54 protein-coding genes and 4 tRNA genes (2 of these 58 running past the window's edge) are annotated in these 56,889 nt (G+C 69.9%); 24 read left to right on the top strand and 34 right to left on the bottom strand.

All coding sequences use genetic code 11. The features are described 5' to 3' along the window. Positions 1-14, top strand: partial view of an MBL fold metallo-hydrolase gene (locus tag DJ010_RS12895; RefSeq protein ID WP_109694299.1) — the end only. It extends 796 nt beyond the left edge of the window; only the last 14 of its 810 coding nucleotides appear in the window; its start codon lies beyond the left edge, outside the window; it ends in the stop codon at positions 12-14. Between the two features lie 11 nt (positions 15-25). On the opposite strand, the gene DJ010_RS12890 is transcribed toward DJ010_RS12895, so the two are convergent. Beyond that, the gene (locus DJ010_RS12890) at positions 26-259 is read right to left on the bottom strand and encodes a DUF7218 family protein (RefSeq protein ID WP_109694296.1); all 234 of its coding nucleotides are present in this window, start codon (positions 257-259) and stop codon (positions 26-28) included. 196 nt (positions 260-455) lie between these two features. On the opposite strand from DJ010_RS12890, the gene DJ010_RS12885 reads away from it, so the two are divergent. Next, complete coding sequence (locus DJ010_RS12885; protein ID WP_146207342.1) at positions 456-944, top strand: hypothetical protein; 489 nt, start codon at positions 456-458, stop codon at positions 942-944. 27 nt (positions 945-971) lie between these two features. Here the strand turns inward: DJ010_RS12885 and DJ010_RS12880 are convergent, their stop codons facing one another. After that, positions 972-2,048, bottom strand: a complete 1,077-nt coding sequence (locus DJ010_RS12880; protein WP_211318774.1) for an NAD(P)H-dependent amine dehydrogenase family protein — start codon at positions 2,046-2,048, stop codon at positions 972-974. An 87-nt stretch (positions 2,049-2,135) separates the two neighbouring features. Here DJ010_RS12880 and DJ010_RS12875 point away from each other — a divergent pair, with 87 nt between their 5' ends. Then, complete coding sequence (locus DJ010_RS12875) at positions 2,136-3,452, top strand: flavin-containing monooxygenase (RefSeq protein ID WP_109694291.1); 1,317 nt, start codon at positions 2,136-2,138, stop codon at positions 3,450-3,452. A 109-nt stretch (positions 3,453-3,561) separates the two neighbouring features. On the opposite strand, the gene DJ010_RS12870 is transcribed toward DJ010_RS12875, so the two are convergent. Together DJ010_RS12870 and DJ010_RS12865 are read right to left on the bottom strand one after the other, a co-directional pair. Continuing rightward, positions 3,562-4,200 (bottom strand): response regulator transcription factor, encoded by a 639-nt coding sequence (locus tag DJ010_RS12870; RefSeq protein ID WP_109694289.1) that lies wholly within the window; start codon positions 4,198-4,200, stop codon positions 3,562-3,564. Continuing rightward, positions 4,197-6,212, bottom strand: a complete 2,016-nt coding sequence (locus DJ010_RS12865) for a sensor histidine kinase (protein WP_146207341.1) — start codon at positions 6,210-6,212, stop codon at positions 4,197-4,199. Before DJ010_RS12865 ends, DJ010_RS12870 begins: the two co-directional genes overlap by 4 nt. A gap of 157 nt (positions 6,213-6,369) precedes the next feature. Here DJ010_RS12865 and DJ010_RS12860 point away from each other — a divergent pair, with 157 nt between their 5' ends. Then, positions 6,370-7,038: a hypothetical protein gene (locus tag DJ010_RS12860; RefSeq protein WP_146207340.1), complete on the top strand. Its 669-nt coding sequence runs from the start codon at positions 6,370-6,372 to the stop codon at positions 7,036-7,038. A 102-nt stretch (positions 7,039-7,140) separates the two neighbouring features. Further along, entirely contained in the window at positions 7,141-7,848 is a 708-nt protein-coding gene (locus tag DJ010_RS12855) for a SanA/YdcF family protein (RefSeq protein WP_109694282.1), read from the top strand. A gap of 139 nt (positions 7,849-7,987) precedes the next feature. Here the strand turns inward: DJ010_RS12855 and DJ010_RS12850 are convergent, their stop codons facing one another. Then, positions 7,988-8,959: an alpha/beta fold hydrolase gene (locus DJ010_RS12850; RefSeq protein WP_158283014.1), complete on the bottom strand. Its 972-nt coding sequence runs from the start codon at positions 8,957-8,959 to the stop codon at positions 7,988-7,990. 178 nt (positions 8,960-9,137) lie between these two features. Beyond that, positions 9,138-9,221 (bottom strand) — tRNA-Leu (locus DJ010_RS12845). Positions 9,222-9,495: 274 nt separating this feature from the next. Between DJ010_RS12845 and DJ010_RS12840 the strand changes: the two genes are divergently transcribed. The 7 genes from DJ010_RS12840 to pknB all read left to right on the top strand — a co-directional run bounded on the left by DJ010_RS12840 (position 9,496) and on the right by pknB (position 18,690). Continuing rightward, positions 9,496-10,236 carry an FHA domain-containing protein gene (locus DJ010_RS12840; RefSeq protein WP_109694278.1) on the top strand — a complete coding sequence of 247 codons (741 nt, stop codon included), beginning with the start codon at positions 9,496-9,498 and terminating at the stop codon, positions 10,234-10,236. Then, on the top strand, positions 10,229-10,699 hold the full coding sequence (locus tag DJ010_RS12835; protein ID WP_109694276.1) for an FHA domain-containing protein FhaB/FipA: 471 nt from the start codon (positions 10,229-10,231) through the stop codon (positions 10,697-10,699). Before DJ010_RS12840 ends, DJ010_RS12835 begins: the two co-directional genes overlap by 8 nt. A gap of 4 nt (positions 10,700-10,703) precedes the next feature. After that, positions 10,704-12,245: a PP2C family protein-serine/threonine phosphatase gene (locus DJ010_RS12830; RefSeq protein WP_245927517.1), complete on the top strand. Its 1,542-nt coding sequence runs from the start codon at positions 10,704-10,706 to the stop codon at positions 12,243-12,245. Positions 12,246-12,254: 9 nt separating this feature from the next. After that, the gene (locus tag DJ010_RS12825; protein WP_109694274.1) at positions 12,255-13,643 is read left to right on the top strand and encodes an FtsW/RodA/SpoVE family cell cycle protein; all 1,389 of its coding nucleotides are present in this window, start codon (positions 12,255-12,257) and stop codon (positions 13,641-13,643) included. 61 nt (positions 13,644-13,704) lie between these two features. Beyond that, positions 13,705-15,201 carry a peptidoglycan D,D-transpeptidase FtsI family protein gene (locus tag DJ010_RS12820; protein WP_109694272.1) on the top strand — a complete coding sequence of 499 codons (1,497 nt, stop codon included), beginning with the start codon at positions 13,705-13,707 and terminating at the stop codon, positions 15,199-15,201. Beyond that, positions 15,194-16,714 carry a serine/threonine-protein kinase gene (locus DJ010_RS12815; RefSeq protein ID WP_109694270.1) on the top strand — a complete coding sequence of 507 codons (1,521 nt, stop codon included), beginning with the start codon at positions 15,194-15,196 and terminating at the stop codon, positions 16,712-16,714. Before DJ010_RS12820 ends, DJ010_RS12815 begins: the two co-directional genes overlap by 8 nt. Next, positions 16,711-18,690 (top strand): Stk1 family PASTA domain-containing Ser/Thr kinase, encoded by a 1,980-nt coding sequence (pknB, locus tag DJ010_RS12810; protein ID WP_170124643.1) that lies wholly within the window; start codon positions 16,711-16,713, stop codon positions 18,688-18,690. The genes DJ010_RS12815 and pknB overlap by 4 nt, the downstream gene beginning before the upstream one ends. Positions 18,691-18,702: 12 nt before the next feature. Here pknB and DJ010_RS12805 read toward each other — a convergent pair whose 3' ends face one another. Continuing rightward, positions 18,703-19,533, bottom strand: a complete 831-nt coding sequence (locus DJ010_RS12805; protein WP_109694268.1) for a DUF881 domain-containing protein — start codon at positions 19,531-19,533, stop codon at positions 18,703-18,705. A gap of 52 nt (positions 19,534-19,585) precedes the next feature. Here DJ010_RS12805 and DJ010_RS12800 point away from each other — a divergent pair, with 52 nt between their 5' ends. After that, positions 19,586-20,119, top strand: a complete 534-nt coding sequence (locus DJ010_RS12800; RefSeq protein WP_245927515.1) for a cell division protein CrgA — start codon at positions 19,586-19,588, stop codon at positions 20,117-20,119. Positions 20,120-20,192: 73 nt separating this feature from the next. On the opposite strand, the gene DJ010_RS12795 is transcribed toward DJ010_RS12800, so the two are convergent. Next, complete coding sequence (locus DJ010_RS12795; protein WP_211318773.1) at positions 20,193-21,185, bottom strand: rhomboid family intramembrane serine protease; 993 nt, start codon at positions 21,183-21,185, stop codon at positions 20,193-20,195. Then, entirely contained in the window at positions 21,186-21,743 is a 558-nt protein-coding gene (locus tag DJ010_RS12790) for a peptidylprolyl isomerase (RefSeq protein WP_109694266.1), read from the bottom strand. 175 nt (positions 21,744-21,918) lie between these two features. Here DJ010_RS12790 and DJ010_RS12785 point away from each other — a divergent pair, with 175 nt between their 5' ends. Then, positions 21,919-22,476, top strand: a complete 558-nt coding sequence (locus tag DJ010_RS12785; protein ID WP_109694264.1) for a hypothetical protein — start codon at positions 21,919-21,921, stop codon at positions 22,474-22,476. A gap of 13 nt (positions 22,477-22,489) precedes the next feature. Here DJ010_RS12785 and DJ010_RS12780 read toward each other — a convergent pair whose 3' ends face one another. Together DJ010_RS12780 and DJ010_RS12775 are read right to left on the bottom strand one after the other, a co-directional pair. Further along, a complete protein-coding gene (locus DJ010_RS12780) occupies positions 22,490-22,825 on the bottom strand; it encodes a DUF3817 domain-containing protein (protein WP_109694262.1) in 336 nt (111 codons plus the stop codon). Then, positions 22,822-23,598: an SURF1 family protein gene (locus DJ010_RS12775; RefSeq protein WP_158283013.1), complete on the bottom strand. Its 777-nt coding sequence runs from the start codon at positions 23,596-23,598 to the stop codon at positions 22,822-22,824. The genes DJ010_RS12780 and DJ010_RS12775 overlap by 4 nt, the downstream gene beginning before the upstream one ends. A 104-nt stretch (positions 23,599-23,702) precedes the next feature. On the opposite strand from DJ010_RS12775, the gene DJ010_RS12770 reads away from it, so the two are divergent. From DJ010_RS12770 to DJ010_RS12760, 3 genes are read left to right on the top strand one after another with little or no spacing between them, the layout of a single operon-like run. Beyond that, positions 23,703-24,440, top strand: coding sequence for a FadR/GntR family transcriptional regulator (locus tag DJ010_RS12770; protein WP_109694258.1), 738 nt, complete (start codon positions 23,703-23,705; stop codon positions 24,438-24,440). Continuing rightward, positions 24,437-25,153, top strand: coding sequence for a sterol desaturase family protein (locus DJ010_RS12765; protein ID WP_109694256.1), 717 nt, complete (start codon positions 24,437-24,439; stop codon positions 25,151-25,153). Before DJ010_RS12770 ends, DJ010_RS12765 begins: the two co-directional genes overlap by 4 nt. Before the next feature lie 48 nt (positions 25,154-25,201). Then, positions 25,202-25,987 (top strand): MBL fold metallo-hydrolase, encoded by a 786-nt coding sequence (locus tag DJ010_RS12760; protein WP_245927514.1) that lies wholly within the window; start codon positions 25,202-25,204, stop codon positions 25,985-25,987. 4 nt (positions 25,988-25,991) lie between these two features. Here the strand turns inward: DJ010_RS12760 and DJ010_RS12755 are convergent, their stop codons facing one another. Then, entirely contained in the window at positions 25,992-26,954 is a 963-nt protein-coding gene (locus DJ010_RS12755; RefSeq protein ID WP_146207339.1) for a hypothetical protein, read from the bottom strand. 190 nt (positions 26,955-27,144) lie between these two features. On the opposite strand from DJ010_RS12755, the gene DJ010_RS12750 reads away from it, so the two are divergent. Further along, on the top strand, positions 27,145-27,741 hold the full coding sequence (locus DJ010_RS12750) for a calcium-binding protein (RefSeq protein ID WP_109694250.1): 597 nt from the start codon (positions 27,145-27,147) through the stop codon (positions 27,739-27,741). Between the two features lie 133 nt (positions 27,742-27,874). Then, positions 27,875-29,479 carry a calcium-binding protein gene (locus DJ010_RS12745; protein WP_109694248.1) on the top strand — a complete coding sequence of 535 codons (1,605 nt, stop codon included), beginning with the start codon at positions 27,875-27,877 and terminating at the stop codon, positions 29,477-29,479. Between the two features lie 160 nt (positions 29,480-29,639). Here the strand turns inward: DJ010_RS12745 and DJ010_RS22105 are convergent. After that, positions 29,640-29,700, bottom strand: a tRNA-OTHER gene (locus DJ010_RS22105). A 135-nt stretch (positions 29,701-29,835) separates the two neighbouring features. Here DJ010_RS22105 and DJ010_RS12740 point away from each other — a divergent pair. Further along, the gene (locus tag DJ010_RS12740) at positions 29,836-31,017 is read left to right on the top strand and encodes a tyrosine-type recombinase/integrase (RefSeq protein ID WP_109694246.1); all 1,182 of its coding nucleotides are present in this window, start codon (positions 29,836-29,838) and stop codon (positions 31,015-31,017) included. Between the two features lie 61 nt (positions 31,018-31,078). Here DJ010_RS12740 and DJ010_RS12735 read toward each other — a convergent pair whose 3' ends face one another. From DJ010_RS12735 to DJ010_RS12710, 6 genes are all read right to left on the bottom strand, one after another. After that, entirely contained in the window at positions 31,079-32,353 is a 1,275-nt protein-coding gene (locus tag DJ010_RS12735) for a site-specific integrase (protein WP_109694244.1), read from the bottom strand. Beyond that, positions 32,350-33,825, bottom strand: a complete 1,476-nt coding sequence (locus DJ010_RS12730; protein WP_146207338.1) for a tyrosine-type recombinase/integrase — start codon at positions 33,823-33,825, stop codon at positions 32,350-32,352. Before DJ010_RS12730 ends, DJ010_RS12735 begins: the two co-directional genes overlap by 4 nt. 561 nt (positions 33,826-34,386) lie before the next feature. Next, positions 34,387-35,856: a ThiF family adenylyltransferase gene (locus DJ010_RS12725; RefSeq protein ID WP_109694239.1), complete on the bottom strand. Its 1,470-nt coding sequence runs from the start codon at positions 35,854-35,856 to the stop codon at positions 34,387-34,389. Further along, entirely contained in the window at positions 35,846-36,331 is a 486-nt protein-coding gene (locus DJ010_RS12720) for a hypothetical protein (RefSeq protein ID WP_109694237.1), read from the bottom strand. Before DJ010_RS12720 ends, DJ010_RS12725 begins: the two co-directional genes overlap by 11 nt. Beyond that, positions 36,328-36,792: a hypothetical protein gene (locus DJ010_RS12715; protein ID WP_109694235.1), complete on the bottom strand. Its 465-nt coding sequence runs from the start codon at positions 36,790-36,792 to the stop codon at positions 36,328-36,330. Before DJ010_RS12715 ends, DJ010_RS12720 begins: the two co-directional genes overlap by 4 nt. Position 36,793: 1 nt before the next feature. Continuing rightward, positions 36,794-37,093, bottom strand: a complete 300-nt coding sequence (locus DJ010_RS12710) for a hypothetical protein (protein WP_109694233.1) — start codon at positions 37,091-37,093, stop codon at positions 36,794-36,796. Positions 37,094-37,252: 159 nt separating this feature from the next. Here DJ010_RS12710 and DJ010_RS12705 point away from each other — a divergent pair, with 159 nt between their 5' ends. Beyond that, the gene (locus DJ010_RS12705) at positions 37,253-38,146 is read left to right on the top strand and encodes a hypothetical protein (RefSeq protein WP_146207337.1); all 894 of its coding nucleotides are present in this window, start codon (positions 37,253-37,255) and stop codon (positions 38,144-38,146) included. Positions 38,147-38,159: 13 nt separating this feature from the next. Continuing rightward, a complete protein-coding gene (locus DJ010_RS12700) occupies positions 38,160-38,738 on the top strand; it encodes an STAS-like domain-containing protein (protein ID WP_109694229.1) in 579 nt (192 codons plus the stop codon). A gap of 292 nt (positions 38,739-39,030) precedes the next feature. Here DJ010_RS12700 and DJ010_RS12695 read toward each other — a convergent pair whose 3' ends face one another. From DJ010_RS12695 to mobF, 3 genes are all read right to left on the bottom strand, one after another. Beyond that, positions 39,031-39,249, bottom strand: a complete 219-nt coding sequence (locus tag DJ010_RS12695; protein WP_211318772.1) for a helix-turn-helix domain-containing protein — start codon at positions 39,247-39,249, stop codon at positions 39,031-39,033. After that, on the bottom strand, positions 39,242-39,454 hold the full coding sequence (locus tag DJ010_RS12690) for a DNA-binding protein (RefSeq protein ID WP_109694227.1): 213 nt from the start codon (positions 39,452-39,454) through the stop codon (positions 39,242-39,244). The genes DJ010_RS12695 and DJ010_RS12690 overlap by 8 nt, the downstream gene beginning before the upstream one ends. A 146-nt stretch (positions 39,455-39,600) precedes the next feature. After that, entirely contained in the window at positions 39,601-42,291 is a 2,691-nt protein-coding gene (gene mobF, locus DJ010_RS12685) for a MobF family relaxase (protein ID WP_245927513.1), read from the bottom strand. Between the two features lie 455 nt (positions 42,292-42,746). Between mobF and DJ010_RS12675 the strand changes: the two genes are divergently transcribed. Beyond that, positions 42,747-44,570, top strand: coding sequence for an McrB family protein (locus tag DJ010_RS12675; RefSeq protein ID WP_158283012.1), 1,824 nt, complete (start codon positions 42,747-42,749; stop codon positions 44,568-44,570). Then, positions 44,570-45,772, top strand: coding sequence for an McrC family protein (locus tag DJ010_RS12670; RefSeq protein WP_109694225.1), 1,203 nt, complete (start codon positions 44,570-44,572; stop codon positions 45,770-45,772). Before DJ010_RS12675 ends, DJ010_RS12670 begins: the two co-directional genes overlap by 1 nt. A gap of 423 nt (positions 45,773-46,195) precedes the next feature. Here DJ010_RS12670 and DJ010_RS12665 read toward each other — a convergent pair whose 3' ends face one another. The 12 genes from DJ010_RS12665 to recF form a co-directional block, all read right to left on the bottom strand. Beyond that, positions 46,196-47,116, bottom strand: coding sequence for a DNA-methyltransferase (locus DJ010_RS12665; RefSeq protein WP_109694223.1), 921 nt, complete (start codon positions 47,114-47,116; stop codon positions 46,196-46,198). Next, entirely contained in the window at positions 47,113-47,337 is a 225-nt protein-coding gene (locus tag DJ010_RS12660; RefSeq protein WP_109694221.1) for a hypothetical protein, read from the bottom strand. Before DJ010_RS12660 ends, DJ010_RS12665 begins: the two co-directional genes overlap by 4 nt. 215 nt (positions 47,338-47,552) lie before the next feature. Further along, the gene (locus tag DJ010_RS12655) at positions 47,553-48,623 is read right to left on the bottom strand and encodes a GmrSD restriction endonuclease domain-containing protein (RefSeq protein WP_109694219.1); all 1,071 of its coding nucleotides are present in this window, start codon (positions 48,621-48,623) and stop codon (positions 47,553-47,555) included. 2 nt (positions 48,624-48,625) lie between these two features. Next, positions 48,626-49,318 carry a hypothetical protein gene (locus tag DJ010_RS12650; protein ID WP_109694217.1) on the bottom strand — a complete coding sequence of 231 codons (693 nt, stop codon included), beginning with the start codon at positions 49,316-49,318 and terminating at the stop codon, positions 48,626-48,628. A gap of 291 nt (positions 49,319-49,609) precedes the next feature. Further along, positions 49,610-49,682: transfer RNA gene (locus tag DJ010_RS12645), tRNA-Ala, on the bottom strand. Between the two features lie 31 nt (positions 49,683-49,713). Further along, positions 49,714-49,842: a DLW-39 family protein gene (locus tag DJ010_RS22460; protein WP_211318771.1), complete on the bottom strand. Its 129-nt coding sequence runs from the start codon at positions 49,840-49,842 to the stop codon at positions 49,714-49,716. Positions 49,843-49,889: 47 nt separating this feature from the next. Beyond that, positions 49,890-49,963: transfer RNA gene (locus DJ010_RS12640), tRNA-Ile, on the bottom strand. A 218-nt stretch (positions 49,964-50,181) separates the two neighbouring features. Continuing rightward, positions 50,182-50,835 (bottom strand): DUF3566 domain-containing protein, encoded by a 654-nt coding sequence (locus DJ010_RS12635; protein WP_245927511.1) that lies wholly within the window; start codon positions 50,833-50,835, stop codon positions 50,182-50,184. Further along, positions 50,835-53,504: a DNA gyrase subunit A gene (gyrA, locus tag DJ010_RS12630; RefSeq protein WP_109694526.1), complete on the bottom strand. Its 2,670-nt coding sequence runs from the start codon at positions 53,502-53,504 to the stop codon at positions 50,835-50,837. The genes DJ010_RS12635 and gyrA overlap by 1 nt, the downstream gene beginning before the upstream one ends. 297 nt (positions 53,505-53,801) lie before the next feature. Next, positions 53,802-55,895 carry a DNA topoisomerase (ATP-hydrolyzing) subunit B gene (gene gyrB / locus DJ010_RS12625; RefSeq protein WP_109694216.1) on the bottom strand — a complete coding sequence of 698 codons (2,094 nt, stop codon included), beginning with the start codon at positions 55,893-55,895 and terminating at the stop codon, positions 53,802-53,804. Between the two features lie 256 nt (positions 55,896-56,151). Further along, a complete protein-coding gene (locus DJ010_RS12620) occupies positions 56,152-56,733 on the bottom strand; it encodes a DciA family protein (protein ID WP_245927509.1) in 582 nt (193 codons plus the stop codon). Beyond that, positions 56,720-56,889: the final stretch of a DNA replication/repair protein RecF gene (gene recF, locus DJ010_RS12615; protein WP_109694522.1), read on the bottom strand. Its footprint extends 946 nt past the window's final position; 170 of the gene's 1,116 nt are visible here — the last part of the coding sequence; the start codon falls outside the window, past its right edge — the gene reads right to left on this strand; it ends in the stop codon at positions 56,720-56,722. The genes DJ010_RS12620 and recF overlap by 14 nt, the downstream gene beginning before the upstream one ends.

The following is a 56,889-nucleotide window of genomic DNA, read 5'->3' as shown; positions in this document are numbered from 1 at the left end:
GGTCGGCGCGCTGACCTCCGTCAGGTCAGCTCTTCTTGGCGGCCGCCTTGCCGCCCTTGCTGCCGGCCTTCTTCTTCTGGGCGGTCGTGCCGCCCTGACTGCTGTCGGAGTTCTTCTTGCCGCTGCCGCTGGCCTTGCCGCCCTTCTTCGAGGCGTCGGGGGTGTTGGCGATCTTCGCGGCGCGCTGCTTGGACATCCCCTTGTCCTTGAGCGCCTCGTACTGCTTCTCGTTCTTCACGTTCGCGGACTTGCTCGGCATGGCTCCTCCATCGTCGGAAGCTGGAGATGAGGCGGTACCCGGGCCGGCCAGCCACAACCGTCGACCGGAGTACGGCGCCCACCCTTCGGGTGCCGAAAGTAAAGAAAACGTTGAAAACCGCAGAATCGAGGTTGTTATCAGAAAACGTCACTAGCGTGCGATTTTGGGGAGGGATCACCGACAGAAAGTGATCCTCATGGCAACGCATCGCAGAAAGACTCACACCAAGCGGCGCTTCGGGGTCGTCGCCGCCCTCGCTGCCGGTCTCATGGTCCTGAGCGGCTCTCTCCTCGGCCCGCCGGTCGACGCGGCCATCACCCTGACGCCGAAGCAGAAGATCCTCACGCTGAAGAACGTCGACCAGGTCGCCACCTGCAAGTTCCAGGCGAACCGCGTGACGCCCAACTTCGTCCGTTACACGCTGACCGCCAGCGCGCGGCCCAGCGGTATCGACGGTTACCGGGCCAACGTCTGGAACGAGGTCAAGTGCTACGTGCTGCCTGCCGGCGACACCGACATCAACAACGCGATGATCTCGTTCACAGCATCGAAGAACGGCGCCAACATGCTGCCCGAGAACACCAAGGGTGCGGTTCCGTACTTCGGCGCGTACACCCTCTGCGGCTCGGCTGAGGTGAAGAAGAAGAACGGCGACTCCACGTTCTCGCCGCTCGAGTGCAAGTAGCCCATCCGCGATCGAAGGGGCTCCGGGTCACGACCCGGGGCCCCTTCCGCGTCCCAGTTGCGGTGCCGCCCGGCCGGCGAGCAGCGGGAGGTCGAGGTAGGTCTTGATGCCCGGTGCGGCGGCGACGACGTACGGGATGGCACTGACGCAGTGGTTGGCCGTCACCACGATGCCGGGATTGCGGACCAGGCCCTCCTCGACCGTCTCCGGCTGGAGGCCCTTGAACGTCACCTTCACGTCGGGGTCCCCGGTGATCTCGACCTCGAACCGCTCCCCCTCGGGACCGAAGCTCCAGGGCGGGTCGAAGTGCTCCTCGCCCATGAACCAGTTCACGCTGGCGGTGACGACGGGGACGCCGTCGACGAGCGCTCGCCAGTGGAACTTCCGTGCTGCGACCTGCCCGGGCTCGATGGTGCCGACCGGAGTGTCGAGCGGCTGCGTGGCGACCGCGACCTCCTGCACCGTGTCGAGCTCGGGATCGATGTCGAAGCCCATCTCGTCGGCGACCATCCGGACCGACATCCTGAAGCCGGCGCCCAACAGGTCGACGATCGGGCCGCCCATCGCCTGCTCGGGCGGCACCCCGAACCCCATGATGTGGCGGACGACGTCGGGCGCGTCGTAGGTGCGGATGTCGCTGAACTCCTCGGCCCGCACGTGCGTGACCCGGGCGCTGATCGCGGAGACCATGAGCGGGAACCGCTCGGTGATGCCGCCCGGGTGGATGCCGGTGCCGTGCAGCGTCGTACCGCCCTCCGCGCATGCCTCGCGGATCGCGCCGCAGCCGTCGGGATCGGGGTAGACCCAGCCGACCGGCGTCACCACGTTCTTGCCGGACCGCAGCAGCGCCACCACCTCGTCCTCGCGCGGCAGCAGCGGGCTGTAGACCACGCAGTCGGCGTCGAGCGCGAGGATCTCCTCGGCGCTGGTCGTCGCCCGCACGCCGACCGGTCCGCCGCCAATCAGCTCGCCGACGTCCTTGCCGTGCTTGCCCTCCGAGTGCACCCATGCGCCGACCAGCTCCAGGTCGGGATGGGACAGCACCGCCTCGATCGCCGCCTTCCCCACGCCACCGGTCGCCCACTGCACCACTCGGATCGTCACGCCCCGAATCCAGTCAGAGCCGGAGCGCACGGTCAAGATCCACCGACTGCCCGCCGCCGCCGTCGCTGATCCGTCACGCTTGCCATCATGATCCGCACCTGCATCATCGGCGCCGGTCCGGCGGGGCTGTCCGCCGCCCGGGCCCTCCGACGTTGGGGACTCCCCTACGACCAGTACGAGCGCCACACCGACGTCGGCGGCATCTGGGACCTCGACAACCCCGGCACCCCGATGTACGAGTCCGCGCACTTCATCTCGTCGCGGAAGACGTCGGGCTTCTTCGACTTCCCGATGCCCGAGTCGTTCCCGGACTACCCGAGCAACCGGCAGATCCTCCGGTACACGCGGGACTTCGCGGCGTCGTACGGGCTGCGGGAGAGCATCCGGTTCGGCACCGGCGTCGACCGAGTGGACCAGAACGCGAACGGATACCGGGTCACGCTCGACGACGGCACCACCCACGACTACGGGGCGGTGATCTGCGCGACCGGCGTGACGTGGGCACCCCGGCAACCGACGTACGACGGCGCCTTCGCCGGTGAGGTGCGGCACGCGGTGACCTACCGCGACCCGGCGGAGTTCCGCGGCAAGCGGGTACTGGTCGTCGGGCTGGGCAACTCCGGCGCCGACATCGCCTGCGACGCGGCGGCCACTGCGGACGCGGCGTTCGTCAGCGTCCGGCGCGGCTACCACGTCATCCCCAAGCACATCTTCGGGATCCCGACCGACGAGTTCGCCGAGACCGGGCCGCAGCTGCCGCTGCGCATCGAGCGGCCCGTGTTCCAGGCGCTGCTGCGGGTGCTGCAGGGCGACCTGACGCGGCTCGGCCTGCCGAAGCCGGACCACAGGCTCTTCGAGACGCACCCGCTGCTCAACAGCCAGCTGGTGCACCACCTCCAGCACGGCGACGTGCGGGTCAAGGCCGACGTCGAGCGCCTCGACGGCGACAAGGTGCGCTTCGTCGACGGCACCACCGAGGAGATCGACCTCGTCCTCTGCGCGACCGGCTACGACTGGGCGGCGCCGTACGCCGAGCACCTGTTCAGCTGGGACCAGGGCCGCCCGCAGCTCTACCTCAACACCTTCAGCAGGGAGCACCCGAACCTGATCGGGCTCGGCTACCTCGAGACGAACTCCAGCGCCTACACGCTGTTCGACCACGTCAGCAACGTCGTGGCGCAGCACCTGCGCGACCAGGCGCAGCGACCGGCGCGGGCGCGCGCGTTCGCGCGGATGATCGCGACGGACGACACCCCGCTGACCGGCGGGATCACGTTCGTCGACTCCGCCCGGCACCGCAGCTACGTCGACGCCACCGCCTACAGGAAGCACCTCGCCAGGGTCCGCCGCGAGATGGGTTGGGCCGACCTGGTGCCGGGCACTTATGACGCCGTCCGCGGGTAGCAGTCGGCGGGAAGCCGGCTGATCCCTCCCGGAACCGCCGCCGATCGCCACCCCAAGCACGGTCCCCGCTGCACAGACGGGCGTTGGTGCACGGACTGGAGGGGTGAGCTCACCCGAGCGGGCGGCCCAGCCCCGCCGCCCGGGCCAGCTCGATCGCGTGCAGCCGGTCGTCGGCGTGGATCTTGGTGAGGACCGTCGAGACCAGGTTGCGCACGGTCTTGGGCGACAGGTAGAGCCGGGCGGCGATCGCACTGTTGGACAGGCCGGTCGCGACCAGCTCGAGCACCTCGTGCTCGCGCGGCGACAGGTCGGGGAAAGGCCGGTCGCCGGTGTGGTCGAGGATCGTCGGCACCCGTGCGGCGACGGCAGCCGGCAGGTAGATGCCGCCCTCGACCAGCACGGTGAGCGCGCGAGCGATCTCCGACCGGTCGGCGCCCTTGAGGAGGTAGCCCCGCGCGCCCGCGCGGAGGGCCGCGGAGATGGAGGCGTCGGTGTCCATCATGGTGAGGACGAGCACGCGGGTGCCGGGTGCGGCCCGGGCGATGGCGCGACAGACGTCGACGCCGTTCATCTCCGGCATGTCGATGTCGAGGACGGCCACGTCGGGCGCGTGGGCGAGGACGCCCTCCAGCGCGCTGCGTCCGTCGGCGTGCTCGCCGACCACCTCGACGTCGGGCAGGGAGCGGAGCGCCGCGACCAGGCCGTCGCGGAACATCGGGTGGTCGTCGGCGACGAGGACCGTCGTCACGCAGGCCCACCTCCGTCGGCGGCATGGGCCGGCAGCCGGAGCGTGACGGTCGTGCCGGCACCGGAGCTGGCTATGTCGCAGCGGCCCCCCAGCTGCTCGGCCCGGGCCCGCAACGAGCGCAGCCCGAGCCCCGGCGTCTCCGCGCCGGTGATCCCGATCCCGTCGTCGCTGACGGTCAGCGTCACCTGGCCGTTCTCGCGCCCGAGCGCCACCCGGCAGGTCTGCGCACCGCTGTGCCGGACGACGTTGGCCAGCGCCTCCGCGGTGGCGCGGAGGATCGCGGTCTCCGCTCCCTCCGACAGCGGGCCGGTGTCGGCGAGGTCCGCGCTGATCAGGACCGGGCCGGCAGAGAACCGGTCGACCACCTCGGTGAGCGCCGCGCGCAGGTCGGCGTCGTCGAGGTCGCGCGGACCGAGGTCGTGCGCGATCCGCCGGGTGGAGTCGACGACGCCGGTGACGCCCTCCTTGATCCGGTCGAGCAGCGCCTCGGCGGCCGCCGGATCGGCCGCCACCTGCTCGCGGGCGAGGTCGAGCTGCATGACGAGCGCGGCCAGCGTGGGACCGACGTCGTCGTGGAGATCGCGGCGCAGCCGCTCGCGCTCGGCGTCCCGTGCCTCCGCGATCGCCGCGCGCGACCGGACCACGTCGCGGGTCATCCGCAGGCTGTGCACAGCCGCCGCCAGCGCCGGCCGCAGGCCCGCGAGCACGCGACGGTCGGCGGCGGAGAGGGTCGGTTCGCCCCGGCGCGGGCTCACGTGCAGCTCGCCGACGTCCTCACCGCGGTGGACGAGTCGTTCCGAGACCGCCACTCCAGCAGGGCTCCCCGCCCGGGAGACGACCTCGTCGTTGACGGTGACCGCGACGTAGGGCAGGCGGAGCGTGTCCGCGAGCGTGTGCGCCAGCCCGGGCAGTCCCTCGCCGCCGGGCTCGGCGGAGCCCATGCCCTCGAGGCGTTGCCCGAACGCCGCGAGCACCTGCGTCGGGTCGTCCCTTCTCCCGTAGAGGAGGCGGTTGACCTGTCGCTGCACCAGCTGCTGGGCCGGGTGGAGGGTGACCCCGACCAGCACGATGGCGAGCAGCGCGGTGGGGCCGCCGACGCTCGCCCCCACCGCTCCGACCACGGCGAGGTAGCCCGCGACGACCACCGCGGTGAGGGCGGCGTAGGCGACCGACCGGCCGATGGCCGCGTCGGCCCCGACCAGCTCGCCCTGCAGCACCGCCAGCCCGATACCAGCGACGAGCGGTACGACGCTCGTCGCGGCCACCCACGGCCCCCAGCTGTCGGGTGCGGCCGCGGCGCTGAGGGCCACCGCCACCGCGAGCGCGGCGCCGACGGCGATCGGGAGCAGCCGCCACCGGTCGGCCCCGCGGGCGCTGCGTACCCGGAGGAGCAGGGCAGAGACCGCGACCAGCGCCGCCGCCGCGACCAGCGCCGGCCCGGCCGACCGGACGCCGGCCACCGCGGCGACCTCGAGCGGGTTGGTGAGGCCGCTCGTGCGCATCGGCGGGTCGAGGCGCTCCCAGGGCGTCACCGCCTCGAGTGCCGTCGCCACCACGACCACCACCGTCTGGGCGACCAACACCGGCCGCCAGCGCGGCGACGGCAGCCGTCCGTCGGGCAGCAGGGTGAGGGCGACGGTCGCCAGGAGTGCGTAGCCCGGCAGCCACAGCCAGCTGCCCAGCCACAGCAGCCACCGGTCGACCCCCGGCGGGCCGCTGAGGGCGGCGACCACGAGGGCGACCTCGCTGCTCCCGAGCAGCCAGCCCGCGAGCACCGCGAGCCAGCCGAACGGGTGCTCGGGGCGGAACCGGGCGAGGAGCGCGCCGACCCCGCCCACGACGACGCACCACACGACGACGGTGTGCCAGAACGGGTCGACGTCGGCCGACCAGTCGGGACCCTGGATCCCGTGCACGGCCAGGGCGGCGACGCCGAGCGCCACGCTCCCGGCGCCGGCGACGGGGGCGAGGTACGGCGCCGCCCGTCGCAGTCGGGCCACCCACTGGCTCACCGTCACAGAATCCCACCAAACCGTCCGTTCCGCCGGGGACACGGAGTCCCGAACCGACCGGGACGCGACGCCCCGGCGACGTCGAGACCTCCTGTCCGTTCCGAGCACCGGCGGACGCGGCGACAGTGGTCGCACCCGATCCACCCAGGAGGAAATCATGTCCGCTCGTGTGCTCCAGGCGGCCGTCGTCGCGTTGTGGCCGCTTCTGCTCGTCGGCAACGCCTTCGGCCATCCCGAGGTCGAGCTCACCGCCGAGAGCTATCTCGCCGCGGCCGCGGCCGACCCGTGGAAGTGGTACGCCGTCCACCTCGTCGCCGCGTCCGCCGCGCTGCTGACCATCCCGTCCGCCGTCGTGGTGCGCTCGCTGGTGCCGGGCCGGGGGCGGCGGTGGGCGACGGCGGGAACCGTGCTGGCGGTGGTCGGCGGTGTCGCGCTCGTGGTCGCGTTCAGCATCGAGGCCGGTGTGATGCGGGTCGCCACCGAGCTCGACCGACAAGCGGCCCTCGCCGTGACCGACGAGCATCTCGCGTCCCCCGAGGCCTACCTGGTCCCGGTCGGGATCCTCGGCACGGCCGTGGGCGTGATCCTGCTCTCCGTGGCCCTCGTCGTCGGCCGGGCGGTCCCGACCTGGCAGGCGGTGCTCTACGGCGTCGGCGCCGGAGCGACGCTCGCGCCGGCGTCGCCCGGCTCCGTGCTCGGCTCCGTCGGCTTCGTCCTCCTCGCAGTGGCGGCGTTCCTCGTCGCAAAGCAGGTACTGGCCGGGCCGACCTCCCTCGGCACCGAGCGGGGCCGGCGGCTGCCGGCACGTGCGCCGGTGGCCTCCTGACCGGAAGGTCCTGGGTAACGCTCTGCGCGTCGGTCACCATGGAGACGACAGCACGGCGCCTTCTCGCGGGACGCGGGCGTCGCCGAACATCAGGAGGACGCAATGCCGTTCCACCGGACTCGTCCCACGAGCCGCTGGCGGAAGGCCGTGCTGCGCGCCTGTGTGGTCGGCGTCGTGCTCGGAGCAGTCGTCGTCGCCGCCGCCAACGCGGTCGTGGTGAGCCGGACCAGTGACCGGGTGACGACCGACCCGGACGATCTCGACCGCGTCCAGGTGGCGATCGTTCCGGGTTCCCGCGTGCGCGACGACGGATCTCTCGGCCGGGTCGTGGCCGAGCGGGTCGAGGCCGCGACCGCCCTGTACCGGGACGGCACGGTCGACAAGGTGCTCGTCTCGGGTGACAACGGCACGGCCACCTACAACGAGCCGGACGCGATGCGCGACGCCGTGCTCGCCGCCGGCGTGCCCGCGGAGGACGTGTTCACCGACTATGCCGGCTTCAGCACGTGGCACACCATGCGAAGAGCGAAGGAGATCTTCGAGGTCGAGACCGCCGTGGTCGTCACCCAGGGCACCTACGTAGCCCGGGCGGTCGACCTCGGCCTCGCCGCCGGCATCGACATCCAGGGCTATGCCATCGGCGACGGCGGGCGCTGGGGACGAGAGCTGCTCGCCCGGGTCCGGGGACTCGGCGAGGCGATCTGGCGACCCGGCGTCACCGGTGGCCCCACGATCCCGATCACGGGCGACGGCCGGGCTTCCTGGGCGACGCCGCCCCTCTCTGGCCCGACCCGGATCCCGACGGGATGATCGGCAGGCGCCGGAGAGGCGCGCCGATCTGCGCGACGGACGGCGGCCCCGAGCCGCTCGCGGCGCGAGCTGGGCCGCCGACCGTCGTAGCCGAGCAGCAGGAAGAACCAATGACGATGGAACGCCTCTCTGAGGGACCTCATCGAACGATCGCCTCCTCGCGGACCTCGAGAACCGCGGACCGTCGAGGCGTGAGGTGCGCTGATGTCCCGATCGGGCGCCGCGCCGTCGCGAGCGTCCGGGTGAAGGCGCGCACCTGACCGGCGACCTCGTCCGGGGCTTCCAGGTGCGGAGAGTGACCCACGCCGGGCATCACGGCCGTCGTCCAGCCGGGCTGCAGCGCGGCCAGCTCGTCCAGGCCGGCAGCCGGGACCAGCCGGTCGAGGCCGCCGTGCACGACCATGCCAGGAGTCGGGACGGCGGCGATCGTCCGCCGGTACACGGCGGCGCGCGCCACCAGCAAGCCGACCGAACTCGCAGCCTCCACGAACGTCGCGTGATCGTCGGCGTCGCCCACCTCGGCCCGTTGGACGAGCAGCTGTCGTGTCTCCTCGTCCACCGCCTCGGCCGAGGAACACGTCAGCGCGAGCGCCCGCCGTACGAACTCCTCGGGTCCCAGCCGTCGGAAACGGGTGGCCAAGGCAGTGCGTCCCAGCCATGGCCAGGCACACAGGGCCACCCGGAGCGCGAGCGCCGGCGTCATGGGCTCCCAAGGCACCCGCGGCATCGGCAGCGCCAGCAGCACGAGCCCCCGCACGTGGGCAGGACGACTCGACGCCTGCAGCATCGCAAGGGCACCGCCCATGGAGTGACCGACCAACACAGCGGGGCCCACCGCGGCGAGGACCTCGTGCAACAACCGTGCGTTGTCCCGCACTGCGACCGAGCGGCCGGCCCGGGGCGAGAGTCCGTGCCCGGGAAGGTCCACGGCGAGCACGCGGTGGTCGGACGTGAGAGCGTCGGCGAACCGCCCCCAGCTGACGGCGGAAGCGCCGAGCCCGTGGACGCAGAGCAGGACCGGCGCACCCGGAGGGCCGCCGTGGTCTGCCACATGGACCGGGCCGCCGATGTCGAGGAACGCGGACTGGGCAGGACGAGAAGGCTGAGGCACGGCCGGCTCCTGATCGAGTACGGGGACGTCGGCTGGGCTCACAACCGCTGCTCGCCGCCAGTACCCGATTGGAACGGGAGCAACCCACGCTGCCGGGCCAGGCGGCCGGCGAGACGGCGGTGCCGGGGTCTCGAAAACGACCAGGCCCCGGATCCGAGGACCCGGGGCCTGTCACACGTGCGCGAGGGGGGAGTTGAACCCCCACGTCCTCTCGGACACACGGACCTGAACCGTGCGCGTCTGCCTATTCCGCCACTCGCGCGTCGCCGTCCCTGATGCTGACAGCCGGGCAAGGCTATCCCAGGGTTCGCGGGGCTCCCAAACTGACGGTCAGGTCCGTTGCGTCCGGCCACCTGGTCTCGATACGGCGGTAGCAACCGCTCGCAGGCTCGCGCTTGCTCGCCGACTCGACCTGGCGCCTGGGTCCAGGTCCGTCCTCGTGCCTCGGACGGCCCTGGGGCGCTCACCGATACGATCGACGGAACCCGGCACGGTCGGGTCGAGTGGTGTGCGATCAGCCGGAAGGAGGGCCCAGGGTGGGCGGACTGCAGCGCTTCGAGCACAAGCTGGAGCAGGCGATCTCCGGCGTCTTCGCCCGCACCTTCCGCAGCGCGGTGCAGCCGGTGGAGATCGCGGCGGCCCTTCAACGCGAGCTCGACAACAAGGCGCAGGTGCTGTCGCGGGAGCGGCGGCTGGTGCCGAACGCGTTCGCGGTCGAGCTCTCGCAAGGTGACCTGGAGCGGATCGCGCCGTACGAGTCCGCCCTCTCGACCGAGCTCGCCGAGCAGCTGCAGGAGCACGCCGACCTCCAGGCCTACGTGTTCCCCGGGCCGATCAAGATCGAGTTCGTCACCGCCGAGGACCTCGGCACCGGGCGGTTCCGGGTGCTGAGCAGGGCGGAGGCCAGCGTGAGCGGGCACGCCCGCTACACCACCCGGCAGCGCACCCGCGCGGTGCTCGAGGTCAACGGCACCCGCCACCCGCTCCAGCCTCCGGGCCTGGTGGTCGGGCGCGGCAGCGAGGCCGACCTCCGGATCAACGACCCCGGCGTGAGCAGGCGGCACGCGGAGTTCCTGGTGACCGCGCAGTCGGTGGGTACTGGGGCTCCCGGCGCCGGCCCGCTCCAGATCGAGGTCCACGACATGGGCTCCACCAACGGCATCACCGTCGACGGCCGCAAGGTGAGCCGGGCGGAGCTCGGCGACGGCTCTCGCGTGCAGGTCGGCCACACGTCCCTGGTCGTCCGTCTGCTCGAGGAGGAGGTCGCCGATGTCTGAGCTCACGCTGTTCCTCGTGCGGATCGCCTACCTGGCGATCCTCTGGATCTTCGTGCTCTCCGCGATCTCCGTGATCCGGTCCGACATGTTCGGCGCGCGGCTGCCGTCGGCGGCGGGCGCGCCGCCCGCGCCCAAGCCGCCGAAGCAGAAGGCGCCCCCGAAGCGGCGCGGCTCGCCGACCCACGTCGCGGTCATCCAGGGCCAGAACAGCGGTGCGACCGCGAGCCTCGCCGAGGCGCCGATCCTCATCGGCCGCGGCAACGACGCGGCGATCCGTCTCGACGACGACTACGTCTCCACCCGGCACGCGCGGATCGTCGCCTCCGGCGACCAGTGGTACGTCGAGGACCTCGGCTCCACCAACGGCACCTACCTCGGGGCCCAGCGCATCACGCAGCCCACCACCATCGGGCTCGGAGCACAGGTCCGCATCGGCAAGACGATCCTGGAGCTGAGGAAGTAGACCGTTGACGTCAGACGACCACCAGCTCCCGGACGAGCCCGGCCAGCCGGCTCCCCCGAGCGAACCGCCGCCGGACGAGCAGCCACCGGCTCCCGACCTGCCGACGCCACCCGAGGGCGCCCCGGCCGACCTGACGATGATGCGTCCGCTCCCCGGCGCCGACGCCCCGCCGGTGCTGCCGCCCGACGGCCCGACCGTCGACGCCCCCGACCCGCCGCCGGCCCCGGTGGACGGCGACACCGTCGCCGAGGACCCCGCGGACCTGCTGCGCCTCTCCTACTACGCCGTGTCCGACGTCGGCCGGGTGCGCAAGGACAACCAGGACTCCGGCTACGCCGGCCCGTGGCTGCTGGCCGTCTGCGACGGCGTCGGCGGCGCCGCCCGCGGTGACATCGCCTCCAGCACCGCGGTCAACGAGCTGCGCCAGCTCGACGAGCCGCCCGGCAGCAGCGACCCGATCGTCCGGGTGTCGGACGGCCTGCACGAGGCGCACGACTCGATCGCCGCGCAGGTCTACCAGGACGCCTCCCTCAACGGCACGAGCACGACGGCGACGGTCGCGCTCTTCGACGGGCAGCGGATCGCGGTCGGGCACATCGGCGACTCCCGCGCCTACCTGCTGCGGGGCGGCGAGCTGTCTCAGATCACCAGCGACCACACGTTCGTGCAGAGCCTCATCGACGAGGGTCGGATCACCGAGGAGGAGGCGCGGGTCCACCCGCACCGCAACCTGATCCTCAAGGCGCTCGACGGGCTGCACGAGGTGGAGCCCGACCTGTTCGCCATCGCGCTCGCCCCCGGCGACCGGGTCTTCCTCTGCAGCGACGGCGCGTGCGGCGTGCTCGACGACGCCCGGATGGCCGACATCCTGGCCAGCGGTTCGCCGGAGTTCGCGGCGATCGAGCTGGTGCGCGCCAGCCTCGACGCCGGCAGCTCCGACAACGTCACCTGCGTCGTGGCCGACGTGCTCACCGCGGAGACCGCGACCGCCGATCCGGCGTACGCCGACCTCGAGCCGATGATCGTCGGGGCCGCCGCGGAGCTGAAGCGCCGCGCCCCCCGCGGCCTGTTCCGCGGCCACCGCTCCGGCGACACCGGCGAGCTCGAGCCGATCGATGCCGAGATCCCCGACATGCCCGCCGGCGTCGAGTACGCGATCGTCGACGACCCGCCGGCCGATCCGGAGGCCTACCGCTACGCGCCGCTCGCGCCCCGCCGCTTCACCTGGCTGCGCCGGCTGATGGCCGCTGCCGTGGGGCTCGGCCTCGTGTGGGTGGCGCTGGCGTCGGCGTACTGGTGGACCCAGCAGCAGTACTACGTCAGCGAGCACGAGGGCCAGGTCGCGGTCTACCGCGGCATCGACGGCGTCCCCGGCCTGTCCAGCGTCTACCGCACCAGCGACCTGGCGGTCGAGGACCTGCCGGAGTCCGCGCGCGACGACGTCGACGAGGGCATCGCCGCCGACGACTACGAGGACGCGGCGACGATCGTGCGCAACCTCGCCGAGCGCATGATGCCCGCCGACGGCACCGGCGAGGAGGGGTAGGACCCACACGTGGCCGCCAACGCCAGCCTCCTGCAGTTCGTGCACCGTCGCCGACGGGGCGCCGAGCTGTTCTTGCTGATCCTCGCGCTCGTCGTGGGGATCGGCGCCTACGCCTCCGTCGGGCTGGGCGTCGACGGGGAGGTCCCCACCAACCTGGTGGGGTACGGCGGCTGGCTGGCCGCGCTCGTCGTCGCCGCCCACGTCGTGGTCCGCCTGGTGGCGCCGTACGCCGACCCGGTGCTGCTGCCGATCGTCGCCGCGCTCAACGGCATGGGGCTGGCCGTGATCCACCGGATCGACCTGGCCGAGGACAGCGGCCGCGCGGACCAACAGCTGATCTGGATGACGGTCGGCGTCGCGCTGTTCGTCGCGACCCTCGTCTTCCTGCCGGACCACCGGGTGCTCGCCCGCTTCACCTACACCGCCGGACTGGCCGCGATCGTGCTGCTGATCCTCCCGATGCTGCCGGTCATCGGCAACGAGGTGAACGGGGCCCGGATCTGGATCCAGGTCGGACCGCTCGGCTTCCAGCCGGGCGAGGTCGCCAAGGTGCTGCTGGTGGTCACGTTCGCCGGCTACTTGGTCGTGCACCGCGACGCGCTCGCGCTGGCCGGCCGCCGGCTGCTGTTCATCGACTTCCCGCGCGGCCGCGACCTCGGGCCGATCCTCGTGATGTGGGTCGTCAGCCTCGGCATCCTGATCCTGCAGAAGGACCTGGGCTCGAGCCTCCTGTTCTTCGGCCTGTTCCTGATCATGCTCTACGTCGCGACCGAGCGGCCGGGGTGGCTGGTCGTCGGGGGCGCCATGTTCTTCGGCGGCGCGGCCGTGGCGTTCCAGATCTTCGCCCACGTGCAGCAGCGGGTGGACATCTGGCTCGACCCGTTCGCCGACCGCAACGGCGACGGCTACCAGCTGGTGCAGGCGCTCTACGGGTTCGCATGGGGCGGGCTGATCGGCCGTGGCCTCGGTGAGGGGATGCCGTCGCGCGTGCCGGAGTCGGAGTCCGACTTCATCATGGCCGCGATCGGCGAGGAGCTCGGCCTGACCGCGGTCATCGCGATCCTGCTGCTCTACGGCCTCATCGTCGAGCGCGCCCTCCGGGCCGCGCTGATCTCCCGCGACGGCTTCGGCAAGCTGGTCGCGACCGGCCTCGCCGGCGTCCTCGCGCTCCAGGTGTTCGTCGTCATCGGCGGGGTCACCCGGCTGATCCCGCTGACCGGTCTCACCACACCGTTCCTCTCCTACGGCGGGTCGTCGCTCGTCGCGAACTGGGTGATCATCGCGTTGCTGCTCCGCATCTCCGACCACGCCCGGCGGCCCGTGCCCGCCATCAGCGAGGAGGCCGACGACCCCGACCTGAACGAGACCCAGGTCGTGAAGACGGTGAAGCCCTCGTGAGGGTCTCGACAATGGTCTCGACAAGCTCGACCAACGAGCGCCGGAAGACGGTGAAGCCCTCGTGAACCGGCCGATCCGGACCGTCTCCATCTTCTGCCTGTTCCTCTTCCTGGCGCTGATGGTCAACGTGACCTACCTCCAGTTCTGGCACGCCGACGAACTGAACGAAGACCCGCTCAACGCGCGCGTCGCCGAGGCGGCGTTCAGCCGCGAGCGCGGCGACATCCTCGTCGGCGAGGGCCGGGACCAGCTCGCGATCGCCCGCAGCCGGGAGTACGACGACCGGTACAAGTACCTCCGGGTCTACCCGAAGCCCCTCATGTACGCGAACATCACCGGCTACCTCACCCTGGGCAGCCAGACCGGCATCGAGGCCTCGCAGAACGCCGTGCTGTCCGGCGAGGACGACCGGCTGTTCGTCACCCGCCTCATCGACCTCGCGCAGAACCAGAGCAACAAGGGCGGCAACGTCCTGCTGACGCTCGACCCGGCCGCACAGCAGGCGGCGTACGACGCGCTCCTGCAGACCGTCGGACCCGAGGGCGAGGGGTCGGTCGTGGCCATCGAGCCCAAGACCGGACGGATCCTCGCGATGGTCTCGCTGCCGTCGTACGACCCCAACGAGCTGACCACGCACGACTTCAACGCCTTCCAGCGCAACTACGACCGGCTCGACGCCGACGACAAGGAGCCGCTGGTCAACCGGGCGATCCAGACCCGGCTGTTCCCGGGGTCGACGTTCAAGGTGGTCACCGCGGCCGCGGCGATCGAGGAGGGGCTCTACTCCGCCGACGACGACGTGCCGTCCGGCGCGACCTGGCAGACGCCCGGCACCACCGGCGAGAACAACGTGATCGACAACGAGGGGCGCTTCCTCTGCAACCCCGAGGAGGTCTCGTTCGGCACCGCGATGGCGCAGTCGTGCAACACCGCGTTCGCCAAGATGGCCGTCGAGCTCGGGCCGGAGAAGATGCGCGAGCAGGCCGAGGCCTTCGGCTTCAACAGCGACTACCTGCTCGACCTCACGCCGCAGGTGCAGTCGATCTACCCGAGCGGCGAGGACGGCGAGGACCTCAACGACGCCCAGACCGCGCAGACCGGCTTCGGCCAGTTCGAGGTCCAGGCCACGCCGCTGCAGATGGCGATGGTGGTCGCGGCGCTCGGCAACCGCGGCACCTTGATGCGGCCCTACCTGGTCGACGAGGTGCAGTCGGCGGAGTACGAGACCCTCGAGCGCACCGACCCCGACGAGATCCGCGACGCGGTCTCCCCGACGACGGCCGACCAGGTCACCGACCTGATGGTCGAGACCGTGGACAACGGAACCGCCTCGCCGGCCCAGATCCCCGGCGTCACGGTGGCGGGCAAGACCGGAACCGCGCAGCGCGGCGTGCCGGGCGAGCCGCCGTACGGCTGGTTCGTCTCCTTCGCCCCGGCCGAGGACGCCGAGGTCGCGGTGGCCGTGATGATCCAGGAGGCGCCGGGCAAGGAGATCGCCGGTGGCCAGCTCGGCGGTCCGATCGCGAAGGCAGTGATGGAGGCGGTCCTCGATGACTGACCAGACCGGACGTCCCGAGCAGTACGCCGACTCGGCGCAGCGCTACCGCCTCGAGCAGCGGATCGCCACCGGCGGCATGGGCGTGGTGTGGCGGGCGACCGACACCCGGCTCAACCGGCCGGTCGCGGTGAAGGTGCTCAAGCACGAGTTCGCCGACGACCCGCAGTTCCGCACCCGGTTCGACACCGAGGCCCGCAACGCGGCCGCCCTGCAGCACCCGGGCATCGCCGGGGTCTTCGACTACTCCTCCGACCCCGACGGCGCCGACGCGCCGTACCTCGTCATGGAGCTGGTCGAGGGGCAGCCGCTCTCGACGCTGCTCGCCCAGGCCCGCGACAGCGGACGCACCCTCGATCCCGAGGTCGTCCGCGACCTGGTCACCCAGACTGCCGACGCGCTGGCGGTGGCGCACCGGGCGGGCATCGTCCACCGCGACGTGAAGCCGGCCAACCTGCTGATCACCCCCGACCGACGGGTCAAGGTCACCGACTTCGGCATCGCCCGCGCTGCCGACGACGCGCAGATCACCCGCACCGGCGCGGTGATGGGCACGCCCCAGTACCTCTCGCCGGAGCAGGCCCGCGGCAACCCGGCGGTGCCGGCATCCGACGTCTACGCGCTCGGGGTGGTGGCGTTCGAGTGCCTGGTCGGCCGGCGGCCGTTCGAGGCCGAGACGCCGGTCGCGACCGCCCTCGCCCACCTCCAGCAGCCGGTGCCCGACCTGCCCGAGGACCTGCCCGCCGACCTGCGCGCCATCGTCACCCGCTCCCTCGCCAAGGAACCGTCCGAGCGGTACGCCGACGGCGCCGTGCTGGCGGCGGCGCTGCGCGGCGAGGACGTCGCGCCGCCGGTCGTGGCGCCCGCGCCGGAGGACGACGCGACCGCCGTCCTGCCGTCGACCCCGGCCCAGCCGTCGATCCCGGTCGTCGCGCCCGCGCCCGCCGCGCCCACCCCGCGGCTGGACCGGGCCGAGGCCTACCGTGGCGAGCCCGCTCCCGAGGAGCGGAAGTCGCGAGCGTGGATCGCCGCCGTGCTGCTGGTGCTGGTGCTCGTCGCGGCCGCGCTCGCGGCCGTCGCGCTGCTGACCGGTGACGACGAGGACGACCCGGCGGCCGACGACCGGCCCTCGCGCACGGCGTCCCGGACGTCCGAGGCGACGACCGAGGAGACCTCGAGCGAGCCGACGTCGACGGCGCCGACCACGACGGCGCCGGAGATGGTCACCATCGACGAGTCCGACTACGTGGGCCGACCCGTCAGCGAGGTCGAGCGCGAGCTGCAGCTGCTCGGCCTGGCCCCGCGGCTCATCGAGGACGCCAACCCCGGTGACCAGGACGAGGACGACGTGCTCAGCGTGAACCCCACCGGCGAGCTGGAGGTCGGGTCCGCGGTCGACGTCCACTACTGGGGCGCTCCCCCCGCCACCACGCCGACCACCGAGACGACGGCGCCCACGGACTCGACGACCACGGAGACTGGAACCACGGAATCGACGGAAGGTGGCGAGGGATGAGCAACGCCGGGCCTACGGACCCGCCCGGAGGCACCGGGCAGGGATCGGGCACGGTCGGGGGGCGCTACCAGCTGGGGGAGCTGCTCGGTCGTGGTGGCATGGCCGAGGTGCGCAAGGGCATCGACACCCGCCTCGGCCGCGTCGTCGCGGTCAAGCGGCTGCGCACCGACCTGGCCAGCGACGCGACCTTCCAGGCGCGGTTCCGGCGCGAGGCGCAGTCCTCGGCCTCCCTCAACCACCCCGCCATCGTCGCCGTCTACGACACCGGTGAGGAGCAGCGGGTCGAGCACGGCGAGACGGTCTCGCAGCCCTACATCGTCATGGAGTACGTCGCCGGACGGACCCTGCGCGACATCCTCCGCGAGGGCCGGAAGATCCTCCCCGAGCGGGCCCTCGAGATCACCAGCGGCGTGCTCTCGGCCCTCGACTACAGCCACCGCGCAGGGATCATCCACCGCGACATCAAGCCCGGCAACGTGATGCTGACCCCGTCCGGGGACGTGAAGGTGATGGACTTCGGCATCGCCCGCGCCATCAGCGACGCGGCGTCCTCGATGACCCAGACCGCCGCCGTGGTCGGCACCGCGCAGTACCTCTCCCCCGAACAGGCGCGCGGGGAGTCCGTCGACTCCCGCTCCGACGTCTACTCCGCCGGCTGCCTGCTCTACGAGCTGCTCACCGGCCGGCCGCCGTTCGTGGGCGACAGCCCGGTCGCGGTCGCCTACCAGCACGTGCGCGAGCCCGCCGTGCCGCCGTCGCACCACGACGCCGACCTGACGCCCGACATCGACGCGATCGTCATGAAGTCCCTGGCGAAGCGGGTCGAGGACCGCTACCAGTCGGCCGCCCAGATGCGCGCCGACATCGAGCGCTACCTCGCCGGCCGCCCGGTCTCGGTGGTCTTGCCGCCGCCGCCCGCGGACCCGCCCGGCGGCGCGACCGCGGTGGTCCCGGCCGGCGGCGGTCCCGGCGAGCCCGACACGATGGTCCGCCAGCAGCCGGTGCCGCCGGCCGACGAGAACGGCCGCAGCCGCAAGGTCTGGCTGTGGCTGGTGCTGGGCCTGCTGGTCCTCGCCCTCCTCGTCGCCGCGTTCGTGGCCTGGCCCAAGCTGTTCCCCGACGAGCCGACCGACGTGAAGGTGCCCTCGGTCCTCGGCCTCGAGCGCGACGTCGCGCGCGAGGAGCTCGCCGACGAGGGACTGGCCGTCGACGACAAGCAGCGCCAGTGCGACGACCAGTACGACGCCGGCTCGGTCGTCGACCAGGACCCGCAGGGCGACAGCTACGTCGACCCCGGCTCCGAGGTGACGCTGGTGCTGAGCAGCGGACCGTGCGACTTCGCCATGCCCGACGTGACCGGCAAGCTGGAGCGGGTCGCCGTCGACGAGCTGGTCGCGGCCGGCATCAAGCGCAAGAACATCGCGATCGCCCCCGAGGAGTGCGACACCGACGACGACGCCGGCACCGTGGTCGAGCAGACTCCGCAGCCCGAGGCGTCGGTCGGCAAGGACGACTCGGTCACGCTGTGCGTCTCCGACGGCCCCGAGACCGTGCCCGAGGTGATCGGGCTCCGCCAGGGCCAGGCCGAGCGGCTGATCATCGAGGCCGGCTTCGAGGTCGACGTCCGCGAGGACCCTGCCTCCGAGGCGCCGAAGGGCGAGGTCACCGACGTCATCCCCGGTGAGGGCGAGGAGCTCGACCAGGGCGAGACGGTCACCATCTTCGTGTCGGTCTACGAGGAGCCGACCACCTCCGCCCCGCCGTCCGACACCGACACCGACGGCGACGGCCTCCCCGACGCCGACGAGACGGCGCTCGGCACCGACCCCAACAACCCCGACAGCGACGGCGACACCTTCAGCGACGGGGACGAGGTCGCTCAGGGCACCGACCCGAACGACCCGCTGAGCTTCCCGCCGCTGGGCAACGGGAACGGCAACGGGAACGGCAACGGGAACGGCCGGGGCGACGACTGACGCCGCGCGGCGTCAGCTGCTGCCGCCGATGGGCGTGGCGTAGCGGACGTCGAGGAGGCCGTCGTACGCCGGCGCCTCGATGTCGGACTCGACGTGCATCTCCCAGCCGATGCGGATGTAGGGGTTGGCCGCGTCCGAGCGGTAGCCGGTCACCAGCGGGTCGTCGTCGAGGGCCGCCGAGAGCTCGACGGGGTCGCCGACCGCCTCGATGACGTAGGGCTGGGGGTAGGGCACGCCCTGCAGCTGCACGACCGGGCCCTCGCACTTGATGCCGGTGGTCGAGACGATCCGCTGGCCGGCCACGGTGACCGCGGTGGCGCCGCCGGCCCAGAGCGCGTTGACGACGGCCTGGATGTCCTGCTGGTGCACGACCAGCTGGGAGAGCCTGACGTCGTGCGCGACCGCTTCGTCGAGCAGCTCCTCCGGGGAGTCGCTGAGCGAGATCGAGAGGCCGGGCCCGCTGCGCGGCACCAGGCCGGCCGGGTCCTTGAGGTCCTCGAACCGGGCCCGCGCGCGCCGTACGCTCAGCGAGCTGACGTCCTCGGTGAGTTCGTCCACGTCGTCCTCGAGGCTCTCCAGCCGCTGCCGGACCTTCTCGTAGTCCGCGGCGTCGGCCTCGACGAGGCCGGCCAGATCGGTGTAGCGGCCCGGACGCAGGTCGGTGCCGCGGCTGTCGGCGGCGGAGATGACGAACAACGCTCCGACGACGACGCCCACGACCGGCGTGCCCACCCGCCACGCGAGCGGGCGCTTCGGACGGGTCGGGGGCGGGGTCGGCTGGGGGGTCGACTGCGGGGTGGGCGGAGGCTCCGGCGTCGGCCCAGCCGTGTGCGCGCCCGTCATGGTGTCTAGGGTAGGCGCCGACAGGTACGTCGTGACTGAGGAGCCCAGAGCCGTGAAGATCCCCCGCCCGAACCTCAAGCGTTCGGACAAGACCGAACGGGATGCGTTCAAGGACCCCTCGAGCGGGCCGACGTTCAGCCCTCGCTTCCTGGTCTCGCTCGTGCTCATGCTCGGCGGCATCGCCTGGATCGCGTACTACTACATCGGCGTCCGCCCGGTCGCGGGCTTCGGCGACGACGACAAGCCGGCCCTCGACCCCGAGTCGTTCGAGCCCGGCGTGGTCACCGGCTGGAACTTCGTGGGCGACCTGCAGGAGTGGAACTACCTGATCGGCTTCGCCGCCATCATGCTCGGCCTGATCATCGCCGCCCACCCCTCGACCCCGCTCGGCCGCGGCCGCGGCGTCGTGGTCGGCATGCTCGGCTGCTTCCTCATCGGCCTGCTGTGGATCTGCACCTACTACATCGTCGGCACCGGCGACAACGCCCAGGACCTCGCGGTGTTCAACGACCTCGAGCAGAAGAACCTGTTCGTCGGCATCGCGTTCATGGCGGTCGGGTTCACCTTCGCCACCAAGTGGGAGTAGTCCACAGGTTGTCCACACTCTCTGGATAACTACATCGATGTAGTTACCCACACCTGTGGGGAAACCTGTGGGATCAGGTCAGCACCGCGGTCCGCGCGACCGTCGCCGCGGCGAGCAGGACGACGACCACGGTGACGCCGAGCGTCTGTAGCCGCGCGCGGTTGGCCTTCGGTGCGTAGACGATGGCGCCGGTGACCACCAGGCCACCGAGGAACCCGCCGAGGTGGCCCTGCCACGAGACGCCGGGCACGAGGAACGTGAACACGGCGTTGACGACCAGCCAAGGCACGATCGCCTGGATGTTGCCGCCGATCTTGTGGAGCACGACGAGCAACGCGCCCATCAGCCCGAAGATCGCGCCGGACGCGCCGAGGGTCGCGGTGTTCTCGTCGGCGAACCAGTAGACACAGACCGAGCCGGCCAGCCCGGCGACGAGGTAGAGCGCCACAAACCGGACCCGGCCGAGGATGCTCTCCAGCTGCGGGCCGAGGAACCAGAGCACGGCCATGTTGAGGCCGATGTGCCAGATCTCGACCTGGCTGAACATGCTGGTGAACAGCTGCCAGTACGCGCCCTCGCTGACGCCCGGGAACCACCGACCGTCGGCGACGGTGTCGCACACCGCCGAGGAGTCGACCCGCGGGTAGAACTGGCCGGGGTTGTCCTGCGAGGTGCAGGTCCCGGTCGGCAGCAGCGCCAGCCGGTCGACCAGCGTGCTCTTGGCCCACCCGGTCGCCAGGATCGCCAGCCACACCGCGGCGTTGATCCCGATGAGGACGAACGAGGTCAGCCGCGGGTCGCCGGACCGCTTGCCGCCGTACGGCAGGAGGCCCTGGCGGGTGGCCTTCGCCCCCTCCTTGACGCAGTCGGGGCACTGGAAGCCGACCGAGGCGTCCCGCATGCAGTCAGGGCAGATCGGCCTCTCGCACCGCTGGCAGCGGACGTAGGTCTCGCGGTCGGGGTGCCGGTAGCAGGTCGGCACCCCGCCCGGCGTCGCCGGCGGGCCCGACGGGTCCGACGGGTCCGACGGGTCCGACGGGTCCGACGGGTCCGACGGGTCCGTCACTCAGGCTCCGACGATCTGGACCGACTCGATGACGACCGGCTCGACCGGCTTGTCCGCGGCACCGGTCGGCACCGCGGCGATCGCGTCGACGACGTCGCGGCCGGCCTGGTCGGCGACCTCGCCGAAGATGGTGTGCTTGCCGTTGAGCCACGTGGTCGCACCGACGGTGATGAAGAACTGCGAGCCGTTGGTGCCGCGGCCGCCCTGGGTGCCGGCGTTCGCCATCGCGAGCAGGTAGGGCTTGTCGAAGGTGAGGCCGGACTGCACCTCGTCGTCGAAGGTGTAGCCGGGGCCGCCGGTGCCGGTGCCCTGCGGGCAGCCGCCCTGGATCATGAAGCCGGGGATGATCCGGTGGAAGCCGAGGCCGTCGTAGAACGGGGTGTTGCCGGCCGATCCCTCGCGGGGGGAGGGGCGGAACGGGCCGTCGGAGGACACCTCGACCGGGTTGCCGGTCGCCAGCCCGACGAAGCTCTGCACGGTGCGCGGAGCCTCGTTGGGGAACAGGTTGATCGTGATGTCGCCCTTGTTGGTCTTCAGGATGGCCTGCTGGTCCGCCATGACTCCCTTTCGCCCTTGCTGTCGGGGGCTTGCTCGGGGCGGGCACCGGTGCCCGCACGCTCGCGAACGATCCTACGGGGGGCCCGACGCGCGGTGGTCCGCACGGTCTGTGCGTGGTGGGATGGGGTAACGAACCCAGCCAGGGTCCGTCCGCGAACTCGGAAAGGTTTCCGCAATGGGACTGCGCAAGAAGAAGACGCTCCTCGAGCAGGCTGAGCAGTACGTCGGGGCAGCGGTCGACCAGGCGAAGGACTTCGTGCAGGACACTGCACGGCCGGCTCTCGCCGATGCAAGGGAGAAGGCAGCCCCGGTGATCGCCGACGCCAGGGACAAGGCAGCCCCGGTCATCTCCGACGCCAAGAAGAAGGCGGCGCCGATGGTGGCCGCGGGCGCGGCGACGGTCGCCGCGAAGGCCACCGACGCCAAGGCGTTCGCCGAGACCAAGGCGGCCGAGCTCTCCGGGTCGAACAAACCGAAGAAGCGCTCCAAGATCAAGACGCTGCTGATGCTCGGCGCGATCGGCGGCATCGTCGCCGTCGTGGCCAAGCGGCTGCAGGCGGGCAGTGGCGACAACGGCGGCTGGCAGTCGTCGTACGACCCCGCGCCGCCGCCGAGCCCGTCGGCCTCGACGACGCCGCCCCCGGTGCAGTCGGTGCCCGACGAGGCACCTATCGACGAGGCCGGGGCCGACCCGCTGACCGATCCGCTTCCCGAGGAGTCGAAGAACTCCTGAGCGGGCCGTCCGGCTAGGCGCTCGCCAGCTCCGGGTTCTCGTCCCGGAGCTGGTGGGCGACGCGGCGCTCGACCCAGAAGATCAGGCCGGGCACCAGGCCCGCGACCATCATCAGCAGGAAGCGCGGCAGCGGCCAGCCCGCCTTCTGCGTGAGCACGAACGCCACGACGACGTAGACCATGTAGATCCAGCCGTGGATGAGCCAGACCGGAGTCAGGTCGTCACCGAGCTGCTGCAGAGATCCGCCGTCCGGCAGGCCGTACTTCAGCAACGACGCGACGGCGCCGACGACGAGCAGCACGCCGACCACGAACGCCAGCACGCGGTAGGTCTTGAAGAGGCCGTTCACGCCGTCGAACCTACCGCCCCCTCGTCGAGCGCCTCGCGGACGTACCTCCACCAGAGGAACAGCGCGAACGCGGCGAACAGCCACCACTCGATGGCATAGGCGAGATTGCGCCAGCCGGTGAACGTGCTCGCCGGCGGCAGCTGGTCGAGCGTGGCCGGGGCCAGCTCGCCGGTGCCGGCATTGCCGCCGGCACCCTTCTCGGTCGCCTCCGGGTCGACGACGACGTAGCCGCCGTAGAGGTCCACGTCGACGCGCTGGACCAGGTCCGCGATCCGCAGCTGCGGCAGCACGTCGTCGGTCGGGTCCTCGTCGGCCGCGCCCGTGCCCTCGCCCGGCTGCAGCCACCCGACGACGGACGCATCACCGGTGGGCGGTGCGGGCGCGGTCGCGGGGTCCTCGCCTGCGAGCCAGCCGCGGACGACGGGGATCGCCGGCTCCCCGGCACCCCCGACGGCGAGCGGGGTCACCACCCAGCTGCCGTCCGGACCGGAGCCGCCGTCCTCCCGTCGACCGGACACCAGGACCGTGCCCTCGGGCAGCCAGGTGCCCTCGACGGTCACCGGCCGGCCGACGTGCTCCGCCGGGAACGGGTCGTCGGGCCCGAGCACGTCGGTGAGCGGCGCCGGGTCATCGTTGGTGATGTCGACCCGCTCGGCCTCGCGATGGGCCTGCCAGGCGTCGTACTGCCAGAAGCCGAGCCAGACCGCCGCGGTCGCGCACGCGATCGCCAGGAGGTGGGCTCCCCACAACCGGGGGCTCCACCACGCGATCACCACCTCAGCGTAATGAGCGGCACTCGGCACCAACCCAGCGGATACGTCGGACGATTGGTATTACCACTTGACCAACTGGCCATCTACCGTCTACGGTCGTCGACATGGCGTTGAAACCCGTGACCCGCAAGTCCGTGTCGGACCAGGTCTTCGACCAGGTGCTCGGCGAGGTGATGGACGGCGGGCTCGCGGCCGGCGAGCAGCTCCCGAGCGAGCGGCAGCTGGCCGAGGTGCTCGGGGTGTCCCGGCCCGCGGTGCGCGAGGCGCTCCAGCGGATGACGCAGGCCAACCTCGTCGAGGTGCGGCACGGCGGCGGGGCGACGGTCCGCGACTTCCGGCGGTACGGCGGCCTCGACCTGCTGCCGAACCTGCTGGTCCGCGACGGCGGGGTCGACCCGCTCGTCGCGCGCAGCGTGGTGGAGGCCCGCACCTCGGTCGCCCCCGGCATCGCCGCGCTGGCCGCGGAGCGGGGCGGCCCGGCGCTGTCGGCCGCGCTGACCGACGTGTTGGAGCGGCTCGACCGGACCGACGACGCCGTCACCTGGCAGCGGCTCGCGCTGGAGTTCTGGGACATCGTCGTCGACGGTGCCGACTCGATCGTGTTCCGGTTGATGTTCAACGGGCTGCGGGCGGCGTACGAGCCGGTGCTGCCCGCGCTGGCCGCAGTCCTCGCCGCCGAGGTCGGCCAGGTCGAGCCCTTCCGGGTGCTCGCGACCGCGATCGCTGCCGGCGACCCCGCCACGGCCCGCGCGGCCGCCGAGCGGGTGCTCGCGCCCACCAACGACGCGCTGATGGAGGCGTTCGACGCCCTGTCGGCCACCACGGACGGAGACGACGCATGACCACCAAGAACGTCGAGGAGCTGGCCAAGCGGCAGGTCGCGCGGGACGAGGCCCGGATCACGGGGGACCGGCGCACCAGCCAGTCGATGCGCCAGGTGTTCGTCGAGTTCTGGAAGCACCCCTCGCCGTACATCCTCTCGACCTACCTTCTCGCCGCCGTCGTCGGCCGGGTGCTGGCGGGCCCTGGCGAGTGGTGGGAGCTGCTCCTGCCTGTCGGCCTGATCGCGATCATGCCGGTCGTGGAGTGGGTCATCCACGTCTTCATCCTGCACTGGAAGCCGCGGCGGATCGCCGGCATCAAGATCGACCCGCTGCTCTCGCGCAAGCACCGCGCCCACCACCGCGACCCGCGCGCCATCCCGCTGGTGTTCATCCCGTGGCAGGTGGAGCTCACGTTGGGGCCGCTCGGGCTGCTCGTCGCCTGGGCGGTGACGCCGACCTGGACGGCCGCGTTCTCGCTGCTGGTCGCGAACCTGGTGCTGCTCTCGGCGTACGAGTGGACCCACTACCTGCTCCACAGCGACTACCGGCCCAAGTCCCGGTGGTACCGCTCGGTGTGGCGCAACCACCGGCTGCACCACTACAAGAGCGAGCACTACTGGTTCACGGTCACGACCGCCGCGACGGCGGACCGGCTGTTCGGCACCTACCCGGACCCGGCCACCGTCCCGACGTCCCCGACCGCGCGCAACCTGCACGGCCTGGACTCCTGACCTGTCGCGGACCTGCCGCCCTGACACCGAGATCGCCGACCTGCGACGATGAGCGCCGTGAAGGTCCACCACCTCAACTGCGCCTCGTTCCGCCCGCTGCTGTCGCCGCCGATGGTGGCCCACGTCCTGCTGGTCGAGCGTGAGGAGGGCCTCCTGCTCGTCGACTCCGGTTTCGGCACCGACGACCTGGCGGACCCGAAGCGGCTCGGCCAGCCGTTCCGCGCCATCGTCCGCCCCGTGCTCGACCCCGGCGAGACGGCGCTGGCGCAGCTGAGGACGCTGGGCTTCGCCCCGGAGGACGTCACCGACATCGCGCTGACCCACCTCGACCTCGACCACGCGGGCGGGATCGGCGACTTCCCGCGGGCGCGGGTCCACGTGCACCGGCCCGAGCTCGAGGCCGCGACCCGGCCGACGCTGCGCGAGAAGCAGCGCTACCTCCGTGCGCAGTGGGCGCACGGGCCGCGGTGGGAGCAGCACGCCGAGCCCGGTGACGACTGGTTCGGCTTCCCGGCCGTCACCGCGATCGCCAACGACGTCCTCCTCATCCCGCTGCGCGGTCACACCCGCGGCCACGCCGGTGTCGCGGTGAAGGACGGCGAGGGCCACTGGCTGCTCCACGCCGGCGACGCGATCTTCGACCGCAACCAGGTCCGCACCCCCGCCTCCTGCAACCGCTCGCTCGCGGCCTTCCAGGTGCTGATGGCCGTCGACAACAAGGCCCGCCGCGCCAACACCGAGCGGCTCCGAGAGCTGGTCGCGTCCCGTTCCGACGAGGTCACCGTGTTCTGCGCCCACGACAAGGCGCAGTACGACGCGCTGGCCGGTCGCTAGCGGATCAGTCGCCGCAGACCGCGAACGGCAGGTGCCGGTCCTCGATCAGCTCGACCGCGGCGGACGGCCGCTGGAGGTCGTAGCCGAGCCGCCCCGTCGACGGGTCGGCGACGCCGCGGCTGAACCCGGCGCCGAACTCGGGGCGGATCGCCGGCATCACCTCGGCCAGCCGGAGCCGGTCGAACCCGTCGTCGCGCAGCGGTCCGAGCCGCACCGTCACCAGGTCCTGGCCGAGCGCGACCGAGAATCCCTCGAGCGGGTCGAGCGCCTTCAGCGCGGCGCGCGGTGCCTCGGCGAGCTGCCCCTCCATGCCGTCGCCGAACACGGTGTCGAACGGCAGGCACCCGCGCTCGACGTACGTCGCGTTGGCCTCCTGGCCGACGAGGTCGCGGGTCTCCTCGATGGCTGCCCAGCTGTCGCTGCCCTCGGGCGGGGTCTCCGAGGTGACGAGGGCGCGGTCGGCGTCGAGCGTCGCGCCGGCCAGCACGCCGACGCCCTCATCGATCGCGTCCTGCACCCGCGCCATCGGCACCCCGTCGTGGAACGCGATGATCCAGCCCTCCGCGTCGCCGGAGTACGACGCCTCCCAGGCCACGTCCTCCGCACCGAAGCCGTACGACGCGAGCTCGGCGGCGGCCGGGCGCAGCAGCCCGGCCGAGAGCGTGGCGGCGCCGTCGAGCGCGCGCCAGAACCGGTCCAGCTCACCCGGCGTTGACTCCTCGTCCAAGGCCGCGAAGCCGAGAGTCAGCCGCAGCTGGTCGAAGTCGGTGACCTCCAGGACGGTCGCCTCGGCGGGCACCAACGGCAGGGCCGCGGCCGACGGCTCGAGGGTCGGGTCGTAGGCGGTCGAGAGCGCCTCGGACTCCGGCTCCTCGGGGTAGACGGGGTCGGGGGAATCGGTGCAACCCGCCGCCAGTATTGCCACAAGTGGCAGCAACGGCGCGAGCCGCCGGACCCCAGAACTCACGGCGCTGAGTCTGCCACGGCCGAGCAGGTCGGCCCGCGATGGCCGCCTCTCGGGCTGTCGGCGCGGACGTGCGGCGTGTCCCGCGTCCCGTCCGCGGACCGATCCGGGGATTCGTCCTCGACGTTAAAGGCGCTTATGGTCCTGGGAGCCCCAAACAGGAGGAGCCCCATTGCTTCGCACTATCAGCACGATGTTCATCGCCCTGGTCGCGGCCCTGACGCTCGGCGTCTCGCCGGCCTCCGCCGACCGGCTGCCCCCTCTGATGCTCGGCCCCGGTGACGCCGGCGTGAGCGACATCGGTGGTCAGGCGATCATCCGCTACTCCAAGTTCGGGCCCGTCTACATCTCGGGCCAGCACAACCAGCACCTGACGGTGAAGTACGTCGAGAAGCTGCACTCGATCCGGTTCCGCGACACCCGCACCGGCTCGTTCAAGAAGGCGCTGCCGGACCGCTGCTTCAAGGAGAAGGTCAAGAAGGGCGTCTCGGCCGTCTGCAAGGTCCCGCCCCGGTTCCGCAAGGACGGCAAGCGGATGTTCATCCAGGTCTGGCCGCGTCTCGGCAACGACTACACCAACGGCAGCTCGCTGCCGAAGAAGTTCCGGATGTGGGTGCTGACCGACGCCGGCAACGACGTGACGATCCTCGGCCCCGGCGCCGACTTCGTGAACGGCGCGAAGGGCAACGACCGCATCACCGGTGGCGCCGGCAACGACTGGCTGCGCGGCGGCCCCGGTGGCGACAGCATCAACGGTGGCGCCGGCAAGGACCGCGTCGCGCACGGCTGATCGATCCTCCCGTACGACGCGCTCGTCGTACTCACTGCGAAGCCCGGGCCCACGGCCCGGGCTTCGTCGTTCCTGCGGATGATCCTCGGCCCGATCGTGCGACTTCGGGGCGCGGACGGGTCATCGTCCTTGCATGAGCACCTTCCCGTCCCTCCGTTCCGCACTGGTGACCGCAGCGATCGCGTCGTTCGCCCTGGTCGCCGTCCCGACCGCCCCTGAGGCGGCCGCCGCCGCTCCGCGGTGCGAGGGCAAGCGCGCGACCATCGTCGGGACCGCCGGTCGTGACACCCTCACCGGCACCAACGGCCGCGACGTGATCTGGGCCGGTGGCGGCGGCGACCGGATCTCCGCGCGCGGCGGCGACGACGTCATCTGTGCCGGACCCGGCTCGGACCGGGTGGACGCCGGCGGGGGGAAGGACCGGGTCTTCGGGGAGGGCGGCGAGGACGACCTCGACGGCGGCACCGGGGAGACCGACCTGGTGGACGGCGGCACCGGCGACGACGAGATCACCACCTCCAGCCAGCACTCCGTCCTGCAGGGTGAGGCGGGCGACGACCGACTCACCGCCACCGAGGAGGGCATCCTCCTCGAGGGCGGTGACGGCGACGACCGGCTGATCGCCCGTGCGGTCCGGGTGTCGCTGCTCGGCGGCGACGGCGACGACCTGATCGACGGCTTCTCCGGCCGGGACGCGGCCGTCGACGCCGGGGACGGCAACGACACCGTCAACCTGGCCGGTGGCAACGACGGCAGCGCCGACCGCCCGGTGCTCGGCGGCTCCGGCAACGACGTCGTCCGAGGGGAGGCCGGCACCGACTACGTCGACGCCGGCCCCGGCAGCGACGACGTCGACCTCGGCACGGGCACCGGCGGCTGGGCCCGCGGCGGGGCCGACGACGACACGCTGACGAGCGGCAGCACCAAGAACACCGAGCTGCACGGGGACGACGGCAACGACACCCTCACACTGGACGAGATCGGCTCGCGGGCGGACGGCGGCGCAGGCGCCGACCTGATCAACGGCAGCCTCTGGGACGACGAGCTCGACGGCGGCGCCGGCCCCGACGAGGTCCACGGCAGCGAGGGTGACGACAACCTCCTCGGCGGCAGCGGCGACGACGAGCTCTGGGGCGGGCTGGGCGTCGACGTCTGCTCCGGCGGCGAGGGCACCGACGTCTGCGACGGCGGCCCGCTGGGCACGCCCGAGCCGAGCCCCGAGGACCCGGACCTGTGCCGCTCCGACGTGGAGACCAAGCGCAACTGCCGAGCAGAGGCGTCCGACCTCGCCGGCACCGCCGACGGCACCCTCGAGCCCTCCGGCGGCATCATCGAGTCCTGGTCGGCGACGGTCGACCTCGAGGAGCTCGCCCCCGGTTACTACTGGCTCGGCGACGCCGACATCGCCTGGACCGTCTCCGGCACCTCCGACGAGGGCTGCGTCTACGACGGCAGCGCCTCGCTCGACGGGCGCGCCGAGGTCGCGGTCTTCGAGGACGAGGGCAACTACTCGATCACCCTCTGGAGCACGACGGCGGTGGCCGAGGTGGTCGTCGACTGCCCGAGCTCACCCCCGGAGACGATCCAGTACCGCGCCCTCAACACCAACATCGCGGAAGCGGACCGGCAGGCGCTGGGCGAGGTCCCGGTCACGAGGCTCCAGGGCTTCGAGAACTACGTCCCCCAGCACGCCCCCGAGGGCCACGTCTCCTGGAGCTGGGACCTCCACCGCGGCTGAGGGGCGTCTCGATGACCGACAGGCGTCTCGATACGGCCTCGGCTAGCGCCTCGGCCTACTCGACGACCAAAGGACGCCAAGCAGCCGCAAACCGTGACCGCTTCAACCGCGGTCCGGCAGCGTGTCGGAGCGAAGCGACGACACGCTCGGACAAATTCGGTGGAGCCTAGGGGACTCGAACCCCTAACCCCCTGCTTGCAAAGCAAGATCCCAGGTCGATTCATCACGGTGTTTTGAGCGTTGAAAGAGCAGGTCAGACGTGGTCGGTGGTGGTCAGCAATTGCCAACGCTTCCCCCACCAGTCCCCCACAGATACTGTTGGTGCCAAGACAGCAAGGGGTTAGGGAGGTCTCGGGATGGCAAGGCGTCGCGGCTTCGGCGAGGTCGAGCGTCGGGTGAGCAGGTCCGGCCAGGTCACCTACAGGGCCCGCTACGCAATGCCTGACGGAAACCGGCACTCCCGGACGCTCGCGACGAAGATGGACGCCGAAGCGTGGCTCTCGGCCGAGCGAGCGCTGATCGACCGTGACCAATGGACCTCGCCGAAGGCCCGGCAAGAGGCCGCGGAGCGGCGGCTTCGCGAGGCTGCGTCCAACACGTTGGCTGGGTTCGCCGAGCGGTACCTCGCCGAGCGCGGACTGCGTCCGAACACCGTCCGCGGCTACCGTGCGCTGCTCAAGTCCCAGATCCTCCCGTACTTCGGCGAGATGCCGCTGCACGAGGTGACGCTGCGGGAGATCAAGAGTTGGCGCACCTCGCACGACCCGACCAAGGCGTCGACCAACGCCGCTTCGTACCGCCTGCTCAGGTCGCTCCTCCAGGCGGCCGAGGAGGAGGAGCTCATCGACCGCGCTCCGCCCAAGATCCGCGGTGCCAGCAACGCCCCGGTCAAGAAGGTGGCGGTCCCGGCCACCCTTGATGAGCTTGCCGTGATAGTCGACGCGATGCCCGACCGGCTGAAGTTGCTGATCGTCCTCGCCGCTTTCGTCGGCCTGCGCGAGGGCGAACTGCTCGAGTTGCGCCGACACGACGTTGACGGCGTCACCGGCCGGATCGACGTCACCCGCAAGGTCGACAAGGACGCCAATCCTTCGGTCCGGGGCGCTTGTCCTAACTGCGGTCGTCCGATCAGCTCCCCGAAGACCGCGAAGGGAATCCGGACCGTCCACGTCCCACCGCCTTTCCTCTCGATGCTCCAGAAGCACCTGCTCGAGCACACCTCCGAAGGCCCGGCCGGGCTGCTGTTCCCCGGCGACCGCACCGACCACATGAGCGTCCGGTACTTGATGGACCGCTACCGTCCCGCACGCGAGACAGCTGGACGGCCGGACCTGACGATCCACCATCTGCGCCACACGGCACTCACCATTGCCGGTCAACACGGTGCGACTGGCGCCGAACTTCAGGCTCGCGCCGGTCACGCTTCGCAGGCGGCCATGGCGATCTACCAGCACGCCACGCTCGACCGCGATAAGGCTCTGGCCGAGCGCATAGGTGAGACATACGAAACCTGGCGCTCCTCTGGGGGCACGAAGTGAACGGTCGGTGCTCTGCCGAGTGACTGGGCCGGCGACCGCAAAGCGGTTTGACCGCCTCTTGCTAGAGGCCCAGCTGTCCTGCGACAGACCGACGCACGATGTGCTCCCGACGGTGATGTCGAGCCAGCCCATCGAAAGACTTGACCGCCGCAAGACTAGCGACGCTGTGGATCGACTCGTCCGCCCTGAAAGCGGTGCGGATCGCCCCCCATCGCAGCGAGCTGAACGAGTAGTTTCCGCGGGTCAGACCGGCCTTGCCGACCGCGTCCTTGACCACCGCATTGATGCCAGGTTGGCTCATCGGCTCGCCGACCGGGTTGAACCCGTGGAACCCCGTGAATGCCGGGCGCTCGGGATCGCCCATGCTGCGGGCCCTCAGGACGTCGACCCACTCCTCCCAGGCTACGACGGGGCAGCCGGGCATTCCTGGATCTCTTTTCACTACGGAGGGGTACGCGCGACCAGGCACCGTAAGCACCAGCCCCTCTGACGCCGTCTCAATATCGCCGATGGTGAGGCTCCGCGCTTCCTGACTGGTGAGCGCGGCGCCGTAACCGACGGCGAGCAGCGCGCGAGCGCGCAACTGCAATGCCGACGTCGACGCGTATCGAATGGCCGCCCGCAGGTCACCGGTCTGTCGCAACACAAGGAGCGCCTTGCGAATTGGCCCTCGGCCGCTCTTGTTCAGCGTTGCAAACACGCGATCGTTCGGGCGCGCTCCCTGATCGCGCCATCGGCCGACCGCAGCCACCGGGCACAGTTCCCCATTGACCGCCTGAACGGATACTGCCCGGACAGCTCGAACCTTGCCCGACATCGAGTCGGGCGGCGGACAGCTGACGGTCATCGAGCCACGCCGCAACGAGATGTCGCGCCAACGGAGGCGGATCAGACCGGCAGTCCCGCACCGAACGTGGTGCTGAAGCAGGACCGCCGCGATCGCGGCCTGCTGGTCGGCGTCCGGTGCCATCACCGCCTGGATGGTGGCATCGACCAACTCCCTGTAGAGCGGCTCGGAGACAGGCTGTGCCGCTCGCAGCGGATCCTCCCTGGCGAGCCCGCGCATGAACTCACGGACATCTCTCAACCTCCGGAACGGTTCCTCCCCACGTAGGACCCGTGCCAGGTCGATGTGCTCGAGTCGACCGCTCACCTGACGAGTGGTGAGGCCCTCCTCCTCACCCAGGTAGGTGAGGAACAAGACGAGTCCACTGGCGTCCGCGGGCAGCTGCATGACTCCGAGAAACCGCTGCCATTGGCCGAAGCACTTCTCGGCGCGCGCCGCTCTTGCCTCGCTGACCCCGTTCCTGACAGTCCGGATCGTCTCGACGCTCATAGACCGACCTTGCCTGCCGCCGATCCTCGGAAGGGGTCCGCGCGACGTATGTACTTGGAGAGTGATTCCAGAGTGACGTGTCTACTCTGTGCGGCGATCTTCTCCAGCGGAATCTCTAGGTCCGCGCAGGTTGAGATGAATCCAGCCCGCAATGATCGGCCGCCCCAGTGCCCCTGCAGTCCTGCGTCCTGCGCGCGCCTCCGCACGACCTTGGTGAGCGCTTCTGGGGACAGGGGCTGTGTACCGATCCTGCCGGCGCGAGTCACTCCCGGAAACACCGGCCACTTGGGGTCCACATCTCCAAGTTGCTGTTGGACGCGGCCATGCCACTCGGCGAGGGCCGTCACCGGGCAGGTCAGCGGGTTCCGGCCGTACGGGATGCCGACCTTCGCGCCGTGGCGGCCTTCTTGGTCTGTCTTCGTGCGGCGGAGGTGGATAACAAGCCCTTCGCCGTCTCGGGGGACGACGTCTTCCCAGCGCAGATCGACGACTTCGCCCCTGCGATGAGCCCCTGCCCAGCCGACAAGCAACAGCGCCTTGTCGCGAAGGTCGATCGTGCGGCCTTGTGCAAGGAGTCGCATCGCATCGGCGAAGGACGCCTTCTTCCCTTCGCCCGCGAGTGCATCCAGGCGGGTCCGCTTGATCCGGCCGATCTCCCGCACCCCAAGCCGCTTCTGGGTTGCCTGTTGCCCCTCGACCGTTGTGAACACCGCTCCGTCGTCGTCGGCTGTCGCCGATAGATCCCGCCAAGCCGCCATAGCAACGACGGGGCAAGCCGCATGGTCATCAGCTCGAGCCACTGCGCGAACGACGACCGGCGACTTGCTGGTGCGCTCGACCGGCAGCAAAGTCACGGTGACCGCGTTCCGATCGATCTGGACCTCGGACCAGTTGAGCATTCGCATCCGGTTCACGATGGCCCCAGCTTCGATCACTCCCAGGACTGCCCGATCTCGTACCTCGCGAACGTCACGAGACCGAGCATCGAGGGTGCGAATGACCTCGCGCAGACCATTGATCCGCAGCGCGGAGATCTGCATCGGCTTCTCCCTCGGCGGAATCTGCCTGCTCAGACCACGAAGGAACATCCGCATTGCCGGATCGTCCGTGGGGGATGCGAGTCCCGCCTCCTCGTGAATCCGCCTGATGGCCGCCGCCCAGCCGCGCAGAGTGTTGAGAGAAGCACCGTTCGCGTTACCTGCCGCGGCGAGGTACAGCATCAGCGTCTCGGCCGGCGCTGGGAGCGCGGTGAAGCCGTTCTCCCCGCACCATGCTTCGAACTTTCGCCAGCGACGAGCGTAGGCAGAGCGGGTCTTCTCCGTCACCGCTTGCACATGAATCTGGGCGGTGCGCAGGAGTAGCGCTTCGAACTCGTCCGCGGGCTGCGCTACCTCGTCCGGGTCGAGGAAGGCCCGGACTCGTGCCGTCCTCATCCGATCTGCGAGGTCGGCCCGGGCGTCCTTATCTGTCATCACTGCAGTCTCAAGCGGGCTGATTGCTCCAGCAAGGGTGCAGAGCGACACGGTTAACGAGACGATCGTCGCCGGCGCGCTCGATCTTTCGCAACGGTTGTGACAGCCGGGGGTAGCGGCTGGCCGATCGGGTCGACGCGCTCGCCGTTCGACGTGCGAGACAGCGAACAATGACGGGTAAGGTCGCCGCGCCGTGCGCCATCGAGGTGCGTGGCCGGCGGAGTGACCCGTCGGACGCGCGTGCGGGGTGGGCACGTCACCTCTGTCCACCCCGCACGGATCGCGTGCCGGGGTCAGCCCTTGCCGAGAGTCGTTCCGGCCTGCGATTTGGCAGACTTCGACGATCCGTTTGAAGCCAGCGTCTTGCCAGCCTTCGAGAGTGCGGACTTGCTGGGCTTGCCACTGCTCTTCGCCATGGTGCTCACCTCCCCTCACATCGTCTGCACCGAGAGATGCCAAGAGCCTCCGACAAGCGCCACGACGGGTTGGTGGCGAACGGCGCCGAAGGACCAGCTATCCCGGGCGCGTGCTGCAGTCTTCGTCGCGTCCACCGGCCCTTGATCATCGCCGGTGGGACCTGACGGCGCGGTGAAGTTCGGCGTCGGTCTGGCAGCGGCAGCCGGCGCGCGGGTTCCGATGCAGCGTCATGTCGCCGTACGGGCCGAAGAGCGCGTCGTACTGGACGTAGTTAGGTCGAGCGGCGATTCCGCCGCGGATGAGGGCGCCGACGACGAGCGCGGCGGCCTGCTGTGCGACGAACGCGGCGGACGGGTTGAAACTCTCGTTCTCGCCAGTGAGGCCGAACGCCTTCCCGAGGCCGCAGATGTCCTTTCCGACGTGCCTCTCCAGGATCGCGCGGTCCTCGGGAGTCATGTCGCCGAGGGCGGCGAGCTGCTCGGCGGTGAAATTGTCGGTGCCTCGGGCCAGGAGGTCGCGCGGGAGACCGGTGCGCTCAGCGAGGACATCGATGACCGTAGGCCCCTGGTTGGGACGATGCGGGTAGTAGCAGCGCAGGCACGGTCCGGCCCAGGTCGCTTCGGAGAGGCTGAGCATCGTTCCGGTGGCGCCGCCAGTGCTGCCGTCCAGAGTGTGGGTGGCGTGGATGGCGGCGATCTCGTGGCGGGCGTCGATGCTGTCGACGGCGCCGAGGACGGTGGTCGGCATGGGCTGGGTGCCGGCGTCGACCGCCTGGATGTAGTCGCGGGCGGTCCCGACGAACGGTTCGACGTTTACGCCGGGAAGCTGGTCGCGGACCAGGTGCACCTTGGGCGTCTTTTCTGCGGCGGTGACCCGGTCGCCGAGACTGTAGGTGGTGACGTTCGGATTGTCGTAGGTCTCGGGATCGACGACGGTGAGGGCTCCGGTGGCGTTCAGCTCGCGGAAGATGAGGGCGATGGCGGTGCCGATTGCGCCGCCGCCGATTAGGGCCGTCGCGTGCAGCGGCTTCAGGGGCCGGACGGTGGCGTCGGGTTCGCTCAGGGTGATGGGGCAGAAGTCGATGGGCCGGGCAGGTCCGTGCCGGTCGGGGCGGACGCCAACGACGACCTTGAACACCTCGGCGGTGAGCATCGCGCCGGCCAGGACGCCGCCGAGCCCGGTGCCGGGCTGCTGGAGCGGAGTGAACTTGATGCCGGCGGGTCGCAGCCGGGCGCCGTGGCCGTCGGCGACGCCGCTAACGTGCGCCGAGGTGGACCTCGTCCCGATGTGGACGTGGAACGTGGTGGTCTCGGGGCGGGTCAACGCCAGCGACCAGTCGGCGTCGATGCCGGCGGAGAGCTGATGCAGCTCGGCGACCAGGTCCGGGTCGAGGTGCCCGTCTCCGCCGTTCGGGTCGAGGTGGAGTCGGAGGGGGAGCCGACGCAGGTTCCCGATCAGGACCCGCAGGGTCGTTGCGACCGCCGGGGCGGTCGGATCGGCAGTGACGAGGACGGTGCTGTTCTCCAGCCGGGTCGCGAGGTCGGCCTCGTCGGTACCAGAGCTGCCGGCCGCGAGGCGCAGCGGGCGGCTGTAGTTGGTGGCGTCAGTGCTCACGGACACCGTCCGCGTCGAAGGTGATGACCATGGTGGTGTGTGTCGTGATGGTGGCGGGCTCGATGGGCTGCCAGTCGCCGTCCTCGAAGGTCCACCAACCCCAGGTGGCCGGGTCCGTGGCCGGAGTCGCGAAGTTCGGAATGACCGAGGCGATGAAACCGGGCACCCGGATGTTCCCGGTCTTGTCGGTGTGCGACAGGAATGCCTTATGCCTGTGGGAGTGCAGCTGGGCGCGAAGCTGAAGACTGTTGTCCTCGGCGTAGGAGAACAGCGGGTTCAGCGCGGCGGAGGAGAACACCAGGAGTTGGGGGTGCCGGTCGATGCCGGCGGTCCCGGCGAGCGCAACGACGGTGACCGTTGGGTCATCGGGCGGCGTGAGGAGGAGTGCGCCGGTCTCTACGCCGAGGGCGCCGTACCGGGCGGCGTCGCCGACGAGGACGTCGACGGCGTCAGCTCCGAGGCGAAGGATGGTCATGATGCGCGTGCTCCTCGAACTCGGTTGATGTCGTCGATGACGTTTTCGGTGACGTACAGGAACGGGTTCCCGTCCGACCGCCATGCGGTTACGCCGGCGGCCCACTCGCCGTGCAGAGCCTGGCCCTCGGCGGTGAACGGCTTGCAGATGTCGTTCGGTGCCCGGTAGCCGTTCGCAGCCGGCCACGCACTGGCGAAGTTGGTTGGACCGCCGACCTCGGTCGCGAAAAGCAGCGACGGCGGCCGGTCGGGGTAGACGGACCAGAACACCCGAGCGATGAAGGGGTCGGTGCCCGGCGCGGACGGCTGGATCACCGCCCAGTAGAGCCCGGGCCGGTCGACCGGTGCGTTCGGGTCGTCGGGGTCCGCCACCCGATGGACGAGGTGGCCACCGGCGGCCTCGAGCGCGGCGGCCACCACTGCGGCGTCACGCTCGAGGCGCAGCTGGCTCTCGTAGTCCACCTCAGCTGCCCGAGATCGTCTCGGTCCGGAGGGACAGCTTGACCGAGTGCGAGTGCCCCGGACCGTCCTCGGCGATCGCGCCGACGGTCGTACTCGGGTCCTGCTCGTCGCCGTTCGCGACGAAGAAGTACCTGGTGGTTCCATCGGACTCGATGTTGAAGAAGGCCAGCACGGCCGCGAGCACCGTGGCGAGCGGGGTGGCCGAGGTGAACTTCTCGTTGAACTGCTTCGTGGCGGCCGCGAAAGTCGCGTGGACGACGACGTCGTCCTCGGTCCGGGGCTTCTCTGCCTGGACGTTCATTAGGGTCTCCTTGAGTTGACCATCGTGTTGAGGTGGATCAAGAACAAGTCCGTCTCATCGATTTCACTGTACACAATGAAACGGTAGAGCCGCCCAAGTCTCGTGTCAACTCGTGCGTCGGTCACCGCGTGTCCAGGCGCGGCGCGGGACACTCCCGGGGTGGAACTGAATCTGGCCGGGGCGATGCCGCTCGCTGGTGGCGCGTTCCTGACCGGCCAGGACCCAGACCAGCTCGTCCTCGACGCGACCGCTCTCACGTTCGCGTGCCCGCTCGACCTGGCCGGCATCGTCGCGTGGGCTCACTGGGCAGCTTCCGGTGCGCTCCCGGTGACGCTGATGATGCCGACCGACCAGGCAATGGCGTCCTACCTGCAGCGGATGGACGTCCTGCGGCACCTGCCGTCCCGTCCCCGGATCATCGGCCGCGTCCCACCCGACACCCGGTCTGACCAGTCCGGATCCCTCCTTGAGGTCACCGCCTTGAACCCCAGCAACGTTGATGACCTCGCCGAGCGCCTCGGGCCGCTCGTCATGGGCTTCTACGGCGAAGACAGCGAAGCGGGCGCCGCCGTGCTACGAGCCTGCGGCGAACTCATCGGGAACGCCACCGAACACGGCCCCAGTGAACGTGGTGCGTTCATGGCGGCCCAACTTCACACTGGCACCACCACCGACGGCCCAAGACTCGAGTTCGCGGTCTGCGACACCGGCATGGGCATCATGGAACACCTACGACGAAACCCGAAGTACGCGTTCTACACCCAGGACAAGCACGCGATCGCCAGAGCCACGAGGGCCGGAGTTACAGGCGTCACCGGCGTGCCCGACGACAAACGTGGCAACGGACTCTACGACGTCATCAAAGACACCAGAAGGGTCGGAGAAGTGTCCCTTCGGATCCGATCAGGCAAGGGCGAGGTCCGCATCCACGGCGCCACAAACAGCCAGCGACAGACCCTCCATGACCGCCCAGATCAAACCGCAGGCACATGGGCGTGGCTCACCCATCGGGTGAACACGACCAGCAAGACTGTGGTTCAATCGAGAGAATGAAACCGGAGAAGATATGAACAACGCGACCACCTTTTCCGTCGTTCAGCTCGGCAAGTACCCAGCCACACGGCCACTAGGACAAGAGGGCCGAGCAAGACTCGACGACCTTCTCGAAGGACACACGAACCTCGCCCTGACCATCGACTTCACCGGAGTCGAGGTCATGAACATCAGCTTCGCCGACGAGTTCCTCGGCAAGTTCCTCACCTCACACGACTTCTCAACCACCGGCACCACCGTTCGAGTGACCGGCCTCAACGCAGACAACCGCTACTCAATCCTCGTCTGCGTCGAACGCCGTAAGATCGCCGTCACAGTCCTCGAGGAGGACGGAACCTTGACGCTCCTCGGCGACCCCATCCTTGTCGCCACTTTCGACGCCGCCAAAGAACTCCGCGAGTTCAAGGCCAGCGACATCGGCGACAAACTCCACCTCAAGGCCCCCAACGCCAACAACAGACTGAAGCGCCTCGCGGACGCCGGGGCGCTTCACAAGTCACAAGTCAGCGGATCCGCGCGCGGCGGCAAAGAGTTCGTATACAAGATCGTCGATGGGCCCTCCTCGAACGCTAGGACCCTTTCGCCAGCCTGATCTGCTTGCCATCTCTGCTTGCCGGAGGCGCGCAGCCTGCGGTCCACCTGCTTCTGGGCGCTGTGTGTCCCCACGCCGGGTCGCCGTATCACCTGGATACACCAGCTGCTCAGCCCCGCACCTCGTCTTGCCACGAGAGTGCACCCTGGGGGCGCTCGCCGACGAAGCTCGTCGACCGCGTGGGCGAGGCCTGGACGTGGCCATCTCGGTCATGACTGCTCGGATGTCGGTGCCCTCGACCAGCAGGAGCGTGGCGGCGGCGCGACGGCATCGTGGAGGCGTACGTCGTGTATCACCAGTCGTTCGCTGAAGGGACCGGCCGCATCATCGCCTCGAGGTCGTCGGTCTTGATGCGGATTGTCTTGCCGCATCGGTAGGCGCGAAGCTCGCCGGCGGCGATCTTGCGGCGGATGGTCTTGGCGGACAGGCTCACCCAGAGCGCGGCGCCGGTGACGCTCAGCCACCGCGGGCGCTGGTCGGTCGGCCCGGTGGTCGCGGCCACGTCACTCACCGGCCTTAAGGAAGCGGCGGAGCTCGGCGACGGTGGTGTAGAGGCGGCCGTTGCCGTTGAACCTCCACCAGCGCGGGCCGCGCTTGAGGCGGCGCCACTCGCGGACGGTGCGCTGCGGCGTACGGATGAACGCGCAGAACTCCTCGAACAGCAGGATGTGGTTGTCGTCCCAGTCGTCTGGGACGCCGAGCGGTTTGATCGTCATGGTCCGTCTCCTTGGTTCTGCGAGCGCCCTGGTGGCACCCGTGCCGGGAGAAGCAACCGCGACGGTCCTGGATCGGACATTTGCGGCCTGCTCCGGTCACCTATGTGCTGGTCGAGGTCGGCAGCGATCACTTGCCGACAAGTTGGTCAGCGACTGATGCCGGGACTGGTCGGGCGGTTCGGGTACGGCGGCGGGGGCTCCGTTCGGCGCTGAGTCGCGGCCAGGGCTGCGGCTTGGAGCGCCGCGCTCGTCGGGGCTTGGGTGCCGTAGCGGTCGATGTCCTGGTCGACGCGGGTCGCGGCGTGGCCGGGTCCGAGGTCGGCTCGGTCGCGGCTGAAGACGTCGATCCACTGCTGGCGTGCGTCGTCGATGGAGTCGGCGACCAGGTGGGCGAGGTTGTGGTGGCGGCCGCGGGTCATCGCGACGTACGCCGATGCCGCCCCGGTGCTCTCGCCGACGATCAGGTGCGCGTTGTCGACGGTCTCGCCCTGGGCGCCGTAGGCGGTCGAGGCGAACGCCAGCTCGACGTGGTCGCTGACGTAGCTGCTGGGCAGCGTCCGTTGGCCGGCGGCGCCGGTGACGAGGAGGCTGCCGTCGTCTCCGATGCCGGCGACGGTCCAGACGTCGCGGTTGGCGACGCCGAGGTCGCGGTCGTTGCGGCGGGTGGCGATGCGGTCACCGAGTCCGATGCGCTCACCACGGCGGGTGACCGGCTCCCCGATGCGCTCACCAATCAGCGCACCACTCTGTTCACCATCAGCCCGGAGGCGGTCGCGGATCGCGGCGTTGATCGCGCTGACCTGCTCGCGGGTGTCGGCGATGATCAGATCGTCACCCAGCGTCGAGACCGCTCTGGTGCGCTCGACGTCGCTGGCGTGGACGACGATCTGGCCTCGTTCCAGGAGAGTGTCGAAGACCTCACCCGGGCGCTCACCGGTGCGCATGAGGAGGCTGAGGTCGGCGTACGTCTCGTCGGTGAAGCGGTGTACCGATTCGAGTTCGAGATGGGCATCGGGTGGTGCCCACCGCGCGGCGAGGTCGAGGACCCCGCCGCGTCCGACGGCGGGCAGCTGGTGCCGGTCGCCGAGCAGCGCGATGGTCACGTGGGCTCGGTCGGCGATCGCGAAGAGTGCCCGGGCAGTGTCCTGGTCGAGCATGCCGGCCTCGTCGACGAGGAGTACGTCGCCGGGCAGTAGCCGTGCCCGTGCGTCCGGGGTGGCGTCGTTGACGCGCGACCAGTGGCCGTCCTCGTCCCACCGGAACCCGTGTTGGTGGATGAGCCACGCGGCGGAGAACGCGTCGGTGCCGACCTGATGCTGCGCTGCTTGCGCGGCCTTGAGGGTCGGGGTGACGACGACGAGTCGGCGGTCCTGGGCGTCGAGCTCGCGGCGTGCCGCGGCGAGGGTCGTGGTCTTGCCGGTGCCGGCTGCGCCCTCGATGACCAGTACGCCGGCGTCGCCGGCCAGGGCGGCGACGGCCTGGCGTTGCGCGGCGTCGAGATGCTCGGTGCCGCGGGTGCGAGCCGCTGGGCGTACGGGTGTCAGCGGTCGGGTCGCGATGGTGTCGATCAGGTCGGCCTCGACGGCGAGGACGTGGTCGGAGGTGAGGTTGCGGATGTGGTCGGGGACGTCGCCCCGTTCCCGCAGGCTGCGGCATGCGCCGACTGCGCGGCCGGTGAGGTCCTCGGCGAGCTCGGTGCGCGCGGATCGTTCGGCGACCACCCCGACGGCGGCGATGAGCTTCTCGGCTTCGCCGCGGATGTCGGCTGCGTTCCATGCGGAGCGCTTCGCGCCCAGGCGCGTGAGGATGAGGTCGACGGCGACGTCGCGTCGCAACTGACCGATGGCCGTGGCTCTGACTGGGACCGGCCCGTCGGGTGGACGGAACCCGAGGTCGTGCAGTTCCTCGTTCCATCGGTCGACCAGTTCGGCGCCGCTGGCGGGCACGATCTTGTCGGGTCGGGCGTCGGCCCAGGCTCGTCGGTCCCATCCGCGTCGTAGCTTCGGGCCCGGTTCGTGGTCGGGGTGCTCGGCGCGCCACTCGGCTTCGTAGCGGTCGGTGTTGCGGGCGATCTGCGCGGCACGTTGGCTGAACCCTCCGGCGTACGGTGCGAGCTCGTTGATCTCTCCGGTGTCATCGAGCGTGTAGCCGTGGGCGGCGAGTGCGGCGCGGAACTGTGGGTCGCACATGACGGCGGCGTGGCCGATGCCGTTGAGGGCGTCGATGGAGTCGACGACGCCGACGGAGTGGAGGCCGCGCCACGCACCGCGCGCGAAGACTCGGGCGTTGATCTGGACATGGAGGTGCCGGTGCGGATCTCCGGCGCGGGAGGTGTAGTGCCGGACCAGTGCGGCCTCGATCTTCTCGACGGGAGCCTGGACCTGTCGGCCGCGTGGTCCGACGCGCGTCGTCGCGTGCTTGGAGACCCAGGTGACGACCTCGCCGGCGGCGCGCGTCTGCGCGTCTTCGTAGGCGCCGGCGATGGCGGGGTGGAGCGCAGCCGCGAGAGACCACGTCTTAGGTCCATTGACGACGACCTCGACGAAGCGGAGTGCGCGGTCGTCGTCGCGCAGTCGGCCCTTCGCCTGACCGGTCACGACGTCATACCCGGCGACCCAGCGTTCGTAGCTCGCGCCGTCGAGGTCGGGACGGCGTTCGGTGCGCACGCCGTCGACGCCGACGGCGACCGCGTAGTGCTCGGCGACGCCGCTGCCCTCGGCGAGGTAATAGTCATCGGCGCGCGAGTGGTCGGCCTCGAAGTAGGAGCGAGCAGCGGCCGCGGACCCGCGATAGAACTTCACTCCGCCGTGCACGATGTGCCCGTCACCGCCCGTCACGTCTCGTCAAAGACCCCTGAAATGACACTGGTCCGTCCCCGGGGGGACGGACCATCTACGGAACTTCGTAGCATGCGTGCCGCTCGGTTTGAAGGCTTGCAAGGCTCTTCGCGACGACTGGTCTTCGAGCTCGTCACTGGTCGGTAAGGACTAGTCGACCGCGGCCTCGAGACAAGGTGTCGTGGCTTCCCTTTCCGGGGCCGTCTTACGCCTCGCTGCCTCTGGGAGAAGGCAGGCATCGTGTTGGATCCGGTCGCAGGTTCCGGATCCACGCTGGCTACCGCCGAGGCAGTCAGGTGCGAGTCGATCGGGGTGAACGAGAGCCGATGTACGTGCAGATCGCGCGGTGCGATCAACAAGTTTCAGAGACCTAGGCGCCAGCGGACAACGCTGTCGGGACGCTAATCGTTGCCAACTAGCGGGCTCGCGGGGCGCGGCCCCGATAACGTGAGTGTGTGGCGGACATCGACGGACTGATCTTCGACGAGCTAATCGATTCAGATCGCATGCGCGTCAACGATCCGAACCACTGGCGGTACAAGGTGTTGATGGCCATCGCCGACGCTGGCGATAACGGTGCCACCGACAACGAGCTCGCCGACCTACTCCAGGCGCCGGGTGGACAGAACAACGTTCGACCCCGGCGAGGTGAGCTCGTCGACTACTTCTTCTTGACTGACTCCGGACTCAAACGGAAGACGAGCTCCGGGTCGTCTGCCACCGTCTGGCGTCTGAGCAACAACGACCGTCCAACGCTTACACCGGCCTTCACCGAGCAGGACTGCAAGCTCGCTGGCCAGATAGCCGCCAGTGGCCAGGCACTTTCCCAGGTCGATCGCGAGGCGGGCGCGCGCCTGCGCGCCCGATTCGCGCTGCTGGGTCGTCGGGCGCGGCGGGCAGCTGCAGACCTGGGAACCCCGGTCGAGGTGGACGTCGAGTGGCCGGGGCCCATCGCGCTCACCATCTGGCGTTCCGAGAGCGACCGGGCGCGCTTCAACGTCTCCGCCAGACTGGACGAGAACGGTCTCCATCTGGCAGTTCGGATCGGGTCGGCCGACACCGGCGATCCGGCCGCCGACGCGCGGAGCCAACGGTTCCGGTCTGAGCTGGCTAGTCTCACCGACCCGGCCACGGCACCGGTCGGATCCCTGCTCGAGCAGGGGTGGGGGCTGTACACGGCCACCGCAGCGGGCGAGACGACCTTCGACTCGACGCGGGATTGGCTCAAGGCCCTCGTCGACGAGCCCACGGCCAGCGGAAGCATCACCCGAACCCTGGATCCCCCAGCCGTGGAACAGGCTGGTGCGGCTGTCGCGGACCAGCTGAGCCAGCTGCTCCGCGAGGTCCTTCCCATCGACTCCGCGGCCGAGGCGGCGATGCGGGACCCGGTGCAGGCCCTCGTGAACGGGCTGCTGTGGGACGAGGACCGCGCTCGCAACCTGATCGCCCTGACACGTCGGGCGCGGCAGCTGCTCTTCGCCGGCCCTCCCGGTACAGGAAAAACACTGGCCGCGCGCATCCTCGCTGCCGCGCTGGCGGACGAGAGTCGGATCAAGCTCGTCCAGTTCCACCCCACATACGCCTACGAGGATTTCGTCGAAGGCATCCGTCCCGTCATGGACGAGAAGCCTGCTGACGACCAGGGTGACGCCGGAGACGACGAGCCGGAGCAGGAAGTGAGCACTGCCGGGCTCCGCTACCGCATCCGCCCCGGCGTGTTCAAGCAGATCGTCAAGGCCGCCCAGTCGGCACCCGGCGAGGCAGCGCACTTCCTGATCATCGATGAGATCAACCGCGCCAACCTCCCCAGGGTGCTCGGTGAGCTCCTGTTCGCCCTCGAGTACCGCGGGCCGGAGAACGAGGTCGAACTGGCGTACAGCACGGACGCCTTCTACGTGCCGGAGAACCTATGGGTCATCGGCACCATGAACACCGCCGATCGATCGGTGGCACTGCTCGACGCGGCCATGCGGCGACGCTTCAAGGAAGTTCGATTCGACGTCGACTATGCCGTTGTCCGCAGGTGGCACGAGCGGAATACGAGCGCCGACCTCGGCACCGAGGCCGCCGCACGCCTCGAGCGACTCAATGCCGAAGTGATCGAACTGCTGGACGATGACCGTGCCATCGGCCACTCCTTCTTGATCAGGCGCGATTTGGCCGATGTTGGCTTCGAGGTCGTGTGGAACGAGGACCTCGAGCCGGTGCTCCGCGATCACCTGCTCGGACGGACCGACGATCTGCCGGCACTGCGCGAGGCGTTCCTGGGAAGTCTGTAATGGTCGAGATCCACCTCACCGAGACGGACGCAGCGAGGGAGGAAACCTTCACGCCGGCCGAACTGCGCGCGCTGCGGCGCGCGAGACACGGCCTGACTGTTGACGAACTGGCGGCCGACGGCCACGGCGGCGTGCGCGTCCGAATCGGCCCGAGGACGGGCTACGCGGGGAGCGTCAGCCTTCCCGGAGGCCGCCGGATCACGGTTCACCCGAAGGCAGAGGTCTACAGCCTCCCCGAGCTCTTGGCGCTTGCATACCGCACCGTGGCACCGCCGCCCCGCGCCGGGACAGCGAAGGTCGAAAGCGCCACCCCCACGGACTGGCTGTTGGTTCAACTCGCCGGCGAGGTCCATGAGCTCCTCGGCCGTGGCCTTCGCCGCGGGTACGTAGAGCGACGTGAGCGGCTCCCGTTCGTGCGCGGACGCACGAGGCCGATCCTCAACCCCGCCCAGCTGCCATTCCTCGACTGCGAATACACCGACTTCATCGCGGACACGCCAGAGAATCAGTTGTTGCGCGGTGTCCTCGAGCTGCTCGCGCCAGGTGTCCAGAACCGGACCGTGCGTCGTCAGTACGACGACGCATTGGGCTATCTGGGCGACGTTAGCCTGATCAGGCCCTCGATCGGACACTTCGATCGGGTCCGGCTCAACCGGCTCAACCTGCACTATCAACCCAGCCTCCGCCTGGCTCGCCTAGCCCTCGAGGGCGCCGGAGTTGTCGACTCGGCTGGAAGCATCACAGCCCCCGCCTACTTCGTGCTTATGTGGCAGATCTGGGAGAACGCGGCCGCCGCGGCGTTGCGGGACGCCGGTGTCAGGGACCTGGTGGAGAAACCACGCTACGGATCGGCCTTCCTGCACCAGCATGGCCAGCCGAACCTGACAGTCACCATCGAGCCAGACCTGGTCGTCGGCCGCCGGCAGAGCCCGCGCATGGTGATCGACCTCAAATGGGGCCCCGTGCTGCTCACGGACCGTCACGGCCGGCGGCGGCTGCGCAACCCGCACCTCTACCAGATCGCCACCTATGCCACGGCGCTCGACTGTGATGGACTGTTGCTCTATCCACTCATGGACGACGAGGTCGACACGGAGTACTTGTTCAACGGCCACCGCATCTTCATCCGCACCGTCGATCTCGGCCAGCCCGGTCTCGCCGGGCTCCGCAGCGCGGCTGAAGACATCGCGGCCGCACTCTGATTCTGTCCGGCGGATGTCGGAGCAGGGTGCGGACGGGCCGCGCTGGCGTTACGAAGCGGGACCACGACGTGCTCCCGGCCGCGCAGCCGGTGTCCAGTTTCGTGGCTGGCAGGAGGTGGCTTCGCCGCGGCGCCGGTTTCAGAAGCGCTTCCACGCGCGGGACGTCCCGGGACCTCGCTGCTTCGGCATGGGCTAGGAACTAAAGGTTGTGGTTGCCCAGCAGCGTTGATGACACCGTGGGGCGACGATGCTGAGAAGGGCGGCGCCGCCCCCGTGCCGCCCGCCCGGAGGCGCGCCGGTCGCTAGGTGAACCGGCGTGTGACAGCTGCACTCTTTGACCGCCCCTCGAGATCGACGGAACCGATCCATGCACGACGCTGCACATGTTGCTACTCGCCCTGTGCATTGTGTCAGTGGACTCCATCACCCGTGGTCGTCGTCGGGGATGGGTGCAGAGACGGCCCCCAGTCCAGGTACAGCGAGCTCGGCTAGTTTGGGGATCGCGCGCCGGGCAATTCTGAAGTACTCGGGATCCTGCTCGAGCCCGATTGACTGATAGCCGACCGCCTCTGCGGCGGCGAGGGTTGATCCGGAGCCGGCGAACGGGTCGAGGACAACGCCCTCGCCCATTGGGAGGGACGCTCGTACGACGGCGCGAAGGAACGACTGTGGCTTGAGCGAAGGGTGGTTGGCGACCTCGCGCTCCTGCTTCCGAGTCGGGTGCGACTTAATTACGTCACCGAACGGCTGCTTGTCGCTGATCCGTCGCAGGGCTCCGGTCTTGTACTTGCGAAGGTTGTCAGCCACGGTTTTGCAGCCGAGCGGCTCGCGGTATAGGAGCCATGGCTCCCACTGAGACCGTGGCATGACGGTGGTGTCAGTGAACTCCTCATGGGCGTTCTTAGGGCGGTCGCCGCCGCGCATCGTCATGACGAGGCGGACTATCTCGCCGCGGCGTTCGAGTCCGGCGCGCGCAAGAGCCATTGAGATGTAGGGGGACGCAAGTGGGTTGCAGGCGACCATGACATGTGCGCCTGGCACGAGTGTCGGTCTGAGGACCTCGGCCCATGTGTGGAAGAAGTCATACATATGGTCCAAGTCGGACTGGGTCATGGTCGTGAACCGCGGAAGGGGGGCTCGGCGGATGCCGTCGAACGACGGCGGAATCCGCCAGACGCCGCCCTTGCCGGCACGCAGCTTTTCCTGCTGCTCCCGTGAGTATTCGGTCGCGCCGTACGGAGGATCGGTAACCACGGCGTGGATGGACTCCGCTGACCGCTTCTTCAGCCAGGTGAGGCAATCGGTGTTGACGAGCTCAGCGTGGCCGAACGTGTGTGGCTTCAACGACGCACCAGGCGGTAGGTGCCTCGGGCGGTGCGGATGAACTTGTCCGGGGTGTTGATATTGAGGTAGGAGCGGACGCTCGACGAGGGTACGTCTTCGCCGAGGTCGGCGGAGACGGCGTCGCGAATTTCGGCGACGGTGAGCTCGGAACCCTTCTTCTGCGCGTCGTAGGCGCGGAGGATGGAGTCTCGTACGGCTCCGGGGCGACGGCGTTCGGCCACGATCCTTCTCCTTTGCTTAGCGGTGTAGACGATCATAGACGTCTGGACGTCTTTGCGAAAGACGACCTACAACCGTCTCCGGCAACGACGTCACGTCCAGTTTCGATCTACGGATGAGTTGCTGATGGGTGCGTCAGCGTGTCGTGCGCGGCGATCAGCGACGTGCTCGACACCATCGACCAGCCGCGCGAGCACGAGCCGCTCGGCGGTTGGAGTCAGGCGCCCGCGAGCACTTCGAGCATGGCAGCGTGGCGAGCAGCGCGCCGGGACTTTTCGTTGGGTGCCCGTACGACGCCACGGGCGTACGAGGCCGCTTGTTTCGAGACCTTGGCTTCTTCGTCGGCGACCCGATCCTCGACCTCGCGCTCAAACTGGTTAAGGGCCTTCCGCAACTTCGTTGCGGTCTTGTCTGCGAGCGGTCCGCCAGGCAGAAAGGCGGCGAGGGCGACGAATAGGGAATAGAAGTCGCTCTTGTTGCCCCACCGGGAGCCGCGGAGGTCCGGGAAGAGCCGCTCGATCGCGTTCATTGTCTCCTCGAATTTGACCTTGGTCTTCCTCTGGCGGGGAAACTCGTCCTCGAAGTCCTCGTATGTCTTGTAGTAGTCATCAATGATCTTCGCGGAACCGCCCTGGGGGCCATGCATAGTGCCAATCAGTAGTTCTGCGACGAACTCGACGTCGGCCATGCGGCGAATGGCACCGACAGTGATGATGCGGTTCTCCGCAAAGTAGTCGCCGTAGTCGGTGGCGAGCTTGTCTGCAAGGTGTGCGAAAGGCCCGCTGTATGTGGCGTGTCGGAGCTCCTGCGGCTTGAGGGGGACGGTGAAGCTGTTCAGGCGCCGAAAAACGCTCTTCATCTCCTCCTCGTCGTCGGAGTTGAGGTAACGGACGGCGAGCTCGTACCCAAAGAATTTCTTGCGCGTGGGTCCTTTGAGGTCGGAGAACGAGAGGTTGTACCAGTCCGACTCAGGAGCGAGCTTGTCGAGCGCGAACTGGTCGAACTCTTCTTGGTCTTCGCCGGCGTAACTGCCGACGAACTGCATGAGCGCTGTGATGCGCTGCTGGCCGTCGACAACGGCGTAGGAGGTGTTGCCGTCCTCGTCGGTGGATTGCTGCACAAAGATCTCGGGGATCGGCATCTTCATGAGGACTGACTCGACGAGGTGGCACTTCTGGCGGGCCATCCAGACGGGGTTGCGCTGGTAGGGCGGCTTGAGAGTGAGCGTTCCTTCGAGATAGCGATCTCGGAACCAGCCGACGGTCTGCTGCGTGCTCGTGAAGTCCATGACTACGCCTCCTTCTTCTTGCTGGCGTTAGCCAGGCGATACTTGAGCTTGCGCAGGCCTTCGGCCTGATAGTGAACCAGTTGGTCCTCGGTTCGGTAGAGGCGCCCACCCACATCCCGGCCGGCAAGGTGGGTGCTGGGGAAAGCGCCGGAGACGCTTTGGAAGGCGTCGAACCAGCGGAAGCGGAGGTCTCGGAGGGGACGGAGTTCACGCATGAACTTGAGCCGCGGAAAGGTCAGGTATCCGACGTCAATCCAACCCCAGAAGATCTCGTCCTTGCGCCGGTTGAACCAATCGAGCTCGTGCGCGTAGAGACCATGCCGGCGGGGATGTCCCCAAGTAAGGAGCGTGTCCCAGGCAGCGTCGAAGAGCTCCTCAGAGACGATGGCGAAGTCGAGGTCGGAGCCATCGTGGAACTGACGGGGAAACGTGTCGGGGGCGACGCTGTATCCGACGCATCCGCTACCGACCAGGCGGACGCCGCCGGGGTCGATCTTGAGGCCGCTCGCGAGGTGCTCCTGGACCATCGGGAAGACGGTGAGGTCGTCGGCGAAGCAGTGGGGCTGCTGGCGGTCGATGACGAGTTCGCGGACCAGGGCGGGAAGGTCCTTGCGCGCGATGTCGACGAGCCGGCTTCGTAGGTCGGCCGGAGACATGTGAGCCGACGGCGTCGAGGCGACGTCGGGCGGCGACACGAGAGAAGGCTAGAGCAAGCGGCTTGGAAGTGGTCGTGTCAGTGCCGAATCAACTGACACCTGTCTCGTGGAACCGCACCAGCCGCTCCTTGTTTCTCGTGTGTTCCCGCGGCTCGACGACCGGCTCGACGAAGTCTGAGCGCTGTTGCAAGGATCCTCTACGCGCTGAGGTCGATGTCACCGCGTCCAGACGAGTACTTCCCCCTTCAGTCCCCCTTGCGTCCGATCTCGAAACTATCTGGAGCACTCTAGAAAGAAAGAATCCGAGGGGTGACCTGCGGTTTCTCTAAGTGGAGCCTAGGGGACTCGAACCCCTAACCCCCTGCTTGCAAAGCAGGTGCGCTACCAATTGCGCCAAGGCCCCTGAGTGGAAACTCCGGGTGGAACGGTAGTGCTCAGGCCTCCGGGAGCGGGTCGGTGGCCTCGGCCCAGAGGGCTTGCTCCGCCTTGCTCTCCTGCAGCTTCCGGACGGCGAAGGCGACGCCGGCGGTTGCGAGGGCGGTGAGTACGAGCTTCTTGATCACGCTGTCCTCCGTCGAAAAGGGTGGTGCCCGAGGGCTGTGCGTGCGGGTGGGCCTAACAGGACTTGAACCTGTGACCTCTTCCTTATCAGGGAAGCGCTCTAACCGTCTGAGCTATAGGCCCGGGTGGTCCGCCTCGGAGTGGAAGCCTCGTCGGCGAACCGAGGGGGAACGTTACCGGACAGCGTCCGGGCCCAACAAAACGGGAGGCGGACGGGTTCGGGGGTCTCGATACGCCCTCGCCTGGCGGCTCGGGCTACTCGACCACCAGGAGGCGGCGGACGGATGCGGGGTCTCGATACGCCCTCGCCTGGCGGCTCGGGCACTCGACCACCAGGAGGCTCAGGCGTCCTCGGCGAGGGTGACCTCGACGCCGCCGAGGAGGGCGGCGGCCATGTTGTAGAGGAAGGCGGTGAGGGTGGCGCCGGCGGTGATGAGGATGACGTCGATCGCGGCGACCAGCATGGTGAAGCCGAGGACGCGGCTGGTGCCGACGTAGTCCTCGACCTGGAAGTCGGCGACGTCCTCGCCGCCGATGGCTTCCTGGATCGTGGAGTTGATCGAGTCCCAGACACCCGCGGCGCCGAGGACCTGCCAGACCATCGCCACCGACACGACGGTGACGACGGCGAAGGCGATCGAGAGCAGGAAGGCGGTCTTCATGACCGTCCAGGGGTCGATCCGGGTCAGCCGGAGGCGGGCCCGGCGCGGGCCGCGCGCCGCGGCCTTGGTGTCGGTGGCCGTGGCGGTCGCCGTCGCCGGCGTGGTCACCGTCGGGGGCGACGCCGGCGGCGCCATCGGGGCGCCGACCGGGCGGGCCTTCTGGTCGACCGGCGGGAGCGGGGGCGGCGGCGGGAGCGCGTCGTCCTTCTTGCCCTTCCCGGGGCGGGGCTTCGGCCGGGCGGCGGTGCCTTCGTCGGCGGCCGAGGAGCCCGACTGACCCGACCCGGGCTTCGGGACGGGTACGGTCGCGGGACCCTTGGTGCGGTCCGACATCAGCCCTCGCTTTCCCCAGGGCTCTCTTCGGCCCCGCTGTCGCCCGAGTCGACGGGCTCTTCAGCACCGATTGTGACATCCGCGCCGGAATCGGGCGATTCGTCCGTCTCGCCCTCGGCGTCCGGGGCGGTGCCGGCCTCGGCGTTGTCGAGGTCCTCGGCCTTCGTCTCGACCGAGCGGGCGACCACCGCGACCGCGTCGCCGTCCTTGGGCGTCACGAACTTCACGCCCTGCGTCGCCCGGCCGACCGACGGCTTGAAGTTGTCGTCGATGGGGCTGCGGACGACCTGGCCGCCCTGGGTGATGGTCAGGATCTCGTCGCCGTCCTCGACGATGAAGGCGCCGACCAGGCCGCCGCGCTCCTCGTTGGTGAGCTTCATCGTCGTGATGCCGAGCCCGCCGCGGCCGGTGAGGCGGTACTCGTTGATCCGCGTGCGCTTGGCGTAGCCGGCGTCGGTCATCGTGAAGACGAACTGCGCCTTCACCTCCTCGACCTGCGCGGGCGTCGCCTCGACGTCGGCGGCCTCCGCGTCCGGGGTCGCGATGCCGGCTGCCTCCTCGGCGGCGACCTGGCTGGCGCGGATGACGGACATCGAGAGCACCCGGTCGTCGTCGTACTTGAAGCGCATGCCGGTGACGCCCGACGTGGCCCGGCCCATCGGACGGAGCTGGTCGTCGGACGCGCGGAACCGGATCGCCTGCCCCTTGCGCGACACCAGCAGGATGTCGTCCTCGGGGCTGACCAGCTCGGCACCGATCAGCTCGTCGTCGTCCTCACGGAAGTTGATCGCGATGACGCCGGCCTGCCGCGGGCTGTTGTAGTCGCCGAGGCGGGTCTTCTTCACCAGGCCGTTGCGGGTCGCGAGGACGAGGTACGGCGCCTGCTCGTAGTCGCGGATCGCCAGCACCTGCGCGATCCCCTCGTCGGGCTGGAAGCTGAGGAGCCCAGCGACGTGCCCGCCCTTCGCGTCGCGCGACGCCTCGGGCAGGTTGTAGGCCTTGGTCCGGTAGACGCGGCCGGCCGTCGTGAAGAACAGCAGCCAGTGGTGGTTGGTGGTCGCGATGAAGTGCTCCACCACGTCGTCACCGCGCAGGGTCGCGCCGCGCACGCCCTTGCCGCCGCGCTTCTGGGTGCGGTACTGCGTCGCGAGGGTCCGCTTCGCGTAGCCGCCGCGGGTGATCGAGACGACCAGCTCCTCGTCGGGGATCAGGTCCTCCATCGAGAGGTCGCCGTCGGCCGCGATGATCTGGGTGCGCCGGTCGTCGCCGTACTTCTCGACGATCTCGGCGAGCTCCTCGGAGACGATCTGCCGCTGCCGCTCGGGCCGGGCGAGGATGTCGTTGAGGTCGGCGATCTCGGCCTCGATCTTGGCCAGCTCGTCGATGATCTTCTGCCGCTCGAGCGCCGCCAGCCGGCGCAGCTGCATGTCGAGGATGGCGTTGGCCTGGACCTCGTCGATGTCGAGCAGGTCGATCAGGCCCTGACGCGCGTCCTCGACCTCGGGCGAGCGCCGGATCAGCGCGATCACCTCGTCGAGCATGTCGAGCGCCTTGACCAGGCCGCGGTAGATGTGGGCCCGGCGCTCGGCCTCGGCCAGGCGGAACCGGGTGCGCCGCTGGATGACGTCGATCTGGTGCTCGACCCAGTTGCTGATGAACTGGTCGATCGTCAGCGTGCGCGGCACGCCGTCGACCAGCGCCAGCATGTTGGCGCTGAAGTTGGTCTGCAGCTCGGTGTGCTTCAACAGGTTGTTGAGCACGACGCGGGCGACCGCGTCGCGCTTCAGCACGACGACCAGGCGCTGGCCCGTGCGGCCGGAGGAGTCGTCGCGGACGTCGGCGATGCCCTGCACCTTGCCGGAGTCGGCGAGCTCGGCGATCTTCAGGGCGAGGTTGTCGGGGTTGACCATGTAGGGCAGCTCGGTGATCGAGAGCATGGTGCGGCCCTTGGCGTCCTCGTCGACCTCGATCACCGCGCGCTGGGTGACCGAACCGCGGCCGGTGCGGTAGGCGGTCTCGATGCCCTCGCGACCGACGATGAGCGCGCCGTTCGGGAAGTCGGGCCCCTTGATCCGCTCGATGAGAGCGTCCTGCAGCTCCTCGCGGCTCGCGTCGGGGTGCTCGAGCGCCCACTGGGCACCCTCGGCCACCTCGCGCAGGTTGTGCGGCGGGATGTTGGTGGCCATGCCGACCGCGATGCCGGCCGACCCGTTGACCAGCAGGTTCGGGAACCGGCTGGGAAGGACGACCGGCTCCTGCGAGCGGCCGTCGTAGTTGGGCTGGAAGTCGACGGTCTCCTGCTCGATGTCGCGGACCATCTCCAGCGCGAGCGGCGCCATCCGGCACTCGGTGTACCGCATCGCCGCGGCGGCGTCGTTGCCCGCCGAGCCGAAGTTGCCCTGGCCGTGGACCAGCGGCGCCCGCATCACCCACGGCTGCGCGAGCCGGACGAGCGTGTCGTAGATCGCGCTGTCACCGTGCGGGTGGTACTGACCCATCACGTCGCCGACGACACGCGAGCACTTCGAGAAGCCGCGGTCGGGGCGGTAGCCCCCGTCGTACATCGCGTAGAGCACGCGACGGTGCACCGGCTTGAGGCCGTCGCGCACGTCGGGCAGGGCGCGGCCGACGATGACCGCCATCGCGTAGTCGATGTAGGCGCGCTGCATGGAGGTCTGCAGCTCGATCGGCTCGATCCGGCCGCCGGGTCCCCCGTCGCCGCCCACGTTGCTCTGCGTCTCAGTCACGATTGCTCTTTCTCGCGTCGTCTAGGAAAAGTCTTAGAGTCCGGGATAGCCGGCTAGGTCGCGCTCGACGCGCTCGCCGACACGGCGCGAACTTCGAAGCGGCTCGCTGCGCTCGCGAGGGCAAAGTTCCCGCCGGGTCGGCTACCTGGGACGTCGGTCGCTTCGCTCCCCGTCCCAGCCGGGTACAGGTTCGCGGCCGGCTGACGGCGCTCGCGTGCTCTAGATGTCAAGGAACCGGACGTCCTTGGCGTTGCGCTGGATGAAGGAGCGCCGCTGCTCGACGTCCTCCCCCATCAGGATCGAGAAGATCTCGTCGGCCTGGGCCGCGTCGTCGAGGGTGACCTGGAGCATCAGCCGCTGGTCGGGGTTCATCGTGGTCTCCCACAGCTCCTCGGCGTTCATCTCGCCGAGACCCTTGTAGCGCTGGACCGGGTTCTCCTTGGGCAGCTTCTTGCCCTGCTCCTGGCCGTCGCGCATCAGCAGGTCGCGCTCGGCGTCGGAGTAGACGAACTCGTGCTCGTGCGGCTTGTTCCAGCGGATCCGGTAGAGCGGGGGCTGCGCCATGTAGACGTAGCCGTGCTCGATGAGCGGCTTCATGAACCGGAAGAGCAGCGTCAGCAGCAGCGTGTTGATGTGGTGGCCGTCGACGTCGGCGTCGGCCATCAGCACGATCTTGTGGTAGCGCAGCTTCTCCAGGTCGAACTCCTCCTGGATGCCGGTGCCGAGCGCGGAGATGATGGCCTGCACCTCCTGGTTGGCCAGCACCTTGTCGATCCGCGCCTTCTCGACGTTGAGGATTTTGCCGCGGATCGGGAGGATCGCCTGGATCCGCGGGTCACGACCCTGCCGCGCCGAGCCGCCGGCGGAGTCGCCCTCGACGATGAAGACCTCGCACTCCTCCGGGTTCGTCGACTGGCAGTCCGACAGCTTGCCGGGGAGGCCGCCGCCGCCGAGCAGGCCCTTGCGGTTGCGGGCGAGCTCGCGCGCCTTGCGCGCCGCGTTGCGCGCGGTCGCCGCGGCCTGAGACTTGCGGATGATCTCCTTGCCCTCGCTCGGGTTCTGCTCGAGCCACGCGCCGAGCTGGTCGTTGACGACCCGCTGCACGAAGCCCTTGGCCTCGGTGTTGCCGAGCTTGGTCTTGGTCTGACCCTCGAACTGCGGCTCGCCGAGCTTGATCGAGATGATCGCGGTCAGGCCCTCACGGATGTCCTCGCCGGACACTCGGTCCTCGCGCTTCTTGATCAGGCCCCACTGCTCGCCCCACCCGTTGACCAGGGAGGTGAGCGCCGAGCGGAAGCCCTCCTCGTGGGTGCCGCCCTCGTGGGTGTTGATCGTGTTGGCGAAGGTGTGGACCGACTCGTTGTAGCCGGTGTTCCACTGCATCGCGACCTCGAGGCTCATGTGGTTCTCGGAGTCCTCGGGGGTGTCGGCCTCGAACGAGATGATCGACGGGTTGGCCGCGGTCTTCGCCCGGTTGATGTGCTCGACGTAGTCGACCAGGCCGCGCTCGTACTTGAAGACCTGCTTCAGCCCCGCCTCGGTCCGCTCGATCGCGCCGGCGTGCCCCTGGTCGACGTCGTTGCTGGCCGTGTCGTCGGCGACCGCGTCGGCGACCTCGCCGGCGTCGGCGCGCTGGTCGAGCACCACGATCTCCAGGCCCTTGTTGAGGAAGGCCATCTCGCGGAAGCGGGTCGTGATCGTCTCGAGGTTGTAGGCGGTCGTCTCGAAGATCTCGGGCGAGGCGTACCAGGTCACGGTCGTGCCGGTGCCCTCCCCCGGCTCGAGGTCGCGCACCTCGCGCAGGTCGTAGTCGGGCACGCCGAGGGAGAACTCCTGCTCCCAGAGCTTGCCGCGGTTGCGGACCTCGACCTTGAGGTTGCGCGACAGCGCGTTCACGACGGAGACGCCGACACCGTGCAGTCCGCCCGAGACCTTGTAGCCGCCGCCGCCGAACTTGCCGCCCGCGTGGAGCACGGTGAGGGCGAGGGTCACGGCCGGGAGCTCCTGGCCCGGCGCGGTGCCGGTCGGGATGCCGCGGCCGTTGTCCTCGACCCGCACACCACCGTCGGCCTGGAGGGTGACGACGATCCGGTCGCAGTAGCCCGCGAGGGCCTCGTCGACCGCGTTGTCCACGATCTCCCAGATCAGGTGGTGCAGCCCGCGCTCACCGGTCGAGCCGATGTACATGCCGGGCCGCTTGCGGACCGCTTCGAGTCCTTCGAGGACCTGGATCGCGGAGGCGTCGTACTCCCCGCTCGGACCGGAGGTGGGGATGCCGTCGGTGGGAGTCGGCGTCTGCTCGTCGGTGGTCACGGCACCTCTTCAGTTCAGGGTCAAGACATACAGAAGGCCGTCGCTCACGCTCGAGGGACGTGTGCCCGGCCGATGTCCATACTACCGCCCGGAGGGCCTCAGGACACGCTCCTGGGTCCCCGACGCGGGGGGACTGTGGAGGAAAAACCCTCCTGTGTGCCACAACGGGGCCATTTGCAGCGCCGCGCAGGGGTGCGACCAAGCCCCCGTACGACCGCCCAACCTTCCAGGCCCTCTCCGGAGGCCGCAGACGGGCTCACCCGTAGGTGTCGCGCGGGCCCCGCCCGTCGCGCAGCCCGAGCCTTCCGTGCTTCCAGCTCGGCGCGTTCGGGCCGAGCACCTCTACGACCAGCACGGTGCCGTCGCCGAGCTCGCCGTTGAGGCGCTTGACGATGCTGGGCGCGAGCAGCTTGAGCTCGGTCGCCCACGCGGTCGAGTCGGTGCGGACGACGAGGGTGCCGTCCTGGAGGGTCTCCGGTGTGGAGTGCGCGCCGATTTCCGGCCCGACCACCTCGGCCCAGCGCGCGAAGACGCCCCGCACCTGGAGGTCGAGGCCCCAGCCGTGCTGGTCGATGAGCCGGCCGACCTCGCCGCCCAGCGGCTGCGGGTCGCGGTCGTCGGGGTAGGCCCCGCTCATCCCGCCCTGGCTCCCCCGCCGCGCGCGCGGCGCCTTGGTGCCGGAGGGTCGCCACTTCTTCTTGCGCCCCGCAGGCGCAGCGCCCGGCGCCACTGCGCCGCGCATCATCGCCCGCGCCAGGTCGAGGCCGTCGGGCCGGTGGTCCTGCCCGTCGTCGCCGGCGTCGTCGGGCCCTGCACCGGCTGCGTCATCCGCCGACACGGGTCACCTCCCCTCCGGCCACCGCGAACGTCGCACCGGCGAGCACGTCCGGCACGTCGGCGCGGACCGCTGCCGTCACCAGCACCTGCTCCGCCCCCGCAACCAGCTCGGCGAGCTGGTTGCGCCGGTCGGCGTCGAGCTCGGCGAACACGTCAT

The sequence above is a fragment of the Nocardioides silvaticus genome (genome assembly GCF_003160695.1).
In the GTDB taxonomy this organism is placed as follows: domain Bacteria; phylum Actinomycetota; class Actinomycetes; order Propionibacteriales; family Nocardioidaceae; genus Nocardioides; species Nocardioides silvaticus.
This window is presented reverse-complemented; position numbering and strand designations above follow the sequence as displayed.

Bases quoted from the DNA above. Each gene is read 5' to 3' on its own strand.
- DJ010_RS12890 (WP_109694296.1), bottom strand. From the start codon at position 259: ATGCCGAGCAAGTCCGCGAACGTGAAGAACGAGAAGCAGTACGAGGCG.
- DJ010_RS12885 (WP_146207342.1), top strand. From the start codon at position 456: ATGGCAACGCATCGCAGAAAGACTCACACCAAGCGGCGCTTCGGGGTC.
- DJ010_RS12875 (WP_109694291.1), top strand. From the start codon at position 2,136: ATGATCCGCACCTGCATCATCGGCGCCGGTCCGGCGGGGCTGTCCGCC.
- DJ010_RS12860 (WP_146207340.1), top strand. From the start codon at position 6,370: ATGTCCGCTCGTGTGCTCCAGGCGGCCGTCGTCGCGTTGTGGCCGCTT.
- DJ010_RS12855 (WP_109694282.1), top strand. From the start codon at position 7,141: ATGCCGTTCCACCGGACTCGTCCCACGAGCCGCTGGCGGAAGGCCGTG.
- DJ010_RS12835 (WP_109694276.1), top strand. From the start codon at position 10,229: ATGTCTGAGCTCACGCTGTTCCTCGTGCGGATCGCCTACCTGGCGATC.
- DJ010_RS12815 (WP_109694270.1), top strand. From the start codon at position 15,194: ATGACTGACCAGACCGGACGTCCCGAGCAGTACGCCGACTCGGCGCAG.
- pknB (WP_170124643.1), top strand. From the start codon at position 16,711: ATGAGCAACGCCGGGCCTACGGACCCGCCCGGAGGCACCGGGCAGGGA.
- DJ010_RS12805 (WP_109694268.1), bottom strand. From the start codon at position 19,533: ATGACGGGCGCGCACACGGCTGGGCCGACGCCGGAGCCTCCGCCCACC.
- DJ010_RS12790 (WP_109694266.1), bottom strand. From the start codon at position 21,743: ATGGCGGACCAGCAGGCCATCCTGAAGACCAACAAGGGCGACATCACG.
- DJ010_RS12785 (WP_109694264.1), top strand. From the start codon at position 21,919: ATGGGACTGCGCAAGAAGAAGACGCTCCTCGAGCAGGCTGAGCAGTAC.
- DJ010_RS12770 (WP_109694258.1), top strand. From the start codon at position 23,703: ATGGCGTTGAAACCCGTGACCCGCAAGTCCGTGTCGGACCAGGTCTTC.
- DJ010_RS12765 (WP_109694256.1), top strand. From the start codon at position 24,437: ATGACCACCAAGAACGTCGAGGAGCTGGCCAAGCGGCAGGTCGCGCGG.
- DJ010_RS12760 (WP_245927514.1), top strand. From the start codon at position 25,202: ATGAGCGCCGTGAAGGTCCACCACCTCAACTGCGCCTCGTTCCGCCCG.
- DJ010_RS12750 (WP_109694250.1), top strand. From the start codon at position 27,145: ATGTTCATCGCCCTGGTCGCGGCCCTGACGCTCGGCGTCTCGCCGGCC.
- DJ010_RS12745 (WP_109694248.1), top strand. From the start codon at position 27,875: ATGAGCACCTTCCCGTCCCTCCGTTCCGCACTGGTGACCGCAGCGATC.
- DJ010_RS12740 (WP_109694246.1), top strand. From the start codon at position 29,836: ATGGCAAGGCGTCGCGGCTTCGGCGAGGTCGAGCGTCGGGTGAGCAGG.
- DJ010_RS12735 (WP_109694244.1), bottom strand. From the start codon at position 32,353: ATGAGCGTCGAGACGATCCGGACTGTCAGGAACGGGGTCAGCGAGGCA.
- DJ010_RS12730 (WP_146207338.1), bottom strand. From the start codon at position 33,825: ATGACAGATAAGGACGCCCGGGCCGACCTCGCAGATCGGATGAGGACG.
- DJ010_RS12720 (WP_109694237.1), bottom strand. From the start codon at position 36,331: ATGACCATCCTTCGCCTCGGAGCTGACGCCGTCGACGTCCTCGTCGGC.
- DJ010_RS12710 (WP_109694233.1), bottom strand. From the start codon at position 37,093: ATGAACGTCCAGGCAGAGAAGCCCCGGACCGAGGACGACGTCGTCGTC.
- DJ010_RS12700 (WP_109694229.1), top strand. From the start codon at position 38,160: ATGAACAACGCGACCACCTTTTCCGTCGTTCAGCTCGGCAAGTACCCA.
- DJ010_RS12690 (WP_109694227.1), bottom strand. From the start codon at position 39,454: ATGACGATCAAACCGCTCGGCGTCCCAGACGACTGGGACGACAACCAC.
- DJ010_RS12670 (WP_109694225.1), top strand. From the start codon at position 44,570: ATGGTCGAGATCCACCTCACCGAGACGGACGCAGCGAGGGAGGAAACC.
- DJ010_RS12655 (WP_109694219.1), bottom strand. From the start codon at position 48,623: ATGGACTTCACGAGCACGCAGCAGACCGTCGGCTGGTTCCGAGATCGC.
- DJ010_RS12635 (WP_245927511.1), bottom strand. From the start codon at position 50,835: ATGTCGGACCGCACCAAGGGTCCCGCGACCGTACCCGTCCCGAAGCCC.
- gyrA (WP_109694526.1), bottom strand. From the start codon at position 53,504: ATGCAGCGCGCCTACATCGACTACGCGATGGCGGTCATCGTCGGCCGC.